The sequence below is a fragment of the Bacillus sp. lyk4-R2A-2 genome (assembly GCF_030209735.1).
GTDB classification, from domain to species: Bacteria; Bacillota; Bacilli; order Bacillales; family Bacillaceae; genus Bacillus; species Bacillus pumilus.
This window is the reverse complement of the sequence record NZ_JARVRK010000006.1, coordinates 402,027-459,697: the sequence shown is the minus strand read 5'-3', so window position 1 is coordinate 459,697 and position 57,671 is coordinate 402,027. Positions and strand designations below refer to the sequence as shown.

The window sequence follows — 57,671 nt, the reverse complement described above, 5'->3', positions numbered from 1 at the left end:
TTATTTGGTATCGGTTTCAAGGAAAATTTTAGAGGAAAAAGAGCATGCCGTCAACCGTTATTTTGAAATCGCTTTCTTTTTGTTTATTTAAATGTTTTTTTGCCATCTCCAAGCAAAAAAATCTTCTGGAATTCAAGAAATTATGATATGCTCTTTTTAAGTTATTTGAAATCGGTTTCGAAACAAATGAGAAGACATTAATTGTGGGAGTTTTTTGAATGAAAGAGAAAAAGCAAACGAAAGTGACCATCAACGAAGTGGCCGCTTATGCAGGTGTTTCAAAATCAACTGTATCCAGATATATCAATGGCAGAACAAATGAAATTTCTACTGAAAAGGTCAAAAAAATTAAAAAAGCCATTGAGGAACTGCATTATCGTCCGAGTCAGCTCGCACAAGGTTTGAAAGTAAGAAAAAGCAAGGTCATTGGGTTCATTGTAGCCGACATTACGAACCCATTCTCTGTAGCGACACTTCGCGGAGTCGAAGAAATTTGTGATGAATATGGATACAGCATCATGGTATGCAACACAGATAACCGACCAGAAAAAGAACGAGAAATGCTCCTCAAGCTGAATGCACATTATATTGAAGGGCTCATCATCAATACGACAGGTCAGAACAATGACATTCTGCAGGATTTGAAGGAAAACGGTGTGCCGATTGTCCTTGTTGACCGGAAATTACCTGAACTAAAAGTCGACACAGTGACAACGAATAACCGTGATATCACCATCCAGTTGCTTCAACAAATGTATGAGAAAGGCTATGAGCACATCGCCTTCTTTACTGAACCGGTCGATGGAATCAGTCCTCGTGAAGAACGAAAAGAAGCATATGAACAGACAGCCATGAGTGAATATAAGAAGCCGCTCATTGCAGAAATTGATTTGAAACAAAAGGAACAACTGCGAGAAGAGCTTGTCCATTTTGTCCAATCAAGCCAGCAAAAAAAAGCGATTTTAGCAGCCAATGGATTACTTATGCTGAAGCTGATCAGTGAGCTTGTAGAACTCGGGTTAAAGATTCCAGAAGATATAGGCATCGCAGGCTTTGATGATACAGAATGGTATAAGCTGATTGGGCCTGGAATCACAACGGTTGCCCAGCCATCTCATGAAATGGGGAAAGCCGCCATGCAAAAAATCAAGACTCGGCTTGAAGGGGATGAAAGTGCGCCCCAAACCATTCAGCTTGATGGAGAAATCATCGTAAGAAAATCCTTATAAACAGACAGAGAAGAGTATACATACGTGCATGCTCTCTCTTTTTCAACTGATTTGAAACCGGTACCAAGAAAGGGGAGAAATGAGTGAAAGCATTGGATGTGGTCACATTTGGGGAATCAATGGCGATGTTTTACGCAAAAGAAGCCGGAGAGCTTCATCAAGTGCATACATTTCAAAAGGCGCTTGCTGGTGCCGAAAGTAACGTGGCAGTCGGTTTGGCGAGGCTAGGTTTTGATGTGGGATGGATGAGCAAAGTCGGAGCAGATTCACTTGGCACATTTATTTTAGAAGAGCTTCAAAAAGAAGGAGTCGATACAAGTGCAGTGATCCGTTCAAATGATGGGTCTCAAACAGGGATTTTACTTAAATCCAAAGTGATGGATGGAGATCCTGACGTCACGTATTATCGCAAAGGCTCTGCTGCGAGCACAATGAGTCCTAGCGACTTTCCCGCGAATTATTTCAAACAGGCAGGACATCTCCATATGACAGGTATTCCACCTGCATTATCCAATGAAATGAGAGCGTTTTCTTTTCATGCTCTTCAAAAGATGAAAGAAGCAGGCAAAACCATTTCATTTGATCCAAACCTTCGGCTGCAGCTATGGGAAGAGGAGGAAGATATGATCCATACAGTGAATCAGATCGCTTTTCAAGTAGATTGGTTTTTTCCGGGGCTTGCAGAAGGGCAAAGGCTCACAGGCTATCACGAGCCGGAAGAGATTGCCGATGTTTATTTGCAAAAAGGCGTCAAGCTTGTGGTCATTAAGCTCGGTGCAGAAGGTGCCTTTTATAAAAGTGCAGCCAGTCAGGGGATTGTGAGCGGCTTTTATGTGCCAAATGTCGTGGATACAGTCGGTGCCGGTGATGGGTTTGCCGTGGGGGTTATCAGCGGTTTACTGGACGGTTTATCATATGAAAAATCTGTGATAAGAGCCAATGCTGTAGGGGCTCTTGCGGTGATGTCTCCAGGCGATAAGGACGGCCTGCCTACTCGGGAAGAGCTTCAGGCCTTTATGAAAGAAGCCAAACGATATCAGAGACGGGAATATATGAAGGGGGACGAAGGATATGGGAAAGTCAGCAAGTTTGAGCGTTAAAGAACGTCTCGCGGCTTGTAAGCTGATCGCAGTGGTGAGAGCGGGGAGCGAAGCAGAAGGCATTAAGATCATAGAGCGTTTAAAGAAAAAGGGCGTTCGTGCCATTGAAGTGACGTATACCACGCCCAATGCGGAACGCATCATCGCATCCTTTCAGCATGAGCAAGATCTGATTGTAGGAGCGGGCACAATCACCACCCTTCAGCAGGCGCAATCAGCCATTGACGCAGGCTCGCAATTTATTGTCAGTCCAGGATATCTTCCTGTCATTGGAGAGCATCTCTCATTTCACGACACACTCTATGTACCAGGTGTCCTCACCCCAAGTGAAATCATGCAGGCAAAAGCAGCTGGATACTGCTTGCTCAAACTTTTTCCAAGCGGCTCCTTCGGGTTATCCTATATGAAAAACTTACAAGGCCCATTTCCAGACATTGAATTTATTCCAACGGGGGGGATTCATCCAGCTGATGTGCCACAATGGCTGAAAGCAGGCGCAGTGGCTGTAGGGGTCGGAAGTCAGCTGGAGAGCAGTACAGCAGAAGAATTACAAGCGGTTCTTTCTTCATAAATAAGCGCTATCAAATGAACAACTGGCAGATGGATGCCGGTTGTTTGTTCGTTTATCTGACATAACAGCAGGTGAATGCTGACTCTTCACGTACAATGATCGTGAAGGAGTGATAGATGTGTACATTCAACAAGATACACTCACGGATGGACAAATAGAGCAGCTGATTACCGCTCATATAGAAGAAATGAAAGAGCATTCCCCGCCAGAAAGCATTCATGCCCTTCCGTTAGCTGATTTGAAAAAGCAAGATGTCACAGTGTGGAGTGTGCGGGATGGAGAAGAGCTTCTTGGCTGCGGAGCGTTAAAGGAGCTGTCAAGTGATCACGGCGAAATCAAATCCATGAGGACCGCAGCTCACCATATGCGAAAAGGTGTAGCAAGGTATATGCTGAACCATCTTCTCCAAGAGGCAAAAAGGCGCGGCTATTCACGTATCAGCTTAGAGACAGGTGCGATGTCTTTCTTCGAGCCAGCAAGAAAACTATATGAGAGTGTTGGGTTTTATATTTGTCCGCCTTTCGGTTCATATCACGAAGATCCAAACAGTTTATTTATGACAAAGGAATTATAGAGGTTGAGAGAGTATGCTTATAAGCAGCTCTTTTTTTATGCGCAATTTTTGAAAGGGGGAGGATGTGGTGAAAGGTTCAAAGTGGATCGTGGTGGGCGCCTTTCTCACTTTTTGTGTCGTATCTGTCATTTTTTTAACATCATTAGGTCAAGATTTATTTAAAATTGAAAACGCTTCCGAAAAAGCGTCAACAACCTATCAATATCACTTTGTCCTTGTACCGGAGGAGCTTGATAACGAATATTGGCAGCTAGTACAAAAGGGAGCTGCTGATGCGGCAGCCGCTCATCGCGTGTATTTAGAATATTTGGGTCCGAAGCAAGCCGATATAGACGACCATTTGAAAACCATTGATATGGCAATCGCAGGGCATGTCGATGGCATTATGACACAGGGACTTGATGCGAAAAAATACAAACCGCTTTTTCAGAAGGCGAGGGAAAAGGGCATTGATGTTGTCACCGTTGATACGGATGCAGAGGGGAGCAAGCGTCAAGTGTATGTAGGCACGGACAATTATTATTCTGGCTTTATCGCAGGACAGGCACTCATCGCAGATACAAAAGGCGAACAGTATGTAGGAATTGTCACAGGCAGGCTTGATGCCGTTCATCAAAAGCAGCGCGTCAAAGGGTTTCGAGATGCCGTCGCCGCTGAAAAACGCATTCATATTGCTGGAATAGAAGAATCAGCCATTACCAAATCAGGGGCCTCCGGTGCCGCGTATAAACTATTAAACGATCATGCGAAGCTTACCGCATTTTACGGCACGAGTGCATTAGATGGTGCAGGGATTATTCAAGCAACAGCGCAATATCAATCGTCCGCAGATATCTATGTACTCGCATTTGATACGTTGCCAGATACGATTCAGGCGCTCGATGATGGAGAGATTGATGCAGTCGTTGTTCAGCACCCTTATGAAATGGGCTATCAAGCAGTGGAATCGCTTGTGCGTTTGCAAAAAGGTGAAAAAGAAGAACCGCTTCAGTACACAGGAACGAGTGTGATTCGGCGCGAGGATCTGCCGCTGCAGCAAACAGACAGAAGGCAGGGGGTGCAGCCGTGAGAAGGATTCGAAGTAAATTGCTACTGGCATTTTTGACCCTTGTGTTCCTTGGCAATGTGGCCGCTTTTTTCGTCTATTGGAGCAGCTCGAATATCACATCAGAATATAGCAGAAGCTTTCGTTCTTTTCTCCTGCTTAATGATATATCGACAGAGGCAAAAACGATGTATGAAAAGGTCAATGCTTATGCGATTGAAAAGGATCAGCAGTTTGCCAAAGAATATCTAGCTTCAAAACAAAAAATGAAATCCTACGACCAGGCATTGCGAAAAGATGCCGGGCTTCATGCGGCCATTCCTTCTATCGAAAAATACCAATATATGATGCGGACGCTCATCAATGAAAGTGATGCGACCATGACACATGTAAAAGAAGGGAAAATCAAAGAATATGCAGCAAGTGTGAAGGAAGTAAGAACCGTCTCCTCCTACATACAAGAGCAAACGATGACCCTGCTTGATGATGAATTGTCTGAGTATCAAGTACTCTATCAATCTCTGCAAAAAAGACACCAAACCTATGCGCTCTTTACCTTATGTTTGTTTACGCTGTCCATTGGGGTCGCCTTATGGATGGCGTATATGATTGCTGGCGGGATATCAAGACCGATCGTCCATCTCTCTCGAAGCGTAAAGGAAGTATCAGAAGGAAACTTTGATGGAGCGAACTTGCATGTCACCTCAAAGGATGAAATTTCTGTATTAAATGAGGCTTTTCAGCGAATGCGACAAGAGATGAAAATGATGATTGAAGAGATGAAACAAAAGGCAGCCTTAGATCAAAAAATCAAAGACATGAAGCTGAAAACGCTGCAAAACCAAATGAACCCACATTTTTTATTTAATACCTTAAACATCGTCTCACGCATGGCTTACTTAGAATCAGCGGATGCCACATCGAGGTTGATCCAATCTGTTTCCACTCTCATGCGTTATTCGCTGTCAGCTCTCAGTGCATCCGTTACGCTCGAACAAGAAGTAAAAGTGGTCAAAGAATATTTTCATATACAAGAAACGAGATTTGCCGATCGTATCACATGCAAAACGATCATAGATGAATCGTGTTTATCTGTACATATCCCAAGTCTCACCTTACAGCCGCTTGTTGAAAATGCCTTTATTCATGGCGTCGAACCAAAGGAGGAAGACGGGCTTGTCGAACTCTCGATCTATCAAGAAGGCGGCTATGTGATGATTCGGATTCGGGACAATGGGATGGGAATCAACGAACAAGAGAAAAGGAGATTGCTATCAGAAAAAGAAGAGGAAGATCCAAACATCTTGAGTAAAGGGCACTCGACAGGGATCGGTCTTCGTAATGTGATGTCAAGGCTGCATTTGTTTTATGGGGTAAAAGATGCCCTGCAAATTGACTCAAAGCCAAACGAAGGCACCACCATTCAATTGGCTATTCCGATGAAGGAGGGACCATCATGCTGAACGTGCTGATTGTGGATGATGAAAAAATAGAACGGCTAGCGATGCGGAAGTTCATGACGGATTGGCTTCCAGAGTGTCATATCGCAGGAGAAGCTGAAAATGGAAAGAAAGCGGTTGAATTCGTGCGAACTGAGCCCGTTCATCTTGTGCTCATGGATATTCAGATGCCGGGAATGGATGGACTCACAGCGATCAAGCAAATCAAAGCGAGCAGCCCTCATACAAAATTTATTATGCTGACAGCCTACGATACGTTTGATTATGCCAAGCAAGCGATGCAGGAAGGGGTGAAGCAATACCTCGTCAAACCGGCTGACAAAGATGAAACCATCGCCGCCATTCGCACGGTTGCGGCAGAGATTCAGCAGGAGGCGTCTCAGCGGCAGGCGATGGCGGCCGGTCAGCAGTCAAATTGGCTTGAAGCTCATGTCATAAACGGTCAATCCTATACCTCAACGGAGTTTCAACAACTGTTTCATGAATTCGAAGCAGGTCTTGTCATCGCTGTACAGCGGACAATCGGGGATCAGCTGTTGATTGATTTACAGACATCTCCCCTTTTTCATACAGTGCCGATTCAGGTGAGTGGTGAGCTGTTTACATGTCTTATTTATCGTCACCAAGCGCCTGGTCAGTTAAAGGCAGATGTCCTGCAGGCGATTCGAACTGCCCCAACAAGCGATCAGCCTTCACCTATCGTTGGCATAGGACACCCGGTCTCAAATCCGCTTTATCTTCAGAAAAGTGCAGCAGAGGCGAAGCTTGCCTATTATCAGCGGAAAAAGAGCCCCGGCGTTGTTCGTTATGGTTTTTACCAAACAGAAGAACAGTCTCATCCATTGATCCATCTGCCTGAGCTTGCAGACGATATGATGCAGGCAATGGAAGAAGGGAGAAGAGAGGATGCGCTCGCTTTATTCGATGCCTTTGAGCTAGAGGGGGCGACCCTGTCACAACTAAAAGAGCTGCTGATTTTATTTAAATCACGGCTCCGAACAGACTGGCCAATATTAACGATCAGCACCGCAGCTGAATGCCGTCAGTGCTGTGAATATTTATTTGACGTGTACGAAGCAAGAAACCAGACTGTGAATGATATCGAGCGGGCAAAGCGCTACATCAAAACGCATTTTTGTGAACAGATCACGCTGGAGCAGACTGCCGCCTATGTTGATTTAAGTCCAACCTATTTCACAAAACGGTTTAAAGACGAGACAGGGCTGACATTTAAAGAGTATGTGACGACCTGCCGGCTGGATAAAATCAAAAAGCTTCTCAAAGACAGCTCGCTTAGTTTAAAAGAAATTACCTATCAGGCAGGATATACAGACCCCAATTACGTCAGCCGTGTGTTTAAGAAGATGGTGGGTTGTTCAACGAAGGAATATCGAAAACAGACCGTAAAAAAATGAAGAATTTCATAAAAAAGTGAAGAAGTTTGCCTAAAAAAAAGAAAGGATCTGCCATTATACTTATTATGATAACGCTTACAAAATGAGGATGGGGGATCAATCATGAAGGTTAAATTAGGCTTTACGCTGTTAGTACTCTGTATGCTTATCGTCACTGCCTGTAGTTCATCGACGAGCTCAGATGCGAAAAAAGAGGGCGGAGCAGAGAAGCTCGACATTTTCTCTTGGTGGACTGGAGCAGGTGAGGAGGACGGACTGAAAGCACTCATTCAATTGTTTGAAGAGAAAAATAAAGACATCCCAATTGAAAATGCAGCCGTCGCAGGTGGTGCTGGTACAAATGCAAAGGCTGTTCTGACTAGCCGGATGCAAGGAAATGACCCGCCAGCTACATTCCAAGTACATGGCGGAGCGGAGCTGAATGAGAGCTGGGTCACAGCAGGCAAAATGGAGCCTCTGGATGATCTATATGAAAAAGAAGGCTGGAAGGACAAATTTCCAGAATCACTCATCGACCTTGTCAGCAAAGATGGGAAAATCTATTCAGTACCAGTGAATATTCACAGGGGCAATGTGCTTTGGTATAACAAGAAGGTATTTGACGATGCAGGCTTAGAGCCACCAACGACCTTTGATGAATTTTTCAAAACAGCAGATGCATTAAAGAAAAAAGGCATTACACCGCTCGCACTTGGGGATAAAGAGCCTTGGGCAGCAACACATTTGTTTGAGAGTGTGCTGCTCGGCGTTTTAGGCGCTGACGGTTATCAAAAGCTTTGGGCTGGCGACATGAAAATGGATGACGCAAAAGTGAAGGAAGCGGCAGACATCTTTGGACGTATGCTTGAATACGTCAATGATGACCACAGCTCACGTAACTGGCAGGATGCCTCGCAGCTCGTAGCAAAAGGGGAAGCTGCAATGAATGTCATGGGCGACTGGGCGAAGGGGTACTTTGTGAATGATCTGGATCTGAAGGTGAATAAAGACTTTGGATACGTGGCGACTCCTGGCACAGAGGGAAGCTTTATGGTGATCACCGATACATTTGGACTGCCAAAGGGCGTGAAACAGCCAGAAAACGTGAAGAAATTCTTATCTGTCTTAGGATCTGTGGAAGGTCAGGATGCATTTAATCCGCTGAAGGGATCGATTCCGGCACGTGTGGATGCAGATGTTTCTAAATATGATGAATACGGAAAATCGGCGATGAAGGCATTTAAAGAATCAAAGCTGGCGCCGTCTCTCGCGCATGGTTCAGCTGCTGAAGAAGGGTTTGTGACAAAAGCGAATCAAGCCGTCAATATCTTCGTCACACAAAAAGACAGCAGTCAGTTTGTTTCATCTTTAAAAGATTCAATGAAATAAAGACGAGGAGGCGGCGACTAAGCACCGCCTCTTTTTTAAAAAGGAGTGTAGCTTCATGCGTATGGATACATCGCCGATCACAAAAGCAGCAACACCCAAAGTCAAACGTGTGCGGAAAAAATGGAGTGGGGATCAGCTGCTTGCGCTTCTATTTTTAGCCCCGTCGGCTATTTTATTATTCATCTTTGTTTACGGCTTTATTGGCTGGACTGGGTATGTGTCATTATCAAATTGGACCTCGCTTGTTCCTGATTTCTCTTTCGCAGGTCTTCAAAACTATATCATGCTGTTTCAAGATTTCCGCTTTCAGTCAGATCTTCGAAACACGGTCTTTTTCACTCTATTCTTTATTGGAGCCGTTATTGCCTCTGGGCTCGCACTTGCGATTTTACTAGATCAGAAGATCAAGGGTGAATCTCTATTTCGGAATTTATTTTTCTTTCCAATGGCCCTTTCCTTCGTTGTGACAGGGGTCGTCTGGCAATGGATTTTAAACCCGTCCACTGGCGTGAATCTATTTTTAAAGACGCTTGGTATCCAGCCTAAGTGGTACACGGATACGAACATTTTAGCTGGATTTGTCTGGGGGAAAATTGAGTTTGGTGTCCCTGCGGCAATGATTGCAGTCGTGATTGCAGCTGTTTGGCAGATGACTGGATTTTCTCTAGCAATGTATTTGGCGGGTTTGAGAGGCATTCCAGAGGAAGTAAGAGAGGCTGCTAGAATGGATGGCGCAACCGAATGGCAGATTTACCGGAAGATTATTTTTCCTTTATTAAAACCGATAACTGCAAGTGTCATTATCATCATGGCTCATATTTCATTAAAGATTTTCGATTTGATTTACTCAATGACAGGACCGGGTGCAAACTTTGTCACAGATGTTCCGGGCGTTTACATGTTTGAAATGACCTTTAGAGGAAACCATTATGCAGGCGGTGCCGCCATCGCGATTGTGATGCTGATCTCTGTTGCGGTCTTTATCGTGCCATATCTCCTGTCGAGCCGGAAGGGGGCGTCATCATGACAGCTAGATGGTTTGTCCGTCCAGTCCTTTATGCTTTATTGATTTTGTGCAGTCTGTTTTTTCTAATGCCAGTCTATGTCATGCTCGTCACAAGCTTGAAACCATTAGGTGAAGTGACTCTTGAGAAAATGTGGGCGCTGCCGTCAACACTCGATTTTTCAAGCTATCAAATCGCATTTGAAAAGCTAGCGCCCAATTTAATGAATTCTCTTTATCTAGTCATTCCGGCTACCTTATTGTCAGCTGTCTTAGGGGCGATGAATGGCTATGTCCTATCAAAATGGCGTTTCAAAGGATCAGAAGTGGTCTTTACGCTGATGCTGTTTGGAATGTTTATTCCATATCAAAGTATCCTCATTCCACTCATTCAATTTTTACGTGAAGTCGGATTGTATAATTCGATTCCAGGTTTGGTGCTTGTCCATGTCGTATATGGACTCCCAATCACAACGCTCATGTTTCGAAACTTCTATGTGAGCATTCCTGATGAAATGATTGAATCGGCAAAAATGGACGGTGCAGGGTTTATCGGGATTTTCAGACATATGATTCTTCCGCTTTCGATCACAGGATTTGTTGTAGTCGCCATTTGGCAGTTCACAAATGTGTGGAATGAGTTCTTATTTGCAGTCACGATGACCACTGCGGAGCATCAGCCAGTGATGGTTGCCTTGCAAAATCTATCAGGCAGTCAAATTGTGCAATGGAACGTCCAAATGGCAGGGGCGATATTGGCCGCATTGCCGACACTTTTAGTCTATATTCTGCTCGGAAAATACTTTGTCAAAGGGCTTCTCGCAGGCTCTGTCAAAGGATGAAACATTTTTGTGTTATCGTTTTCATTTGGTGTACTGAAAGGATTGACTTCTCTTTAGATAGCGTCATAATAAAAGTTGAGACTTGCTAGTTTTCATCAAGCCTTACAAGGATTATCAAAGGGTAGCAAAGGGAGGAGTCATCCTGAATGAAGCAGTCACCAATTTTTTTACTGCCTGAATTGAAGGAGAGAATATGGGGAGGTACAGCCTTAAGAGATCAATTTGGCTATGATATTCCTTCTGATCAAACGGGAGAATGCTGGGCAATTTCTGCTCATCCAAACGGACCAAGTGTCGTGCAAGACGGTCCATATAAAGGGAAAACGCTGATCGAACTATGGGACAATCACAGAGAATTGTTCGGGGGAATAGAAGGCGATCGATTCCCGCTGTTAACCAAAATTTTAGATGCAAACCAGGACTTATCCGTTCAAGTTCATCCAGATGATGATTATGCGGAAAGACATGAAAATGGCGAGCTTGGAAAAACAGAGTGCTGGTATATCATTGACTGCAAAGAAGGAGCAGAAATGATCTATGGGCACAATGCAAGAACAAGAACTGAGCTTGTGACCATGATGAACAGTGGAGATTGGGAAGGTCTTTTGCGTCGTGTGAAGATTAAGCCTGGTGATTTTTATTATGTGCCAAGCGGTACCATTCATGCGCTTTGCGAAGGAACGCTTGTCCTCGAAACGCAGCAAAGCTCAGATACCACCTATCGGGTATATGATTATGAACGAAAAGATCAGAATGGCAATGAACGTGAACTTCATTTTGCGCAAGCCATTGATGTCACAACGGTTCCCCATGTAGACGGGTATGCAGATGAATCAGTTGAAACACGCCGTGGGCTGACCATTCGAACGTTTGTTGAAGCAGAGTATTTCTCTGTGTATAAATGGGAAATTGATCAAGCAGTGGAGCTTTCGCAAGATTATTCATTTTTGCTGTGCAGTGTAATTAGCGGGGAAGGGGCTCTAACGCATGATGGACATACATATCCACTGCCTAAAGGAGCTCATTTTATCCTGCCAGCTGAAACAGGAAGCTTCTCAATTGAAGGAACTTGTGAGCTGATTGTATCGCATATATAAAGAAAAAGAGGACTTCGAAGGGGTCCTCTATTTTTCTATTGCATAAATAACTTGAAAGAGTACTTGTTTTTGTCGATAAAGAGATTAGTAGACTATTATGCAAAGTAAGAGAGGGACAGTGAACGTGAAAAAAACCATCAAGATTATGTTACTCGCAGCTGCCTTTGGTATGACAATACAGACGGGCAAAGAAGTGCAAGCAGCCTCCTATGTCGATCAATCCATTTATACGATGAACACCTCAAAGGTATTTACAACAGAATCAGAAGTAAAAAAAGCAGTGGAAACATTGAAGAAGGACAAAAAGTGGACAGCCACTTATCAAACCTCAGGAAGCACGTCGACTTATCAGCTCACTGCCTCAGGATATGAGTCGCAAACAGCAGCGAGTGCAAGTGCAGCTGCATTAAAAAAAGAGACGGGCATGAGCGGTACGGTGTCTCCAGTAGGTGACCGCCTTCCTTTACAAAAGGTTGTATCTGACCCCGTCAATGATGAAGCTCAGGCGAAAAAGCTCTCGCTCGAGCTAACGAAAACATCAGGGCTCAATAGCACCTATGAAGTCATCAATCAAAGCAGACCTTCTTATCAGGTCATATCAGGAACCATTGATTCTGAAACGAAAGTCAAAAATATTCAAACCGAATTAAAAAAGCAGGCCGGTGTCACTAGTACATACCAAACTGAAAACAAAGCAGGCACTGTGTATCAGCTGATTTCAGGCGGTATCGTTGGTCAAAGTAAGGCGAATACGATCTTGCAAGGCTTTCAAAAAGCGTCTGGTTTAAAAGCGGTGCTTCAAACGGTGACAGCAGGCAAGCCATATTACATCGTCACATCAGCTGCACAAGCGAACCAGTCAAAAGCACAGACGCTTCTTACCCAGCTTCAAAAAGAAGCAAAGATCAGCGGGAAGATTCAAAAGGCAGGCGCTTTAAAAAATGTGTATCGCTTGGAATCAGGCTATTTCAAAGACAACAAACAGGCATCCTCAGCTGCGGCCCAGATTAAGAAACAAACCGGCGCTACAGGGACTGTGCAGCGAGTGGGAAAAACAAAAAATTATATCGTGAAGCTCAATCAACTGAACGATACAGCATACGGAAAAACGGTGGCCTTTTTCAAGAAAAAGAAATGGCGCTACACATCGCAAAAGATCTCTTCTACACAGCCATATCAAGTAGTGACTGGAAACCTATTAGGAGATGATCAAGCGAAAAAAGCAGCAGCTTTCTTCCAAAAGAAAAAGGTATCAGCAACAACGAAAAAAACAGGTAAAGCATCTGACAGCACGTATCGACTTGTCGTCAATCAATCAGCGGAGCAAGCCAAAATAAATAAAGGTGCCGCATATTTAAAAACGCAGAAAGTGACAAGCAGCATTACAACTGGTAAGGGCCAAGCTGTCAGCAAAACGTATAGTCTCAAGACAACACCTGTATATGAGCAAAGTAAAGTCAAGCAGGCTCAAGAGATTATCAAGAAAAATGGCGTTGCCAGCAGTACAAAAACGTTGACAGAAGCGGTTAAACAATACCGGATCACGACAGAGCCGACGGTGAATCAGACTAAACTGAATCAAGCGCTAAGCTATTTAACGAAACAAAAAATGAAAGCAGCTGCTCAAAAAACAGGGACAACTGATTATGGTCAATATCAGATCAAAACAGGTGCCATCTCAACAGCTGCATTGCGCGATCAAGGCGTGGCATTTTTCAAAAAACGGAATGAACCAGCTGCCTATCAAACAACAACGAAACCAACCTACAAAATCAACATTACGCAGCAATTCACAGGATTACCAACTGTAAATGCAGCGATTGCTTTTGTGAAAAGTCAATATGGCTGGACAGCTACAGCCGTAAAAATCAAAAATGGCCCAATGGTCATGCAAACGAACTACAACCTCACTGTCAATGAGATGGTGAACAAGCAAATGAAGGTGTCACCACAGACAGATGGTGCAGCCTATGTCTATGCACCATATGTTGACACGGCGACGTCAACTGTGAATACGGACGGCTTAAATGTTCGTTCGACACCTGATTCGAGCTCTGCGAGCAACATCGTGGCGCAGCTGAATAAAGGAGCAAAAGTGAAACAGCTTGGGAAAGAAGGAAACTGGATCAAGATCAGCCTTGGCTGGAGAAATGCAAGCTCAGCAGAGGTGCAGAAATATGTAGACCCAGCCAATATTGCTGAGGGCACTCAATCTTATTTTCAATTTCTGAAACTCTCTGAAGCTGCGAATCTCAATCCGGCAGAAGTCAATTCAAAGATTCTAGCAGGCAAAGGGATTCTTGCAGGTAAAGGACAAGCCTTTATTACGGCAGCGAAAACGTATCATATCAACGAAATTTATCTCATTTCTCACGCGTTGCTTGAAACAGGTAACGGAGGTTCCATTTTAGCGAATGGTACGATGTTTAATGGAAAGAAAGTATATAATATGTATGGCATTGGCGCATACGACAGCAATCCGAATTACCTCGGTGCAAAATATGCGTATGAACAGCAATGGTTCACGCCAGAGGCAGCCATTATTGGCGGGGCAAAATTCATTGGCAACAGCTATATCAATCACGCCACATACAAACAAGATACGATTTATAAAATGCGCTGGTCTAGTTCAGCGACTCATCAATATGCAACAGATATTGGCTGGGCATATAAGCAAGTCACTCGTATGTATAGCTTGTATAACTTACTTGATAACTATACGCTCTATTACGATATCCCGGTTTATAACAAATAAAAAAACGTCCGTGCTTCCTAATGAGAAGCCGGACGTTTTTTGTGTAAGAGCTGCTGTTCAATAAAGAATAAGAGCTGCTCACTGGACCTTCCCTTTGAATATTGATTCCATTCCTCGGCGAAGGTTTTAATTCGTTTTAGTTGATCTGATTCATGAAGTAGCTCCTTCAAGAGCATGGTTTGAGTGATACAAGCCTTCCCAGGAATGATGTCCTCATACCGATCGACTAAGCCGCGTTTCTCTCGATAAGTGTCTAAGTCATAAGTGAAGAACAAAACAGGCTTTTCAAGCAGTGCATATTCAAACACAATCGATGAGTAATCTGTGATCAGGACATCGCATGCACAAAGCAATGGATAAAGCGGCTGATCGGACACATCAAATATCCATTCATCGTCTGTTTCCGCCTTCGCTAAATGTTTGACCGCAGGATGAAGCTTGACGAGCAGAATATAATCTCCGTTTAGCTCTGTTTGTAATTGCTCCTTTGAAAAAGGCAGGACAAGACTGTCCATTGCAAAGTCTCGATAGGTCGGTGCATAAAGCAGGATCTTTTTCCCTTTAGGAAAATCATTCGGCTTCAAGGAAGACGGGCGCTGGTCATAGTACACATCCGTCATCGGTACACCTGTTGGTAAAAAACGTTCATCATTCACCCCAAACGAAGACTTAAAAATCTCGCGCATATGATCTGAGCCTGTAACGATATAATCGAAAGACGCATAGACTCGTTTGAACCGTTTGATGTCACGAGGACTTCGTTCCGAATTTGAAGCATCTTCAAGACCGAATTTTTTCAACGCCCCATTGGCATGCCATACTTGAATACAGGTGGTAGAAGGACGTTTTTTGAGTACGCTTGTCATGAGAAAGTAATTATCTGTCACGACAACCTTGCTTTTAAACATCGTATAAATACATTGAATGAGATGGAGAGGATTTTTTTCATGAAAATAGCGAAATGACAGATGAGACTCGTCCTTTTCTATCGCAGAAGCATGCTTCGTATAGAGGACAGTAAGCTTCATCGTCATGTTCGCCTGTTGTTGATAAGTATCAATAAGAGCAGCTGCATTCTCTTGAAATGAAACAAGCAGCGTCACCTGGTTTTCACGCGGTTTCACGCCGCTCATCAGCCATCCAATAAAAGAAACGAAAGCTGCATAGCTTGAAATGATCATTGAGCGTATATTTATCATTGGTCAGTCTCTCACAGCTGCTTCGTCTGATCCTTTACTTGCTCAGGATAGTAACGTTTTTTTCCTTTGTTTTCTTTCAATACGGCAAAAGCGTATTTAGGAATATTCAACATTCGCTTCCATCTCCATGGATTCACAACAAGTCTGTACAGCCATTCTGTATTTGTTTTAATCATCCAGCGTGGTGCACGCTTCACCGTTCCGCTAAATACATCAAAGCTTCCGCCTAAACCGATGCAAACAGCCTGCGGGAATAAATGACGGTATTCATAAATAAAGTTCTCCTGATTTGGATAACCTAAAGCAACGAACACCATATCTGCTTTCGAGCGAGCGATTTGTTTTGCTACGAAACGTTTATCGGCTTGATAACCGTCACAGCTTCCTGCAATGACCACATTTGGATATTCCGTATCAATTCGCTGTTTAACAGCCTCAAGCACTTCTTTTTTCGCCCCATATAAAAAGATACTTTTAGACTGCTTGTTTGCTAGATCAAGCATAGACATGAAGACATCAAAGCCAGCAATTCTTGACTTCAGCGGACTTTGTGTCAAACGTGACATTAAGACGACGCCTACACCATCCGGCAGCACATAATCCGCAGAAGAGACAACTTGATGATACGTCTGATCCTTCATAACAGCATAGCCAATCTCTGGATTGACAGTCGCAATCATGGCGCCTCTTCTTTGAGAAATATGATGGTGATTCATATAGCTAATAAATTCATCTAGGTCGCCATTTACATAAGAAAGGTTAGAGACCACTTCTGTTTGCATTGTTTAGACCTCCTTTTTCATCTTGTTATCTATGAACGTTCATTGTAAATTCATTCTTCGTCTACTCATCATTTTATCACAGATGCTCCATGAAATATTAACAATAACTTTACAAACCTTTAAATTTCATGACATTTTCATCAATTCATAAGGAGGCTGCTGCGAGAAACATTGATTCTTCGGACTTTCGCTTCTGCGCCCAATAAATTGGAAATAGTTTGTCTTTACATCTGCTTAACGTTTGATGGGCGCTGTGATATAATGAGGTTCCGAAGAGCGAAAAAATACGAACGAAGATCATAGGATTACGGATAAACGTTACTGCATGAAAGCAGTTGAATAAGGAATGAAGAAAGGAGTTCATGTTTGCGATGAAGAAAGTTATTACTTACGGTACATTTGATTTATTACACTGGGGGCATATTAAGCTGCTCGAACGTGCAAAGCAGCTTGGAGATTACTTAGTGGTGGCCATTTCGACAGATGAGTTTAACTTACAAAAATCAAAAAAGGCTTATCATAGCTACGAGCATCGAAAGCTCATTCTTGAAACGATTCGTTATGTAGACGAAGTCATTCCAGAAAACAGCTGGGATCAAAAAGTCCGTGACGTGCAAGAGCACGATATTGATGTGTTTGTCATGGGAGATGACTGGGAAGGTAAATTCGATTTCTTAAAAGAGCATTGCGAAGTCGTGTACTTGAAAAGAACAGAAGGCATCTCGACAACACAAATTAAGGAAGAAATTGCTGGACTTTAATAGATCAAAAAAAGTACTTCTTATCTTTTGGTGAGAAGTGCTTTTTCATGTAAAATACAATGAGCAAGTTATCATTATTTTTAAGGAGAGCTTCCTTTGTTTCAAAATTGGATGAAGAAAAAAGTTGAACACACATTGGATCAACCTGAACAACATGAAACAATGACATCAGTTGACATGCCTGATATGGACTACTACTTTATCATGGGTGATGTACCAAAACAGGATGAGCACTTAACGAAGTCTTTAAAAGCAAGATTAAAGCCATTGGCTGACAAACATAAACGTAATGCCATTTTAACTTTGAATTATGATGCAAATGTGAAAGAACATATTCATAGCTTGGAGGAGACCCTTCTGCACCAAGTTGACATCTTGAATGTATTTGAGCACTATATTCTACCGGAAAGCGGAAGTAAAAGGCGTTACTCGGAATTTATCATCGGTACATCTTTTCAATCGATCAATGAAGCAGTGATGCCAGCAGAAGAATCAACAGTGCAGGTGACGAGATATGAACTGCCATCTTCCCCTATTTGTTATATTGATCAATATAATGAAGAGCAGGAATTAGTAAAGAGGGAAGAGTACAATTGGCAGGGCGTTTTGTGCAGAGTGCAAAGCTTTGTTCCTCATACAGGTGCCCTATACTTGGAAGAACTAATCAATGACGATGGCAATATCTATATGGAGATCATCTACCCTGGAGATACAAAAAAGAATCCAGTACGGCATATTAATTGGTATAAAAAAACAGGAATTCAAACTTTTACAAAGAAGACAGATATAAAGCAACGATGGTTATCTAGTATTCAAACACAAAATGACCGTTTGAAACTGATGATTACAGAAGACCGGGATCAAGACCGTCACCTGTTTAAAATCGATCAGCCCGAAACAACGTATTATGCTGCATTTGTACATGACGCACATTATGAAGAAGATCCGCATCAACTCAATTCTCAATATGAAGAATTATTTAAACAAATAAGAAAACAGCAAGTGGATGCCGTCTTCTTTGGAGATACTAAGCATAAGGTAGATGTTGAGAAGGTATTGGGAGAACAAGCCTATTTTTATCTTGTGCCTTCTGATGAAATGTCTCTTTGGAATACAAGGCTACATCATATGCTCGAAAATCGTGAGCGTAAAGATGAACTGAGAAGGATCGTGGACCGCATGAAATGGGTTTTGCGTGATCTAAGCGCTGAACATCATGTTCTTCATCTTCAGCTTGAGCTGAAGGACGAAATGAGTCATGCAGATCATGTGCAAATCGATTTCGCAGGATATGATCGAGTGAATGGAGCTGAAATCATATCTCAAACAATCGATGAAAACCATCAAGTCAGCTTCCCAATTGGGCATTTTCAAACAAAGAAAAACATTGAAACCAATCAAACAAAATACGTTGATTTTTACATTCGTTTTAAAACAGAAGAACTTCAGGAAGTTTTGCAGCGTCTAGAAGTAGAGGAAGAGCTGCTCACCAATAAACCATCGTTAATCGATGGGTGGTCGTATCAAACGAAACAAGGAAACTATTCTTGGAAAGTAAAATAATGTGACAACACAACGGTAAGATTTCTGAACAGAGGAGATTAACGATTAATGATTGAAGAGGGAATTCATAAGAAGAGTGTCGTTGAAGGGTTAAAAAATCATCATGAGAAACTAGAAATGCTTATTCGCATCGACGATGACATGCCATTAACAGATAGAGAATTTTATTTGTTTATGAGGGAAAGGGTATCAAAACAAGAGCTTTTCCTTCCGCTTGTTCATCAAGAAGACAATCTATTCAAATTGGTATTGAGTGAACCATCGCTTCCGCTTGCATTAGAGCAGGGTCAGACATACAACCTGTATGTGACAGACTATCTGAGTGCAAACAAAGAAGAGGATGAGGACGAGCTTGAGGACTCAGCCTATGATTCTGATTCAGAAGAAGAGGAAGAAGAACTAAAAGAAACGGATCATGCCGAAGTAGAAGAGAAGACGCCATACTATAAACGCCGTTTAAAAATGGAAATAGAGAAGCCAGAGCTGACTTATTTAGAAAATAAAGACGCGATGCTGTATGTCATCCCGTATCGTACGGATAAAGGAAATGCATCGTTTAAAATCAAGCGTGAGCTAAAGGTTGTGAAATTCAATCATATCGAGCTCAGCAAAGAATGTACGTTATCTTTATCTGGTTATGCAGGCGTTCTCAGTGCAGAGCATCCTTATGAAATCAAGGAAGTAAAGCTTCTAGTGAAGAGAAATGGCGAAGAGCCAATTGAGCATCGCTTTCCGGTAAATATGACCCCAATAAAAGATGAAGTGGTCAAATACCGTGATGATCAACAGGTACCTCAGCTTTATCAATTTCTAGCAGAAGTTCCTTTAGAGGAATTGACCTATTCGTTAAACAAACGTTTTGTATATCGTTTCTATTTTGAATTTATTTGCGATGTAGGTGGAGTAGAGGAGACTTTAACGACCACTTCTTTAGTCCTTGGAGATCGCTCAAACAAACTCAAAGGGCTTGTTCAAATTCATAAAAGAAATGATGTACCGATTCGATATGAGGTGTATCGAAAGAAAAAAAGACAAACGCTTGGCATTCGAATTAATGATTATACAATGAAAACACGTGCGAAGTACTATGTCAAAAGCAAGTGGAAGAAGTTCAAAAAGCAAATCGGTAAAATCAAAAAAGTCCGTAACCGTCTTGTAACAAGGACCTTTAAAACGACCTTTCAGCTGGCGAGCAAGCTGTCTGTGAAAAAGAAAACCGTTATGTTTGAAAGCTTTAATGGAAAACAATTTAGCTGTAACCCACGTGGGATCTATGAGTATATGAAAGAAAATCATCCTGAATATACGTTGATCTGGAGCGTGAAAAAAGGGCACGAAGCACCGTTTAAGGAAAAGGATATTTACTATATCAATCGTCTGTCATTAAAATGGATTTTTGCGATGGCAAGAGCTGAGTATTGGGTCGTCAACAGCCGTTTGCCGCTGTGGATTCCAAAACCAGAGCATACAACATACTTGCAGACATGGCACGGTACGCCGTTAAAACGACTGGCGATGGATATGGACGAGGTGCATATGCCAGGAACAAACACGAAGAAGTACAAAAAGAATTTCACGAAGGAAGCGTCGAATTGGGATTATCTCATTTCACCAAATGCTTACTCGACTGAAATCTTCACACGTGCCTTCCAATTTCAAAAGACCATGATTGAGTCAGGATATCCGAGAAATGACTTCCTTCACAATCAAAACAATGAAGAAACGATGAGAGCACTCAAACAAAAGATGAACCTGCCGCTTGATAAAAAATTGATCTTATACGCTCCGACATGGAGAGACGATCAATTTTATAAAAAAGGGCAGTACAAATTTGATTTAGACCTTGATTTGCATGAGCTGAGAGCCGCTATCGGAGATGAATATATTATCATTCTGCGTATGCACTATCTAGTCGCTGAAAACTTTGATTTAGGACCATATGAAGGCTTTGCCTATGACTTCTCTCATTACGAAGATATTAGGGATCTTTATATGATTTCTGATCTGCTCATCACTGACTACTCATCTGTATTCTTTGATTATGCAAACCTTAAACGTCCGATGCTATTCTATGTGCCAGACATCGAAACATATCGTGACAAGCTGAGAGGCTTCTACTTCGACTTTGAACAGGAAGCACCTGGACCTCTTGTGAAAGAAACAGCCAGCGTCATTGACTGGGTAAGAGAAACAGAACAGCCAACCTTTACTTTGCCAGCTTCATTCGCACCGTTTTATGAGAAATTCTGTTACTTAGAGAGTGGGGAGTCTTCGAAGCGTGTGGTGGAAGTGGTGTTTTCTGAAAAATAGTTTAAAAAGTACCGTTCTTCACCTTTGAACGGTACTTTTTTGTGTTTTTTATTCCAATGTACACATATTTAAAAGTTATGGTAAAAATAAAAAAACATAGAATTTTAACAGTAAACATGCTAAATTTAGATAAGATTATCCGGTAATGTAAATTTGCTGAAAATAATATAGAGGTGCTTCAATGTACAAACTTTATCATAATTTTTTAGAAATTCTTAATTTAGATGAACACAAGTTAGTTATATATATTGATAACATAGAGAAGTTGTGCACTTTTGAATTTAAAGAGCTAAATGTAAATGAGTCAAAGTGGATTTGTGAAATTGATGTAAAGGATCAGATGATTTTTGAATCCACAATAGACAATTCTAATGAAATGATCTATCTCTATGCAAAGGAGCATAACCTGTATATTGTCAAAGAATGCTCAGACATGATCCAGCCGGATCAAATACTTCCTATTGAAATTAACAATCAATTTGCTGATATTTATGTCAAGCAATTAGGGTTAGATCGCTACGGCTTATACAGCGGCGAAAAGGAATTGTTATTATTTTCAGGGCTGCTGAATGTAGATGAAATCAATTGCAATTATAAAATAGATTTGCCCATCGAAGAGGCAGATAGACGATTTGAGGATATCTCCTTTATTCAATACAGTGCTTTCCACTTTGTGATTACCTATGACTGTCAGAATAAAGAACTAAATGTAAGGAAAATTTTGTTTGATGTGATGCAGGAACATAAAGATATTGAAGTGATTGTGAATAATCGTAATCAAATCAAAATTTTAAATAAAGTGACGGATCAAAAGAAAATCGTCAACTTTAGACTCGTTCCTAGATATCAGCCGCTAAAAGTTTTTGGTAAAGATACCTTAGACCAGTTCAAAGATGACAATATTCTTAATATCTTGGTGATTAATAAGCAAAGATATTACATCTATGTCAGAACGAATGGCGTATACTTAGTGAGAGGAAACCCATATCTCGTTACTAAACATACATCGAGATTACGCATCTTTAGTTTGTTTAATAGTTTTTATGTTTTTGGAAGATTGACGCATTATGCGTATAATTCAGACCAAAAATATGAATATCTTTACATTAGAAACTCTGAACATCAGCTGGCAAAATTTATAAGACCATTTAGAAAAATTAAATTCTTGAAAAGATATGGTTTCTTTAAAATTTCGTTAAATGATCTTGATTTAGACAGCAGAATCCACAATAACTTGTTCGTAGGAAATGATCACCGAATTATCCATAGTTTAAGGTTGAAAAAGAGGGATAAGAAGGTCAAAACATATATCACGAAAAAGAATGGGGACAAGCTGCAAGTCCTAAGAACCAATCTATTTGGAAATGTGACATCAACCATTATTCCTTATTCACAGGAATATTCTTTATTTAGTAAAGTGAAAATAAAAATAGCGAGTATCCTATCATCATTCTATAAAGACAAAAAGTATCGTGTGAATTTGTTTTTTGAGAAAAAGAGTGATAAAGCAGATGAATCAGCTATTAGAGTGTATGACTATGTACAGGAAAATTGTCAAACAGACTCAAAAAATTACTTTATTCTTAATAAGAAATCAAACGCATATCCAGCATTGAAAGCGAAATATGGAAAGGGTATCATACCGAAATATAGTCTCAGACATTATTTAAGTATATTTAATGCCAGTTATTTTATATCAAGTGAATTATCTAACCATGTTCTGAATGATAGGTTGTATATTGACCATCTCAGAGAGAGAATCATGAGTGTCCCACTCGTCTTTTTACAGCATGGCATTATGTTTGCTAAACCGGTTGATAATCCAATGGCCTTTGGATTCCATAAAGACAAGAATCAATACAATATTTATAAATCAGTCATCAGCTCTGAATTAGAGGCCGGTGAATTTTATAAAATGAACTATGATCGTGAGGATTTGATTTTGACAGGTCTGGCAACCTTTGATCATGCCAAATTAGTAGAAGGTGCAGATAAGATCGCCTTTATGCCAACTTACCGATATTGGGAAGAGGGACTTATTTATACGAATAGAATTGAAGAAACATCTTACTATAGAGTTCTAATTAAAATCATCAAAAGCTTTGAAGAAGCAGGTCTTCTTGATCGTCTGTTAATTGTACCGCATAACAAATTTTCACAGTACGTTTATCAAAATCTGCCTCAGTATAAACATATTATTTCTGATAACCCATCGGAAGCGCTAAAAGTGTCAAAAGTGTTTATTACTGATTATTCATCTGCTATTTATGATGCACAATATAGAGGTGCCTACCCTATTTTTTATTGGGAAGAAAAAGATTACTTGATTAGACAGTATAAGGCGATTCCTCCTGTAAACGATGAAAATGCACCAGGACCGATAGCATATAATACACAAGAGCTGATTCGAATCGTGAAACATGCGATCGATTGTCAGTATGTTGTGGAAGATGAATATAAAGAAAAATACCTGAAAATCAACAGCTTTAACGATAATCAGAATACGAAAAGAATTACGGATTTCTTAAAAGAACACCAAATTATCTAATATGTGAGGACCCTCTGAATCAACGATTGAAAGGATTCAGGGGGTTTTTGTCTTCTAGTTTGACGTGCATGACTTTTGTTATAAGATGAAATGTGTATCGTTATCTGTTACAATTATGAGCGGTGCTTTTTAAAAAAGTAATCCCAAAAACTTATATCTAAGGAAGATTAGAATGAACGCAATGTTGACGATATTAAAGGAGCAAATCAGCTCATTTCCGCTGATTATGCGACTTGCTGTTTATGAAACAAAATCAAAATATCAGATGAATTATTTAGGTGTTTTATGGCAGTTTTTAAATCCATTGATTCAAATGCTGGCTTACTGGTTTGTTTTTGGTCTGGGAATTCGCGGAGGACAGCCAATTGTCATTGGAGGGATGGAAGTTCCGTTTATCATTTGGATGCTGGCTGGATTAATCCCTTGGTTCTTCATTAGTCCGACGATACTTGATGGATCAAACAGTGTGTTTAAACGTATTAATATGGTATCGAAAATGAATTTCCCGATTAGTGCGCTGCCGTCTGTAGTGATTATGTCCAACTTGTTCAGCTACTTTGTCATGATGGGTGTCTATCTGATTGTGCTGATTTCCTATGGCATATATCCTGATGCGCATTGGCTACAATATATATACTATCTTATTTGTATGATCGCGTTTATGTTTTCGTTTAGTTTGTTTAATTCCACGATTAGCGTACTCGTGAGAGACTATCAATTTCTTTTACAATCAGTGACACGTTTACTTTTCTTTTTGCTGCCGATTTTTTGGAATATCTCAGAGAAGCTCACTGGAGACAAAGCATGGATCGGGGATATACTAAAATTGAATCCTCTTTTCTACATTATTGATGGTTTTAGAAATAGCTTGTTAAAGGGAGAATGGTTCTTCCATGATGTGAAATATACGCTTTATTTTTGGCTGATCACGCTACTTCTTTTAACAGTCGGTTCATTGCTTCATATGAAATTTAGGGATAAATTTGTCGATTTTCTTTAAAAAGTAAGGAGATTATACGATGAAACTAAAGGTTTCGTTTCGAAACGTATCCAAGCAATACGTCCTATATAAAAAGCAGTCAGATAAGATTAAAGGGCTGTTTTTTCCTAATAAAAATGAAAAAGGTTTCTTTGCTGTTCGTGATGTGTCCTTTGATGTATATGAAGGCGAGACGATTGGTTTTGTAGGGATCAACGGATCTGGAAAATCAACGATGTCGAATCTTCTTGCGAAAATCATTCCACCGACAAGTGGTGAAGTTGATATGGACGGTCAGCCTTCGTTAATTGCCATTGCGGCAGGGCTAAACAACCAATTAAGCGGGAAAGACAACATTCGCCTCAAGTGCTTGATGATGGGGCTGACGAATAAAGAGATAGACGAACTATATGAAAAAATCGTAGAGTTTGCGGATATTGGTGACTTTATTGATCAGCCTGTGAAAAGCTATTCAAGCGGAATGAAGTCACGTCTTGGCTTCGCCATTTCAGCGCATATCGATCCAGATATCTTGATTATTGATGAAGCGTTGTCTGTTGGTGACCAAACCTTCTATCAAAAATGCGTGGATCGAATCACAGAATTTAAAGAACAAGGGAAGACGATCTTTTTTGTCAGCCATTCCATTAGCCAAATTCAAAAAATCTGTGACCGAGTGGCTTGGATGCATTATGGTGAGCTTCGTATGTTTGATGAGACGAAGAAGGTCGTGAAAGAGTATAAGGAGTTTGTTGAATGGTTTAACAAGCTTTCTAAAAAAGAAAAAAAAGAATATCAATTGAAACACAAAGAAGGTCGCAAAGGTGTACAAAAAAAGACAGAGAAGGTGTCTCGATATGATGAGAACGGAAAACGACGTTCCTTTTTTGGACCAGCCTTTCAAGTGACGATAATAGCTGTTTTAACGATTTTACTTGCCTTATCGATGTTTTCGGATCGTCCACTTCGTACACTGGCGACGTTTGGCGCCATCCCAGCAGATAAGACAGAATCGCCTCAGTCAAAGAACCAGCTAACAAAAGGGGCGCCGGATATGAAAAAGGTGGATCGACAGACGCTTGTCAAGGCAGATCCACTCACGGTGTACAAAGATCAAGCCATGAAAAAGAAGGCAGGTGTCACTTTGCCATTCGGGCAAGAGATACAAGCTGTCGCTGAAAATAAACAAACCGTTCAAATCAAAACAGCATCAGAGACGTATTTTGTCAAACCTGAAGGGCTTCAACCTGCAGAGGAATTAAAGTCTTTATCCATTGGACCTGGACAGTTCAACTCGTATGTATCGCCCGCATCTGCTGGCTCGTATGAGTATTTACTTTCTTTCCTTGGAAAAGAGGAATCTGTGCTTAAGCAAAAAATGCAAACGCTGAGCTCGATCAAAAGTGATCAAGGCGGTACGATTGAGCGATTGACCACAGAGAAAACTGACTATGTCATTCAAAATGGTCAAGCAAATGCTATTGTCTTTCATGAGGTGATGCCGATCTCTCCTTCGACACTTGGACTGCCAGAACAGAAGGTTTGGATGAATGAGAAACAAACGAAATTCGCAGTAAAGGGCGAAAGCAATCTGTTTGTCATTGATAATGAACAGCATACACTGACGATTTCAGTGATGAAATAAAAAGCTGCCGATTCCGACAGCTTCAGCGTGTAGACAAACCCTCGCATTCGTTGTCAGGTCTGCGCGCTGGTGCTCACGAATATTCAGCCAGTGCTCGCCCTTCCTAGACTTCAAAGGTTTTCTATCACGCTGAAAAGAAGACAAAGTGCTAAAATAAACATCATTTTAGCACTTTGTCAACAATCTAAAGCTGCCGATTCCGGCAGCTTTTTTTAATTCACTTCTTCTTTTTCGAGAAGCTGTTTCATAAATGGAATGAGTTTCTTTTTCAGATCCTCATCTTGAAGGGCAAACTCGAGAGTTGTCTCGATGAAGCCTTGCTTCTCACCGACATCGTATCGTTTTCCATCAAAATCATAGGCGAATACACGCTGGATATCATTCAGCTTTTGTATGGCATCTGTCAGTTGAATTTCCCCGCCTGCACCAATTTCTTGCTGATCAAGGTACATAAAGATCTCTGGCGTGAAAATGTATCGGCCTAAGATGGCTAGATTGGATGGTGCTGTACCTTGCGGCGGCTTTTCTACAAAGTTTTTCACTTGGTAGCGGCGTCCTTCTTGTGTAAGAGGGTCGATGATCCCGTAGCGATGCGTATCGCTGTCTGCTACCTGCTGAACACCAATCACAGATGAAAGGGTCTTTTCGTATTCATCCATCAGCTGGCGAAGCCCTGGTGTTTCCGCTTGAACAATATCATCACCTAATAAAACGGCGAATGGCTCATCACCGATAAAGTTGCGTGCGCACCAAACAGCGTGTCCAAGTCCTTTAGGCTCCTTTTGACGTATGTAATGAATGTCAGCAATGTTAGAGGATTTTCTCACCTTCTCTAGAAGCTCGCTCTTCCCTTTTTCCTCTAGGTTGCGCTCTAGCTCTGGTGCAAAATCAAAATGATCCTCAATGGCTCTTTTTCCTTTTCCAGTGACGATAATAATGTCTTCAATTCCTGATTCAACAGCTTCTTCAATAATATATTGAATGGTTGGTTTATCAACGATTGGCAGCATTTCTTTAGGCATAGCTTTTGTTGCAGGGAGGAAACGTGTCCCAAGACCTGCAGCTGGTATAATGGCTTTACGTACTTTTTTCAATGAACTTTGCACCTTCCTTACATAGATAACCGATTTAATCACTCAATGTTTGTTCGTGGTCGTCTGTTTAAAGTGTAACTTACAAATCATAGGAAAGACAAATGATTTCACTAAAATGAATTTTAGATAATTCATATTTTATATGTTAAATGTAAAGGAAAGAGAAATTTAACGTTAATTCAATGTAAATTTCTTTTTTTATACCATTAAATTTATCCTCCAAATTGTGTATAATTGAAAGTACTATACTAGGAAAGAGGATTAAACAAGTGAAAAAACTAAATGTAATGACTATTTTCGGTACTAGACCTGAAGCGATCAAAATGGCACCACTTGTCCTTGAATTAAATAAACATCCACTGATAAATTCGATTGTCACTGTGACAGCCCAGCACAGAGAAATGCTTGATCAAGTTCTTGAGGCTTTTTCAATTACGCCAGATCATGATTTAAACATCATGAAGCAGCGCCAGACATTATCTGAAATCACATCAAATGCACTGTTAAAGCTAGACCAATTATTCCAAGAAGAAAAACCTGATATTGTCCTTGTCCATGGGGATACTACAACAACCTTTGCAGGAAGCTTGGCAGCATTTTATCACCAAATTTCAGTTGGGCACGTCGAAGCAGGATTGAGAACACACAATAAGTATTCGCCGTTCCCAGAGGAATTGAATCGTCAAATGACAGGCACTATTGCCGATATTCATTTCTCTCCTACAGAGGAAGCGAAGCAGAATCTTTTAATTGAAAATAAAAAAGAAGAGACCATTTGTGTGACAGGGAATACAGCGATTGATGCCCTGCAAACAACAGTTACTGAGCATTATCAGCACCCTATTTTAGAGAAAATAGGCACGGATAAAATGATTTTGTTAACGGCCCACCGCAGAGAGAATCTCGGCCAGCCGATGAAAAATATGTTTAGAGCCATTAGACGTGTTGTAGAAGAGTTTGAAGATGTTCAGGTCGTTTATCCTGTTCATTTAAACCCTGCCGTACGTGATGCAGCTCAGACAGAATTTAGCGGTCTCGATCGTGTACACTTAATTGAACCGCTTGAAGTCGTTGATTTCCATAACTTTGCTGCCGCTTCGCACTTTATCTTAACGGATTCTGGCGGTGTACAAGAGGAGGCGCCTTCTCTAGGGAAGCCAGTTTTAGTGCTCCGTGATACAACAGAACGTCCAGAAGGCGTGAAAGCAGGCACACTTAAGCTTGCAGGTACGGATGAAGAGACCATTTACAAAATGGCTAAAGAGCTGCTAGTAGATCAGAAGGAGTATGACAGCATGTCGAAGGCGTCTAACCCTTATGGTGACGGACAAGCATCGAGACGAATTGTCGAGGAGCTCCTCCATCGATTTGGATTAAGTGAAGAAAAACCTGCCCCATTTAAATCATAAAAAAAGAAGACAAAGAGCTAAAATAAAAACCATTTTAGCCCTTTGTCAACAATCTGAGACTACATTCATGTAGTCTTCTTTTTTTACTGCTCCAAACTGTCCTTCAATTCCTTCTTCACTTTAGCCAAACTGCTATCATCAAGCTGATAATAATAGATATTATTGATGCGTGCTCCCGTTCCTTTCAGCTCGTGCTGCTTCACACGCTGTCTTGCGTCACGGTAGTCATTCATCATCGTCCACATATCATCAAATGACATATTAGTCTTCATATTGTTTTCCACGACTTTGAACATATCGCCGAACTTCGTAATAGATGAAATGTTTGCCCCTTTAGCAATGATGCCTTCAATGACTTGACGCTGCCTTTGCTGACGTCCGAAGTCACCCTTTGGATCTTGTTTTCTCATCCTTGTGTAGGCGAGGGCTTGATCGCCATTTAGATTAATTTCCCCTGTACCAAATGAATGACCATCATAGCTGAAAGCGAATGTGCTGTTCACTGTAATGCCGCCAAGTGTATCGACAATATCCTTAAAGCTTTCCATATTGACTTTCACGAAGTAATCAACAGGTACATCAAGCAATTCCTCTACAGTATCAGCTGCCATTTGTGTGCCGCCGAATGCATAGGAGTGGTTGATTTTATCCATTGTGCCTTTTCCGACAATTTTCGTATACGTATCACGCGGGATACTCACCATCTCAGTCGTTTTGGTTTTTGGGTTAACGGTCATGTATATTAATGTATCCGCACGGCCGCGGTCATTTTTTCTTTCATCAACACCCATGACTAAAATAGAAATCGGGTCTTTCTTATTTAAATCGACATCTTTGTCACGCTTATCTGACTTCTTTAAATTCTCCTGAATGCCTGCCACGGTTGATGCTGCTGTATTCCAAAGATGATATGCATATCCGCCAGTTGCTAATACGAATAAGCCAATAATCGATAAAACAATCCAAAGAACCTTTTTCTTCTTTCGTTTTCTTTCAGCTCTCATAATGTCCCTCACCTTTTCTATGATTCTTCCATGATTATAGGTTTACGAATCTTGATAAACAAGTTATTTTTTTACTCTGAACCTAGATATAGACGTTGTAACAAAAAAAAGGTTTCAAAAAACCTTAAATTTACCTTAAAATATTAAGTTATAAGACGATACAAAGACATGAGGTGAAAAAAATGAAGAAAATCGTCGTTTTACCGTTCTTAATACTACTACTTGGTATCGTGCTCACAGCATGTGGAACGGCTGAGCAGTCCTCGGGAGAAAACAACACAAGCAGTTCAACTCCTCAGGTGCTGGAAGAAAAAGCTGAATTTATTGGAATGGCTGATGCACATACAGTCGAAGTGAAAAAAGTGAATACGACCTTAAGCTATGAATTTACGGATAATTTTAAAGATGTGTTAAATGAATTCAAACCAGGAGACAAAGTAGCAATCTCTTACTTTATCAATGACAGTGGTCAAAAGGAAATTCAAAAGATTGAAAAACAGAAGTAAAAAAGATGGGCGGGATGAACAAAATTGAAGAAAACAGGCTTTACACTTATTGTTCTCATGACAATGACTCTACTAATCGCACCCTTTCAGTCTGCCCTGGCTAGCTCGACAATTTCAGTGAAATTGTCTAATTATATCGGAAATAAAAAAACGATGGATCTATCCACAGCTGGAGAATACAAGCTGTCAGGATCGAATGTGGCTGTCACGAAAAGATATGATGGCAAAAATCGATACGAAGTTGCCAATAGCATCGCATCTGCCGGCTGGAAGAATCCATCAACAGTTGTCATTGTGAGCCGTGATGCATTTGATCATGCCATTTCTGTATCACCGTTAGCTTACAAACTAGGCGCACCCATTTTGTATACAAACATTGAAAAACTAACAAAAACAACTGAAAACCAGCTGAAGAAAATGAAGCCGGATAACATCCTGATCGTTGGTAACACGAAAAGTATTTCAACAGCTGCTGAGAAATCTATTAAAAAGTATGGGAAGGTCAGACGCATTAGTGGAAAAGACAAGTTTGAAATCTCCCAAAAAATTGCTAAAGAAATGGGTAACTATAAGCAAGCTGTCGTTGTCGGTGGAAACTCATTTATGAATGGGATTGCGATTGCATCCTATGCATCGAGAAAGGGATACCCAATCCTTTTAACAAAAAAAGATTCCATTCCGTCTTACAAGCTGCCAAGCAAAGTCATCATCATCGGTAGTACGAAAAGTACGGGACAAAAAGTAGAGAATCAAATTAAAAAAACGTCACAGGTAACAAGAATCAGTGGTGCCAATCGCTATGAACTCTCTGTGAATATAATGAAGAAATTAAATATCAATGCAGATAAAGTTTATTTGGCAAAAGCCTCTAGCTATATTTATGCTATGCCGCTGTCTCAATTGGCTGCAAAGTCTAATAGTACTGTTGTGTATGTGAAACCGGATTCTGTCACAGCGTCACTAAAAAAACTGCTGAAAGAAAAGGGTACATATGCTTATCACCTTGCTGGTAGCACAAGTGCGATTAAAGATAGCTTGAAGAACTCATTAGCCAAACAAGTCTATCTGAAAAAAAATCAAAACTACCAATTGAATATTTCTAACGGAAAAATTTCATTAAAAGGCATAAAGACGTATAACAATGTAAGAGTTGTTCCTGAGAAATATTCAACGAAAAATATCCTTCAAATTGCAGGGAAGCCTTACCTAGGCAGCGTCAACTTTGCAATTGAATCAGGTTATATCAGGCCGACTCTCGAAAATATTCCATTTGAAGACTATCTAAAAGGCGTGGTACCAAATGAAATGCCTGCAAGCTGGCATGTTGAAGCGCTAAAAGCACAGGCAGTGGCCGCTAGAACGTATTCAGTGAAAAGTATTGGAAAAGTCGTACCTGATACAACTGCCTTCCAAGTATATGGAGGATATAACTGGTACACAAATTCGACAAAAGCTGTCGATGCCACAAAAGGGAAAGTACTGAAATACAACAATCAGCTCATTTCAGCCACCTATTATTCTAGTAATGGCGGATATACAGAGGCAAGTGAAGAAGTGTGGGCAAATGCACTGCCGTACTTAGTGGCCAAAAAGGATACAAAAGATCCGATCAATGCATGGACATTAAAACTCTCTAAAAAACAGCTAGGCACAACATTGACTGCTAGTACAGCAGCATCTCAGTGGTCTAAGGCAAAAGAGACAAATGCAACGGATCTTGCTGGTCTCAAATCATGGCTGCTCAAAAACAAAGAAACAGCTGCATCTGATATGAAGATTGCATCCATCTCAAGCCTGACGTTCTCAGGAAAAACAAAAGGACAACGTGCGAAGACGGTATCAATCAAGCTGACATATCATCTGAAAAATAAAACAGGCACATATGCAGTAAACAAAAGTACAACGGCAAGTATGAAGATGACCGAGTTTAGATCCATCATGGGCGCAACAAAGGTGAAGAGCACATTTGCGTCAGTCAAAAACAATACAAATGACTTTACGATTTCAGGAAAAGGATATGGTCACGGCATTGGCATGAGCCAATACGGTGCCAAAGCTAGAGCAGAATCTGGAAACTCATATTCTTCCATACTTTCGTTCTACTATCCAGGTACAAAACTAACAAACTATTAAAGGGTTAAAGGAGGACATAGATGATGCGCTCAATCATGAAAACAGCCATCCTCAGCCTCATCGCCATTTTCGTTATTGTTCCAACAGCTTCAGCAGATAATTCAGTCTCACGAATTGATGGCGGAAGCAGATATGCTGTAGCAGCAAACGTAGCGAAAAAGGGATGGGGAACTGCAAGTACAGTCGTAATAGTAGGGAAAACTGCGTATGCAGATGCAACAGCAGGGATTCCACTTGCACACCAAAAAAATGGACCAGTTCTTTATACAAACAGTAAGAGTCTTTCAGGTGATACGAAAAAAGCCCTAAAGGCTTTAAAAACAAAGACAGTGATCGTTTTAGGCAGTACATCAAGTGTGTCAAATAACGTAATCAATGAAGTGAAGAAGATGGGCATCTCTACACAACGTATTTCAGGAAAAAATCGATATGAGCTATCTGCAAATATCGCGAAGAAAATGAAAAAGCCAGCAGGCGTCGTTGTCGTTGAAGGTTCCTTCTATGCTCATGGGATTGCAATTGCACCGGTAGCAGCACAAAAAGGTTTCCCGATTCTCTACACAGATAAAAAGGGACTTCGTTCTGAAATCGCATCTGTTGCAAAAGCAAGCAATGTCAAACAAACCATTGTAGTCGGCGGAGAAAATTACGTCACAAAAGCAGCTTATAATCAATTGAAATCTCCAACACGAATTAAAGGCTCCACTCGTTATGACGTTGCCGCTAATATTGTGAAAAAGTATAATATGAGCACGAACAATACCTATGTAGGAAGAGGGTTTGGCTACGCCACTTCATCTTCTGCTGCAGGGATCGCAGCGAAGCAAAACAAAGCATTGCTTCTAACGAATGAAAAAACATTACCAAAAGTAACAAGAGCAACCATTAGCAGTAAAAAAATCACCAAATTTACTGTCGTAGGCAGTGCAAATACGGTGACACCAACTGTTGTGAATCAATTGAAAAACCCTGTTGTCGGGAAAAAAGTATTCATTGATCCAGGTCATGGCGCACATGATTCAGGAGCTGTAGGCTACGGGTTATATGAAAAGAACTTGAATTTAGATGTAGCTAAGCGTTTAAATACGAAATTAAACAACGCGGGTGCACTTGTTACGATGTCAAGAACATCAGACACATTTGACAGTCTTCAAACACGAGTGAGCAAAGGTGCGTCAGCAAATGCAGATATCTTCATCAGTGTCCATGCAAACTCAAATGATAACAGCAGTGCAAACGGAACAGAAACGTATTATGACAAAACATATGCGTCTGCAAACAGCTTGAAGCTTGCGCAAAACATTCAGCCGAAAATGGTCAGTGCACTTGGTACAAGAGACCGTGGTGTGAAAACAGCTGGATTCTACGTGATTAAATATTCTAAAATGCCGAGTGTTCTTTTAGAAACTGGTTTTGTGTCAAGTCCAGTTGATTCAAACATCTTGAAATCGGCTACGTATAAAGATCGTTTAGCGTCAGGCATTTCAAGCGGTGTGTCAGGTTACTTTAGATAAGAAAATACAAACATGAGGGGTGCCTCAGATACTCCTCTTAGGCTGCTCGAGAACGTCTCTCGGCAGCCTTTTTTCAAAAGTCTATGAAGTGATCGGGTCGTCAATAATGTGTCAAGTTAAAAATACATTTCATTTCTAGTTATCTTTGTTATAATTGAAACATAAAAGGTGAATGGTTTACGCATGAATCTAAGCGACAGCCAATCGACAAATCATGAAGAGGTGACAATTTTGAAAAAATTAATCACAATGCCGTTTCTAGTATTGCTTCTAGGTGTACTACTCACAGCATGCGGCACAACAAATCAATCAAGCGACAACAATAAGGATGATAGCAAAAAGGAAACAACCGAAGCAGCTGATCAAAAGAAAGAAAATGCTTCAGAGAAAAAGGAAAAAACAGAAGATCAGTCATCAAATGAAAAAGCAGATGATCAAAGCAAAGAAACAGTTGCTCCAAAAGAAGAGCAATCTGGTCAATCTGATGAAGACGCAAAAGACAGCTCAAGTAAAGAAATCACAAAAGAAGAACCTACTAAGGAACAATCAAAAACTGATTCTAAAACAAAGAAAGAATCAACAACAAATAAGAAAAATGAAGTCACCAAGGAAGGCACATATGTCGGCTTGGCTGATGGACATACCATTGCTGTGAACATTGATGGCAAAGAAGTTGCTATTCAATTCGGAAATACGTTTTCTAAACAAGTGAACAGCTTAAAAGAAGAATCAAAAGTGAAAGTCACTTATACAAAAGATGCAAACGGAACCCTTCGATTAAAAACGATCGAATCCGTTAAAGCAAAATAAAAAAAGACCCAGAGACCCGCAGAATTGCGGGTCTTTTTTACGTTGAAAAGGGCATAACTTGATATAAGTGCACATTCTTAACACAGTTTTACAAGACTTAACAGCGCATTTACATTTGCTTAATGTTGCTCTGCTAAACTGACCTTCATAGAACATCTCTTTACACAACAACTACTTTGAATGGTGAGGTGCAGGTCAGTGAGTGCAGAGAAAGCGATGAATCTTTATAGAGAATATGAAGTGAGACGAAACCACTCTTTTGCCTTAACAGAACATATGGTTCGTTATTTATTTGCAAAACGTTTCATAGATTTAATGTTCTCGTTCATCGGATTGATGTTGAGTACGCCAATCATTTTGCTGTTTGCTCTTTTGATTAAGCTGGAAACACCGGGACCAGCCTTTTATATGCAGGAGAGGGTCGGGAAAGACGGTGTTTACTTTAAATTATGGAAGCTCAGATCGATGAGAACCGATGCTGAAAGCGGAGGAGCGAAATGGGCACAAAAAAACGACCCACGTATCACCAAAGTGGGAGCCTTCATTCGTAAAACAAGAATCGATGAACTCCCTCAATTCATCAACGTGTTAAAAGGAGAAATGAGTATCGTAGGTCCGCGCCCGGAAAGACCGATGTTTACCGCAGAATTTAATCGGACGATTCCAGGTTTTACGAAAAGATTAACGGTCAAGCCGGGACTGACAGGTCTTGCTCAAGTAAATGGAGGATATGAAATGAGTCCAAGTGAAAAATTAACACATGACTTACAGTATATTCAAAACTTGACATTTTCTCTCGACACGAAGATTATGGTAAAAACGTTAAAAGTCATCATGACGGGTGACGGAGCCAGATAAGTAAAGTAGGGAAGAGAAATGGCAAGTATGAAAAAACACATGCTGGGCGGGGCAAAATGGACAAGCTTGTCCGCATTTATCATTACGATCATCCAAATTGCACAGTTCGCCTTTTTAGGGAACGTGATGTCACTGAAAGAGTTTGGACTCGTTGGCATGATCACAACTGTCACAATATTTACGCAGATTTTACTTGATCTAGGGATTGGGGCAGCGATCATCCAAAAGGAACAAACAACAGAACGTCAATTATCCACATTATATTGGATCAACTTACTCACTGGAGTTGTCTTATTCTGTTTACTCATTCTTGTAAGCCCAATGATTGCCGCCTTTTATAACCGGCCAGAGCTGGAGGGGTTGCTCAAACTATTATCGATCATGTTTCTGATTGCACCCATTGGCCAGCAATACCAATACATGATGCAAAAGGACTTAGCCTTTAAAACATTAAGTGCCATTGAAGCCATTGCAACTATGATATCGCTGTTTGTTTTACTTGCTTTGGCCTTCTTCATCAATCCGATTGTAGCCTATGTCATTTCTCAAGTGCTTCTGCAATCTGGAAAAGGGCTTATGTATGCCGCAGCTTATTGGAAGAAGTGGCGCCCAGCACCTGTTTTTGCATTAGGAGAAGTGAAAGAATTTTTCTCATTCGGTGCATTCCAGCTCGCATCCAGACTAGTCAATCGAGCAGGATCGAACATAGACATGATTTTAATCGGCCGGTTTCTAGGAGCAGAAGCGTTAGGTATTTATAGCTTGGCGTATCAAATCGTGACGATCCCCGTGCTGAAAATTAACCCAATCGTGACGAGAGTGGCTTTCCCGGTTTTCGCAAAAAGTCAGCGTGATCACTCCATGCTGCGAGAGGGCTTCCTCAGTATGACGAATATGCTCGCATTGATTAGCTTTCCGTTATTAATCGGTCTTGCTGCCGTATCAGATAGCTTTATAGAAGTAGTGTTTGGCGAGAAATGGCTCGTAGCTGTTCCGGTTCTTAATATATTATGCATTGTCGGACTTCTGCGTGTGCTGATGAATCCAAACGGGTCAATACTCCTTGCAAAGGGGAGAGCGGACTTAGCCTTTTATTGGGATACGGGGATGCTCATCGTGTATGGATGCACCTTATATGTAGGTGTCAGCACAGGCAGTCTGCTCACAGTAGCTTGGGTTTACTCAGGTGTCAGCCTGCTCAACTTCATTGTCGGCAGATGGCTCATGGCGTATGTCATTCAGCTAGATATGAAGGTTTATTTAAAATCACTTGGCAAGCCTGCTGCTATGACGCTATTGATGGCCGCCTGTGCGGTAGCCCTGCATCAAGGCATGAAGCTGACGTCAGCCGACATTTTACTTCAATTAGGATTGACGATTTGTGTCAGCACAGCATTGTATGGCTTGCTGCTCATCAAAATGTATCCGCAGGTTGCAGGCAAATTATTGAGAAGAGGTCGTTCGTCATGAAGGTGCTATGGCTGACAAGTGTATATCCTAGTGAAAAACATCCAAGTGAAGGTGTGTTCCATGAAACGCAAGTGCAGGAGCTGCTCAAACAAGGAATACAAGTGACCGTCATCTGTCCCAACCCGGTCAATCCACCGGTTTTGCGGATGCTGAAGGCGTCCTATCGGCAGAAAAAGGATCTGCCCGAACAGGAAGTGAGAAACGGAGTGACCGTATACAGGCCGCCCTATACAGCGCTTCCTGGACAGCTGAAATGGGCACAGCCGAGTAAACGAATAGCTTCTACTGTTCTCGGCGCCATGCAGCGTTACCAGCTGTCACCAGATTTTATCCATGCACACTTTGCGATGCCGTCTGGCGGAGCGGCGGCTGTGATTCAGAAAGAAACGCAAATTCCTTATCTTTTGACCTTACATGGCAGTGATGTGAACGTGTATCCGGGCTATAGCAAAGGGGCACATGCAGCCTTTGAAACGGCGGTGAAACAGGCATCTGCTGTTCTGACGGTGAGCGAGGAGCTTGCTAAAAAGACAAATGACATGACAAAGGTAGAAGCGAAATGCCTCCCGCTCGGTATTCCGCTCCAGTCATTTTCTAAAACGGAAGAAGATCAACAATTCATCAGGAAAAAGTTAGGCTTACCCCTTCACGACAAGCTCGTTGTCTTCGTCGGGCGGTTAGTCAAAGAGAAGGGCTTACTTGAATTAGCTGATGCTGTCAGCGGCTTGGATGGTGTGAAAGCAGTTTTTGTTGGAAAAGGCCCCCTTGCAAAGGAGCTCACAGAACGGGCTGGAGCATCTATTCTACTCCCAGGGCAGGTGCCGAATGAGCAGGTGAAAGACTACTTAATCGCAGCCGATTTGTTTGCACTTCCGTCCTATAGTGAAGGAATGCCAACCGTCGTTCTGGAGGCACTCGCTTTAAAAGTACCTGTCATTGCGACAAGAGTCGGTGGTCTCCCAACCTTATTTTCTAGCTATCAACATCTGCTCGTTGATCCGCATTCGACAAATCAGTTAAAAGAGGCCATTCACGCCTACCTTTATGAAAACAGATGGAATGAGCAAGTGAAAAGCGATCTTCATCAAATCGTTCATACAGAATATTCATCAGCAAATAATACGAAGCAGCTCATACAGCAATATGAAAAGGTGCTTCATCAATCAAGATCCATCGTTTAAACAAGATGAAATGTGCAAAGAATGATAGATAGATAAACAGCTTGGAACGGACAATATGCTTTTACTGAGAGGATGAAAAATGTTGAAGAAAATTGCTGTGATTGGAACAGGGTATGTCGGGTTAGTATCAGGTACTTGTTTTGCTGATATCGGAAATCGTGTCATCTGCTGTGACATCGATGAATCAAAAATCAACAGCTTAAAAAGTGGTGTCGTTCCCATTTATGAACCGGGTTTAAAGGAATTGATTGAAAAGAATACGGAAGAAGGAAGACTGTTTTTTACAACCAATATTCCTGCTGCTATCCGGGAATCAGAGATTATCTATATTGCTGTAGGGACACCGATGACAGCACAGGGGGAAGCAGATTTAACGTACGTGAAAGCTGTCGCTCAAACAATTGGTGAACATCTAAATGGCTATAAAATCATCGTCAATAAAAGCACAGTACCTGTTGGAACAGGCCGGCTCGTTCAAGCCATTGTCGAAAAAGCATCGCGCAGTAAATATCCTTTTGATGTCGTTTCCAATCCAGAGTTTCTCAGAGAAGGATCTGCCATCCAAGACACGATGAATATGGAGCGGGCAGTAATCGGCTCGACAAGCACCCATGCGTCGACCATCATCAAAAGATTGCATGATCCGTTTCAAACAGAGGTTGTGGAGACCAATTTAGAAAGTGCTGAAATGATTAAGTATGCTGCAAATGCCATGCTTGCCACAAAAATCTCATTCATCAATGACATTGCAAATATTTGCGAGCGGGTGGGCGCTGATGTTGAAAAAGTTAGCGAAGGCGTTGGATTAGACAGCCGTATCGGGCATAAATTTTTAAAAGCGGGCATTGGATTTGGTGGGTCTTGTTTCCCGAAAGACACGATGGCTCTTCTCAAAATTGCCGAAACAGCTGGCTACCGGTTCAAGCTGATCGAGTCCGTGATTGAAACGAACAATCACCAAAGAGCGCACCTTGTCAGCAAATTGATGAGTGTATTCGGTGATATTAGAGGAAAAACCATCTCTGTTTTAGGTCTCGCATTCAAACCGAATACGAATGATATGCGTTCTGCGCCTGCATTAGACATTATCCCAATGCTAAGAGAGCTGGGTGCCTTTGTGAAGGCCTATGATCCGGTTGCTTATGTAGAAGCAGAACGAGAGCTTGGCCCGCAAGCTGTCTTCAGTAATGACCTGTATGAAACAGTAAAAGATACGGATGCTTGCCTCATCCTAACAGAATGGGATGACGTACAGAAGATGGATAAAGATCAAATCAAGCAGCTGCTTCGTTCACCGATTGTAATTGATGGAAGGAATTTGTTTGATCCAGCAGAAATGAAAGATAGAGGATTTATTTACCAGTCTATCGGCCGCCCAGGCGTATGGGAAGCAGAATTGGTATCAAAGGCACAATAACAGGGGGAGCTTGGATGAAGAAAGTATTGGTTACTGGGGGAAGCGGATTTATTGGATCACACACGGTAGAGGCTTTACTAGAAAAAGGCTACGAGCCCATTGTTCTTGATAACTTTTCAACTGGATCTCGGGGAAATATTGCCCACCTTTCCGTTCAATGCATTGAGGCAGATGTCACAAAAACAGAAACGGTCGATTTGATCAAACAAATAAGACCGGATTATATCATTCACCTTGCAGCACAGGTGAGTGTCGCCGTTTCCGTTCAGAATTTCGTTTATGACGAAGAGGTCAATATCAAAGGGTCCCTGCACGTCATGAAAGCAGCTGCTGAAACGGGGGTGGAGAAGGTGGTATTTGCCTCATCGGCAGCTGTCTATGGAGATCCAGTGTATCTGCCAGTGGATACCGCTCACCGTCTAAAGCCTGGTTCGCCTTATGGTTTAGCGAAACTCACAGTAGAGCGATACTTAGAAATGGCAAAATCATTGTATGATGTGGACTATTGTATTCTTCGGTATAGCAATGTTTATGGTCCGCGACAAGATGCACTTGGCGAAGGCGGGGTTGTCTCTATTTTCTCTGATAAGTTTGCAAAGGATGAGGCTCCTTTCATTTTCGGAGACGGAGAACAAACAAGAGATTTCATCTATGTAGGTGATCTAGCAGCGGCTAATGTTGCGGCTTTAACAGCTCAATCAAACGTTTGTTTAAATATCTCGTGTGGTGATTCAATCACTGTGAATGAGCTGTTTCAAACGATGAAGCGAGTAACGAGGTCGCATCTTGAACCAATTTACAAGCCGCAGCGTGCAGGAGATATTGTGCATAGTACATTGGCAAATGAGGAAACGAAACAAGTCTTAGCATGGGAGCCTGTTGTGAGTTTACAGGAAGGTTTGGCTCGTACCATTTCCTACTATGAACAGGAAGTCAAGGCTTAATCCCTCAAATCGGATGGGTTGCTTAGGAGGAAAATGGGTATGAGTGTGAAGCATACAGCATGGCAAATCATGATTGGATGTATATTGTTTGCAGCAGGGATCGGTCTTGTACAAATGGCAGCCGCGCAGCCCGTCGGGTTAAAGAAGATGGTGGCTGTTCCGGTTATACTTCTGATCCTGTCGGCTGCTCTCGTGTTGATGAAGCTGTACATGAATGGTGAGCAAATCTTCATGTCAGTCATCTATCTTTTGATTACATTGACCTTTCTCAACAACGCTTTCTTTTCTATTAGTGCAGGATTCTTTAGTCTTTTTCTCTACCGTATCATGCTCATCGCCGCCTTTGCTTTATTTATATGGCGGATGAGAGATCAGGGGACGTACATATCGCAGTGGCAGCAGATTCGTGTCAAAGGAATTCTTGGTTTTTTCGCTGTATGGTTTCTTTACGGTCTCATCTCACTGCTTTGGGCTCATTCGGTCACAGACGGCCTGAAATATATGTCCCTTCTTGCAATGGGGATGGGATTTGTCTTTCTAGTCGTCATGTATATTCAGCGAATGGATCAAGTGGTGACCTTTTATAGCATTTGGCTGGTCATGACTGTGTTTGTGATGGGGATTGGGTTCTATAATCATTTTACATTGAACCATTTACCGAATACCTCATTGTATCTAGGGCCAGCGTATAAACAGCACTATCCTACATCTGTCTTTTTTAATCAGAATGACTTTGCAACGTTTTTATCGATTAGTTTCTTCTTATATCTAGCATGCATGCGTCAAATGAAGAACGGTTACATCAAATCGTTTGGATTATTAGGTGCAATCGCCGCGCTGTATCTCATTTTGTTAACCGAATCCCGCGCTAGTCTGCTTGGGATATTTGCAGGAGTGGCGATCTATGTGTGGCTGCTGCTGCCGCGTTTTCTCAAAAAGTGGTCAATCATTGCAGCAAGCGGACTTGTCGTCATCGGTATCGCTGTTTTTTCAGCTAAGATTTATTCGGTCTTTTATGACTTGTTTCTCGCTTCTCAGGTCGCGCATTCTTTTAGTGAACCACTCCCGTCTAACATCGCGAGAGCGAATTTAATCAAAAATGCTTGGCACTTCTTTACGAATTCATACGGATTCGGAGTTGGAGCGGGGAATGTGTCTTACTACTTAGCTCACTTTTCGATCTTTGACACAGACCAGGTCGTAGAAGTGCACAATTGGCTGCTGGAATTGATGACGAACTTCGGATTTGCAGTCATGCTGGGCTATATCTCTGTATACGCCTATCTCATGTTCACACTGTACAAACAATACCAATGGGCTGACACAAGAGCGGCAAAAATGATCATTGAGGGGTTGTTTGCAGCCATGCTGAGCTTTCTCGTTTCAAGTATCAGTCCTAGCTCCGTCTCGAATTTATATTTCCATTGGGTATTTTTAGGACTGGTGATCGCAGCGGTGAATATGTTGAAAAACAAACAACGACTCAAGCTATGGTAAACCGTGTGTGATGCTGCGTTTGTATGGCTACACTAGTGAAAGAGCAAATACGTCAATGTTGGGAGAATGAACATGTCTGGTTTCATATCTAGGATAGGGAAGCGAATCAAAAAGTACATCGTATGGCTCATACTGCTGCCTGTCGTATTAGGTGCCTTTGGTTTCTTTTTTGCTAAAGGAACTACGCAGCAATCTAGTTACACAGCTGCTGTTACCCTCACTCTCGGTAAATATGATGATGGGGTGTATAACAACATGGCAGAAGTGACATCTCTATTAAAAAGCGATGCATTTCTAAATGAAGCACTCAGTGATGTGAAAGAAGAAGAAAGACAGGATGTGAAAACTCGTCTCATCCTTACCAATCAATCAGATACACAATTACAGCTGTCTTTCACGGATGCCGATAAGGCTCATGCTTTGGCTGTCGTGAAGCAGGTGTCGGATACATTTCTCAAGCAAGATAAAGCATTATTTACAAAAAGGCAGCAGGTGATTGAAAGTAGATTAGCTGCTCTTGAAGACGAATCGGTCAGCAATGATTCCAAAGTCGATAAAGAACGATTCTTATATGAATTGGAGTCAACAAAGCTTGGAATGAAGCAGGCAAAAATTGTTGATCCTGCACAAGTACTTGATGAAGGCAATAAAGGCATGTCAGCTAAAAAACGGGCACTTCTTGGGCTTGTCATTGGCTTTAGCATCTCGCTTATGTTTGTGGTCTTACCCGAAGTGTTCAAAGAATCTTAATAATGAACTGGAGATGAGTCTTAGGTGAACAATCAACCGTTAGTATCCATCATTACACCTGCGTATAATGCGGAACGTTATTTAACGGATACAGTTCATTCCGTCCTTGCCCAAACCTATTCCAATTGGGAACTGATCATTGCAGATGATTGTTCTACAGATGGAACTAGAAAGCTATTAGGGGATTTAAGTCAAGCGGACGACAGAATCAACGTCATTTATTTAGAGGAAAATGGGGGAGCTGCCATTGCTAGAAACGCAGCCATCAAACAGGCAAAAGGACGCTTTATCGCTTTTTTAGACAGCGATGATATGTGGAAAGAGACGAAGCTTGAAAAACAGGTAGACTTCATGCTGACAAATGATTATGCCTTTACATTTACGGCATATGACATCATTGCAGAAAACGGAGAACCATTAGAAAAAACCGTCACTGCGCCAGCGAGATTAGACTATAATGAAGCCCTGAAAAATACCATTATCGGCTGTTTAACGGTCATGCTTGATCTTCAAAAGGTAGGACATGTGGAAATGCCGAACATTCGCACAAGGCAGGATTTAGCTACATGGCTGTCTATATTAAAAAGAGGATTTACAGCCTATGGTATGAGTGAACCGCTCAGTGAATATCGCATCGTTGGGAACTCCATCTCTAGTAACAAGTGGAAAGCAGCGAAAAAAACGTGGTTTGTCTACAGAGAAATTGAGCAGCTTCATTTTGTCAAAGCGTCTTGGTGTTTTATGCACTATGCGACAAATGCTGTGAAGAAGCGCTTATAAACAGAAGGGAAAAAAGGTGATAAAGGTGAAAGCAGACTCGATCATACATGTTGTCGTAGCGACGGGAGAATGGGGACAGGACGGACTGAGGTACAGACGGCATCGGCTGGCCGAATTTCTAGCATCTGATCCAGAAACAAAAGAGGTCATCTGGGTATGCCCGTCATCATCTCGTCATACAGCTCCCTTTCAGCCCATAACAGATCGAATGAAGCAATTGACCATTCCTGATGTGCTCAAGAGCAAATTATTTCGCTTTGGTCGATATCAAGACATGTTCTATATTCATAAATTATCCCCTCTCCTTGAACATTTGCGGCATGAGGAGAAGAAGGGGATCGCTGTTTGTTTATGGTATACGTTTCCGGGCTTTCCGCTCTTATCTTCTTTATTTGAATGGAAACATATTGTCTATGATTGCAGTGACCTGTGGGGAGAGCCGATAAGCGGCAACCATAACATCCTTTCTTATATGAGGCAGCGTGTCATTGTCAAAGCAGAAAATCGAATCATTAAATACGCACACAGCATTACATGCTCTTCTCAATATTTACACGATCAAATCAAAAAACGTCTTATGGGAGAACCGAAAGATGTGTTTACGGTGGAAAATGGCGTCGAATACGATGTGTTTGCGAAAAGCAATCTTCCGTGCAAAGAAGATGTGCTGGAAGGAAGAGAAGGGACTGTGCTTGGTTTTATCGGAGGAATCAAGCCAAAGCTCGATTTTGACATGATGGCTGAAGCTGCTCGTATGCGGCCTGATTGGACATTTTTATTTGTCGGTCCGGATGGAACGAATGGAGATCCATCTTTTCAGCATGCACTCAAACTGCCTAATGTGATTTGGACAGGTGCTGTTGCTCCAGAAGAAGTGCCTGCTTATATGAAGCTGATTGATGTAGGTATGATGCCATATAAACAATCCCCTTATAATCAAGCGGTGTTCCCTCTCAAGCTTTATGAATTTTTAGCCGCTGGAATACCGGTTGTCGGTTTAAATCTCCCATCAACGGAAAGGCTAAAAGAGAAGGATGTGTATGAATATTTAGAGGGCGACGATCCTGCGCTCTTCGTAGAAGCCTGCCTGAAAGTGATCAGTAAAAAAGACGACACGAGCTATAGACATCTAAGACAAAGCCGAGCGAAGAAAAAAGATTGGCACGCGCTGTTCACAAACATGGTGGAACTAACGAATATTAAAGAAAACGCATAATTCATTCGGGATTGTGCGTTTTTATTTGTTTCTTCCTCACAGGGGGAGCTTGTGATCATCCTCTATTCAATTGTATAATGGAAAGAGCGGCCAATATACAAAATACAGATTTCAATTTAGAAGGAGACTGACCTATGGATTACGAACGCGCCTTATTAGCGTTTTTTGTCTCTCTGGCTACAGTTTTAATTGTGACACCAATCGTCAAAAAGTTTGCAATTAAGATTGGTGCAGTGGACCAGCCGAATAAACGAAAAGTTCATGATAAAGTAATGCCTCGAATGGGTGGTTTGGCAATTTTTATTGGAGTAGCGGCTGGAGCATTAGCAGGCGGGCTGTTTCTACATAATAAAATTACAGCAATTTCAGTTGGTGCCGTACTCATCGTCATTTTAGGTATATTTGATGATAAATATAATTTAAGTGCAAGATTTAAATTTCTCGTACAAGTCCTAGTTGCTTGTTTGATTGTGAGCACGGGCTTAAAAATGGACTTCTTCTCTGTTCCTTTTTTAACAGATCGAATTGAGTTAGGCTGGATGGCATATCCCCTCACCGTGCTATGGATTGTGGGTATCACAAATGCCATTAATTTAATTGACGGCCTTGATGGACTAGCTGCCGGTATTTCTGTCATCGGTTTATCAACGATTGCAGTGATGGCATTTTCTGCTGATAAGATTCTGATTCTTTCTTTATCTCTTGTCGTCATTGGCAGTACGATCGGCTTTCTCTTTTACAACTTCCATCCAGCGAAGATTTTTATGGGAGATACCGGTTCGCTATTTTTAGGCTATATGATTTCGGTGCTGTCACTTTTAGGGTTATACAAAAGTGTCACTTTGTTTAGTGTTGTTGTTCCTGTGATCATTCTAGGTGTTCCTATATTTGATACGACCTTTGCAATCATTAGACGCATATTAAACAAACAGCCCATTTCATCACCGGACAAATCTCATATTCATCATAGACTAATGGCCTTTGGCTTGTCCCATCGCATGGCTGTCATCGTGATTTACATGATTGGCTTAGTCTTTAGCTTAAGTGCGATTTTGCTGACAAGCGCGACCATTTGGTTATCGCTGATCATTATCTTTTTACTGGTGATGTTTATGCAAGTGATTGCGGAAGTCACGGGTTTGGTCAACGAAGAGTTCAAACCATTTACGAAATTCTATAAACGAATGGTGAAAAGACAATAAAAAACAGCCCGTTCCTAGGAACTGGGCTGTTTTATTATTGTCCTGATGTGCTGGAAGGATTAGTTGTATCACTTGATCCTGTTTCACCAGAGGATGGATTGGTTTGTGAATCTGTTTCAGTCGAAGATTCAGTAGGAAGCTTTAAATGCGTCCGTAATGCATTTTGTACGTTAGCTAGATTGGTTTGATCTGGCTCAAAGTAATACGTTCGATTTGGTCCTAAATAAAGATCCGACCCTTTAATAGAAAGTGTTTCTGTGTCGTCTCCCTTAAACCCGCTGTAGATTTGCTGAAGCGCTAGACCTTCTGTGATACGGAAGTTGGTCGTAATATGATCACTGACTTCTTTAGCGATATTATCCACGTTCGCGATGTTATTTGCCTTCGACATTTGATCAATCATTGCACGTAAAATTTGTTTCTGACGATCATTACGTCCGAAATCACCGCGTGGATCTTGTTTTCTCATCCGCGCGTAAGCAAGTGCTTCTTCCCCGTTTAAATGCATATTGCCTTTTTTGAAATAAATCTTTTTCGATTTTTTCACATCACTTTTTTCATTGAAGTCAAATGGAACATCGATATCAATTCCACCGACTTCATCAATGACATCCTTGAATCCGTCAAAATCAACGGTCGCATATTTATCAATCGGAATATTCAAGAATTGTTCGACAGTTTCAATCGTTTCGTCTTTACCGCCTTTAGCATATGCTGCATTGATCTTTTCTTTACTTCCTGTGGTGTCACTTGCAAGCTGTACGCGTGTGTCACGGGGGATACTAACCATTTTCATCGTTTTGTCTTGAGGGTTAATTGTTGCGACAATAAGTGAATCTGAACGGCCATGATCACCATCTGTGGCATAATCCTCAATTCCGACAAAAAGTACAGAGAAGGGTTTCTTTTTAATATCAATGACCGCATCACGAAGCTTCGATTTCTCTCCGCGGTTTAGTTCGTCATATGTTTTGTCAGCGGCTTGAAGTGTATTGACTATTTTATAGACTGCAAATCCGCCCATGCAGATGATAAGAAGCAAAAATAAAACCAGGATACGTTTGAAAATTTTCTTCTTCTTACTCTTTTTCTTTCGTACACGCACTTTTACTCGTTGTGCCATTCATCTGTCTCCTTTATCGGACCAATGTCCTTTTCTAAATAAATCAGTTCGCCTTCTTTTGTAACACTCTTTCCATTTGTCAGCTCAGTCATCCATTCAATGAACTGCTCTGTTTGTGTTTCTTCTACATACGTCTCAAAAATAACATCTTCTGCATAATGAATTTCTTTTAGCTGAAAAGATGAGGCTCTAAGCTCATTCTCTACCTTTCCAAGCCATGTATAATCTATTGTTGTGTGCATCGTACGCATTAAACAGCGCTCTACCATCCCAACATGGTTGATGGCTTCTGATACAGATTTTCCGTAGGCACGAATCAATCCACCGGCGCCTAGCTTAATACCGCCGAAATAACGAGTGACTACTACGACTGTATCTTTCAGCTTCCGTTTTTTTAACACTTCAAGCATTGGCACACCTGCTGTACCACTTGGTTCACCATCATCATTCGCTTTTTGAATCAGGTCATGTTCTCCAATGAGATAGGCAGAACAATTATGTGTGGCATTCCAATGTTGTTTTTTAATGGATTGTATAAATGCTTGTGCTTCTTCTTCTGAGACAGCACGCTGTATATGACAAATAAAACGTGATTTTTCAATGACGATCTCATGCTCGCCACGACTTTTTACTGTAAGATAGCGATGCAGCAAAAGACATACCCTCCTGAAAAGCAAATTGTAAGACTAGAGAAAATTTGCATTGATTTTAGAATTTTACAGCGTATTTTGTTATGATGATAGGGGTAGAAAAAGGGTCGTCATAAAAACTTCATGATTTATACGCATTCTTTCATTATAATTCGACATAAAATGCAGATCAATGACATTTATAATAAAAAAAGATGACATCACTGTTACGGGAGGGAAAAGCCATGACAACACCTAAAATGGATCCGAAATTATTGGATTCAATCATCATGAAAATGCTAAGTACAGTTGATGGCAGCAAGGACGAAGTATTTAGGATAGGCGAACAGTCCCGTCAACAATATGAAAGCCTTGTAGAAGAGCTGAAGCAAATCAAGCAGCAAGTAAACGAAGTAATTGATTTTGGGGATAAACTAGAAGTCCATACGAGACATGCTAGAAATCGCTTATCTGAGGTCAGCAGAAACTTCAACAAATTTAGCGAAGAAGAAATACGGGAGGCCTACGAAAAAGCACATAATCTGCAAGTGGAACTCACTATGATCCAGCAGCGCGAAAAGCAGCTGAGAGAAAGAAGAGACGATCTGGAAAGACGATTGTTAAGCCTACAAGACGTCATTGAACGCTCTGAAACGCTTGTGAGTCAGATCACAGTTGTTCTCAACTATCTCAATCAGGACTTACGTCAAGTTGGCGTGTTACTTGAAGATGCTCAAGCAAAACAAGATTTTGGACTTAGAATTATTGAAGCCCAAGAAGAAGAACGCAAAAGGGTATCCCGTGAAATTCACGACGGTCCGGCCCAAATGCTGGCAAACGTAATGATGCGTTCCGAATTAATTGAACGTATTTTCAGAGACCGTGGGACAGAAGAAGGCTTTAAAGAAATTAGAAGTCTCAGACAGAATGTGCGAAATGCTCTGTACGAAGTGAGAAGAATCATTTATGATTTAAGACCAATGGCTTTAGATGATTTGGGTCTCATTCCGACGCTAAGAAAATATTTAAACACAATCGAAGAGTATGATGGAAAAACCAAGATCACGTTCCAATGCCTAGGGGATACAGAAAGCGAAAGAATTGCTTCTCAATTTGAAGTGGCACTGTTTAGACTAGCCCAAGAAGCTGTCACAAATTCACTAAAGCATTCCGAAGCTGAAGAAATCTCTGTAAAAGTAGAAGTGACGAAAGACTTTGTTACGTTAATTATCAAAGACGATGGAAAAGGCTTTGATATGAAAGATGTGAAAACAAACAAAAACAAATCCTTCGGTTTACTTGGCATGAAAGAACGCGTAGACTTACTTGAAGGTAAAATGACCATAGACTCAAAAATAGGTCTAGGGACATTCATCATGATTCGCGTGCCATTAACATTGCAAAATAAAATTGTAAAATAGAGACAAAAGACATATTGACCATAAAGTTCAGGTGTAGAACAATAAACATGGGGAGGCGTAGCTTGTGACTAAAGTAAATATTGTAATTATTGATGATCACCAATTATTCCGTGAAGGTGTCAAACGGATTTTAGATTTTGAACCTACTTTTGAAGTAGTTGCAGAAGGAGACGACGGAGACGAAGCTGCACGTATCGTAGAACACTATCATCCGGATGTTGTCATTATGGACATTAATATGCCGAATGTAAATGGTGTAGAGGCTACAAAGCAGCTAGTTGAGCTTTATCCCGAATCAAAAGTCATTATTCTATCTATTCATGATGATGAAAACTATGTGACACATGCATTGAAAACAGGAGCAAGAGGCTACCTGTTAAAAGAAATGGATGCAGACACGCTCATTGAAGCAGTGAAAGTCGTAGCTGACGGAGGATCTTATTTACATCCGAAAGTTACTCATAACTTAGTAAATGAATTCCGACGCCTAGCGACTAGTGGCGTTTCAGCACATCCACAGCATGAAGTATATCCTGAAATTCGCAGACCACTTCATATCTTAACAAGACGTGAGTGCGAAGTACTTCAAATGTTAGCTGACGGAAAGAGCAATAGAGGAATTGGTGAGTCGCTCTTTATTAGTGAGAAAACAGTCAAAAACCACGTGAGTAACATTTTACAAAAAATGAATGTAAACGACCGTACACAAGCTGTTGTTGTAGCAATTAAGAACGGCTGGGTAGAAATGAGATAATATTCCGGACAAGTACTCCTTTTTCGCCTGTTTTTGATTCTCTCACATGTTAATTTGAGAGAAATGATAGGTAGATAAGGAGTCTTTTTCGGATATAACGGGCTTGCCTATTGATTAGGCAGGCTTTTTTGATTACTATTATAAATCTAATGAATAACAATGATCATTCTTTGAAAATAAAAAAGAGCAACTTAACGGATAAGGAAGGTATTTAAGAATGAAAATAGCCGTTGTAACAGACAGTACTGCTTATATACCACAAGAGCTGCGTGATAAACATCATATTCATATGATCCCTCTTAATGTCATCTTTGGCAATGAATCATACCGTGAAGAAATAGAAATGGATTGGAAGACATATTATGAAGAAGTCAAAAAGCATAAAGACCTTCCAACCACCTCTCAGCCTGCTTTCGGTGAACTAATAGAATTATATGAAAAACTAAGTGAAACATATGATGCCGTGATTAGTATTCACCTTTCTAGCGGAATTAGTGGAACATATAATAGTGCAGCCTCAGCAAATGACCTAGTTGACGGAATTGACATTTACCCGTTTGATACAGAAACTAGCTGTATGGCACAAGGTTTTTATGTGATAGAAGCTGCTGAGAAAATCCAAGCTGGTGCTTCTCCAGAAGAAGTGTTAGCCCATCTCAATTACCTGAAAGAGAATCAGAGAGCTTATTTTATGGTAGACGATTTAACTCATTTACAAAGAGGCGGCAGATTAAATGGTGCTCAGGCTTTTATTGGGAGCCTCTTAAAGGTAAAGCCTATACTGCATTTTGACAACAAGCTAATTGTCCCTTTTGAGAAGATTCGTACACGGAAAAAAGCCATTTCACGTATGTTTGAACTATTTGATGAAGATGCATCGCGTGGTGTCCCGATGAGAGCAACAGTGATACATGGTAATAGAGAAGAAGAAGTAGACGATTTGATTGCGCACTTATCAGAAAAATATCCTCATGTTGAATTTTATAAAAGCTATTTTGGTGCTGTAATCGGCACTCATCTAGGCGAAGGCTCTTTAGCTCTTGGCTGGCTGATTAGATAAATCCTAAAAACCTCTTTTCTCTTAGAAAAGGGGTTTTGTTTTTCTTTTTTAGCTGTTGGACGAAAGGTCATGTCTTTGCGCATAATAGGCAAACATCAGTTGAAAGGTGTTTGTTGAAATTGAACATGGACAAAGCAATGGAACTAAGGAAGCACCTGCAGTCACGCCACCTGCTTACTGCTGAAACAAGATGCTCACAGTCTGATTTGGATTGGCTGGAGGAGAAGGGGTTAGTTATCCGAACACCTGCTATTGAGAGGAAAGCAAATGGTCTTATTTGCTGCAGATGTGGTGTATCAAAAAATCGGTACTTTGCCCACTCTTCGTGTGACAAGTGTCAAAAAGATTGTGTGTATTGTAGATCATGCATCATGATGGGGAAAACAACGGAATGTGGCTTTCTTTATGAATGGACGGGTCCACAAATGGAAGAAGCATGTCACTCGGAATTAACATGGCAGGGAAACCTGTCTAAAGGACAAAAAAGAGCGTCAGAGAAATTGATCGAAGCGATAAAAAACAAATCTGATCTACTCATCTGGGCAGTTTGCGGGGCAGGGAAAACAGAGGTGCTTTTTCACGGAATAGAATATGCCTTACATCAAGGAATGAGTGTCTGCATTGCGACACCTAGAACTGATGTTGTCCTTGAACTAGAGCCGCGGCTTAAAAAAGCTTTTCAAGGAATGAAAATAGCTGTTCTTTATGGAGGAAGTCCTCAAAGGTTCCAAATAGCACCGTTAGTAATCGCTACAACTCACCAGTTGATGAGATATAAACATGCATTTGATGTGCTCATTATAGATGAAGTCGACGCCTTCCCTTATTCAATCGATGAACGTCTCCAATTTGCTGTTTTAAAGGCAATGAGAAAGAAAGGGGTTAGGGTTTATTTAAGTGCGACGCCGTCTAAGAAAATGATAAGAGATGTATCTCGTGGACAACTAGAAGCCATAAAAATTCCTCTGCGCTTTCACCAACAACCTTTACCGGTCCCATCCTTTCAATGGATTGGACATTGGAAGAAGAAATTTAAAAAGAATCAGCTCCCACCTAAAGTAATGAATTGGATGCAGAAACATATTACAAAAAAGAGAAGGGTTTTACTTTTTGTTCCTTCTATTTCTACTATGAAGAAGGTAACGAAGGTTCTTAGAAAGCACCACTTAAATGTAGAAGGGGTGTCTGCTGATGATCCAGATAGGAAACAAAAGGTCCAGCAATTCAGAGATGACAAATACGATGTACTAGTTACAACCACAATTCTAGAAAGAGGTGTAACCATTTCAAATGTGCAAGTGGGGGTACTAGGTGCAGAATCTACTATCTTTACAGAAAGTGCACTTGTTCAGATTTCTGGTAGAGCAGGTAGACATCCCGATTTTTTTAAAGGAGATGTTTTCTTTTTTCATTTTGGTTTAACGAGAAGTATGAAACAAGCAAAGAAGCATATTGTAAAAATGAATGATACAGCTGAAAAAGAGTTCTCCGAAAAATAATGTAGGTTCAACTAAATTTCATGGTACATTTATATTCACAATACACAAATGGCAGGAGAGACAAATATGCTACTCAATGCAAAAGAAACACTACTCAAGGAAATCCTCTATCAATATCTCAACCAATTAAACATGATTTGTCACTGTGAAAAGTGTATAGAAGATGTATTAGCGATTTCACTAAATCAAGTGAAGCCTCAGTATATAACAGATATCGATAAAATATCTTACAGTAAATCTGAGATGGTGGACAAACAGAAGAATACGGCCATGCTGGTCATTCTGACAGAAGCCGCTTCAAAGGTCTCCACATTTCCAAGATGCGAAAATCGTCTGCCGATAAATAAGGATAACAATTGATCTGCCTCATTTGTGAGGGACATTTTGTCGCTTCTTTTACATGGAAATCATTACTTCTATTAAATGATGATCGTCTATGTATAGCATGTAAGCATCACCTAGAAAAAATTCAACGCCCGATTTGTCCAGCCTGCGGGAGAGCACAGTCGAACGATCAATTATGTCAAGACTGTTCCATGTGGAAAGAACGCCCTGATTCTACTACAGTACTTGTGAAAAATAGGTCTGTCTATGCTTACAACGATTTGATGAAAGATGTCCTTTCCCGCTTTAAATTTCGAGGTGATACAGCTTTAGCTGAGCTTTTTAAACAAGATGTCCGAGCAGTATTTAAGCGCTCTTTTTCAATGAAAGAACCTGTGCTGATCCCGATTCCTTTAAGTAAAGAAAGACTAAAGGAAAGAGGGTTTAATCAGTCCGTCATACTTGCTTCCTTGATTGGTGAGCCGATCCTTCAGCCACTTGTAAAAATACATCAAAGCAAACAGTCCAAGAAAAAGAAAAATGAACGTTTAGATCAAAAAGGAATGTTTCAAATCACGCAGACAGATGCGATCGTTCAAAGGGAAGTTATCTTAATTGACGACATTTATACAACAGGGGCCACCATTTATGATGCGGCGAGAATTTTAAAAGAAGCAGGTGCCAAAAGTGTTTCCTCTTTTACGTTGATCCGTAGTTAAAATTCAGGATAATTAACCGATAATAAGAAGAGAAAATAACGTAAGGGGTTTTGGTTATGAATCAATTGGCAAACTGCCCGCAATGTAATCAGCTGTTTTTAAAAACGACCATCCAAACGGTTTGTAACAAATGCTTTGAAGAAGAAGAACGTTCTTTTGATATCGTTTATAAATTCTTGCGAAAGCAAAGTAATAGACAATCAACCATTGCTGAAATAGTAGATGCAACAGAAGTTGATGAAGAATTAATCTTGAAATTTATCCGTTTGAAAAGACTTCAAATTAGCCAATTTCCGAATATCAACTATCCTTGTGAAAGATGTGGCCAACCGATCAGAAAAAACAAGCTGTGCAGTCAATGTGAACAGGACATTCAGTCGCAAATGAGTCAAATGAACCAAGAAGAAGAGCGTAAAAGGGAGATTGAATCTAGGAAAAAAGACACCTATTATGCCATTAATCCTAAAAACGATTGATTCCCTAAACTAAGTTGCAGTTTGGTCGATAAAATGGATAGAATCAAGACAGACTGTAACGGAAAGCGAGAGGAATCCCGTGAAAATTAATCGATATGGAACACAACCAGTAAATCCTTACAAGAAAACATATGAGAAACAAACGTTGCAATCAAATCAAGCAAAATCAACTGATAAAGTCGAAATTTCTAAAAAGGCAATCGAAATGCAAAAGGTGCCGAATATCATGAAAGAACGCCAAGATAAAATAGACCAAATTAAAAAAAGCATTGAAGCCGGAACATATCAAGTAGATACAAAGGGCATTGCTGATAAAATGCTGAATTTTTATAAACAACAATAACAAAAGGGAGTAGCGTGAATGTCAGTTAAAATAATCATTGAAGAGCTGCATCGTCTCTATGGATTGCATGAACAGCTTTTGAAGCTGTCGAAAGATAAAACAGAAATGCTGAAAAGTAATGAGATTGATGCTCTTTCAGAGGTTCTGAATTTAGAGCAAAAATATATTCAGGCCATTTCTCAATTAGAAGAAAAAAGAATTGAAGCGACAGTTCAATTTTTACAAAATGATGAACCGCCAACCATCACCGCGTGTATCGAAAAGGCTGAAGGTTCGGATCAAGAAGAGCTCATTTCGTTATATGACATATTAAAAGACATCATGGTGGAACTGAAAGATGTAAATGAACTGAACAAACAGCTCATTCAGCAGTCGCTTCAATTTATTTCACTGACATTCGATCTCGTTAACCCTAATAAAGAAAATATGAATTACGGACAAAATGGTCTTGAGAGTTCAAAGCCTAAACAGCAGAGGGCTTTGTTTGATTCAAAGGCGTAAACAAGGAGGATACCAATGGGTTCTACATTCATGGGACTAGAAACGGCAAAAAGAGGAATCACAGCCCAGCGTGCAGGGCTTTATGTCACATCAAACAACGTCTCCAATGCAAATACAGATGGCTACTCAAGACAAAGAGTTACCTTTAAAGCAGATAATCCTTATCCAGTCATTTCAGTTTATGACGGCAAGACGTATGGCCAAATGGGGACAGGAGTTCAAGTTGGAACCGTTGAAAGAATTCGAGACAGCTTTTTAGATCTGCAATTCAGAGATCATAACAATAACTTGTCCTACTACTCAACAAAATCTGATGCCCTTTCGCAAATGGAGGGAGTCATGAATGATTTGACGGATGAAGGCTTAAACAGAGCTTTTGATAACCTTTGGAAATCATTGCAGGTCCTATCCGAAACCAAAAATGCTGATACAGCGTCTGCGCGTACAGTTGTTAAAACAAGTGCACAGGCTTTAGTAGATCAATTCCGTCTACTTAATTCTTCTTTAACAACGATACAAAAGAATTTAAAAACAGAACTCGATTCAACAGCCAAAAATGTGAACACGATTTTATCTCAAATAGATGAAGTGAACAAACAGATTGCAGCAGTTGAGCCAAACGGATATCTTCCAAATGATCTATATGATACGCGTGATGCGTTGGTAGATCAATTATCTTCACTTGTTGACATTAAAGTGAGCTACAATCCATCTGGCGGGAATGCACTCAAAATTGCAGAAGGAACTGTCAACATCGACATTATCGGTGCAAATGGACAATCTGCTGGAACGATTTTGAATGGCATTACGAACGAAAAATCTGAACTGCAAATCTCGTATGATAATACAACGGGACTTGTTAACTCACTTCAATTCGGAACAACAACCATTGCAGCAGATCAGCTTCAAGTGAATGGTAAAGTAAAAGCACTTGTTGAGGCTTATGGCTACATGTCAAATGGTGCTGAAAAAGGCATGTATCCAGACATGCTTGCAGAGCTTGATGAAGTAGCACAAGTCTTCATGGATACATTTAATGATGTGCATAAGCAGGGTTACACATTAAATGGCACAAGTGGACAAGACTTTTTTGATATCGAGAATAATAATGATCTGAATAAAGGTTTAGCTGCTCGTATCAAAGTGAGTGATGTTATTTTAGCATCAACAGATAATATTGCAGCATCTCTCAATCAAACAAAAGGTGACGGTTCGAATGCTACGAAATTAGCTGGTATTCAAGACTTAAAGGTACCAATCGGCGGCAATACAACGACGATCCAGGATTACTACCAAAATGTCATTGCTGAGATGGGGATTCAAGGGAAAAAGAACATAACGCTAGAAAGCAGTTCAGCCGCTCTTGTCAATTCAGCCAATGAGCGTAGAATGTCAACGAGTGCTGTTTCCATTGATGAAGAAATGACGAATATGATCCAATTTCAGCATGCATATAATGCAGCTGCGAGAGTTGTGACATTACAAGATGAAATATTGGATAAAGTAATAAACGGCATGGGTGTCGTAGGAAGGTAGGTATAACTGATGCGAGTCACACAAGGTATGATTTCTCAAAACTCACTTCGTAATATTAGTAAAAGTTATGAAAAACTTTCTAAAATAAATGAGCAAGCACAAACAGGGAGACGTTTCACAAAAACGTCTGATGATCCCGTTGCAGCAGTAAAAAGCCTTCAATATAGCACAGCAATGTTTCGAAATGATCAATATCAAAAAAACTTAAATGAAGCACAGAACTGGATTGATACATCTGAAACAAGTGTCACTGAAATCATTGATATTATGTCAAATGTACGAGATAAAGTGCTTGATGCGGCTAATGGAACAAAGCAGCCAGAAGATTTAGCAGCAGTCGGCGTGGAAATTGGTCAGATGAAGAAACAAATCATTGACGCGATGAACACTCAGATGTTAGGTAAGTTCGTATTTAATGGAACAAATACAAATGTCAAACCAGTTGTTGAGAACGCAGATGGTACGTTTACGTTTAACTTTGAAAACTATACAGATGCAAATTCTGTTAAGTCGAACATTTCTGATGGTATCACTTTAAATGTGAACTCAAATCCAATTTCAGCGTTTGGTGGACAGACTGCCAGCGGTCAAAATGTCATTGAAATGCTGACGGATTTAGAAAACTCATTGAAAAATGGAACGTTCGCAAATTCTGATGATGCGTTAGGAAGTATCGATCAGTTTAAAGAAGTGATGAGTGCTGAGCGCTCGGACTTAGGAGCCCGTTCAAATCGTGTTGACTTAGTAGGCAGTCGCTTGACTTCACAATTCGAAGTACTGAAAAATGCCAAATCAGATAATGAAGATGTAGAAAGTGAAAAAGCAATTATTGATCTTCTTCAACAAGAGGTTGTGAATAGAGCTGCTTTAGCAACGACGGCTAAAGTTATTCAGCCATCCCTTGTCGATTTCTTAAGATAATAAAAAGCATCCGTTGGGTGCTTTTTTGCATCATGGAGGTGTACCTATATGCAAATCCCTAGATTGTTAATGCAACAAACCTATGCAAAGCTGCAAATGTCGACAACTCCTTCTCGGCAAGAAGTAGAGCAGCCAAGAGCAGACCTTGAGATTCAGCAGCCCAGAGCCGTCATGAATATGACAAGGACACCGTCAAAATTAACAATAGATCAAACCGAAGCATTTGCCGATATGGATATCAAGTCAATTTTTAGGCGTTCTGAAGAATGGGCAGCTGAGGGGAAACGTGCTGTTGGAGAGGGAATGGGCCGAAGAGCGGAAGAGGGCAGTGAAC

51 protein-coding genes (1 of these 51 only partly in view) are annotated in these 57,671 nt (G+C 40.8%); 45 read left to right on the top strand and 6 right to left on the bottom strand.

Features of this window, described 5'->3' with window-relative positions:
• Nucleotides 1-218 precede the first annotated feature (218 nt).
• The 12 genes from QRN39_RS13220 to QRN39_RS13165 all read left to right on the top strand — a co-directional run bounded on the left by QRN39_RS13220 (nt 219) and on the right by QRN39_RS13165 (nt 14,459).
• Complete coding sequence (locus QRN39_RS13220; RefSeq protein WP_284907396.1) at nt 219-1,229, top strand: LacI family DNA-binding transcriptional regulator; 1,011 nt, start codon at nt 219-221, stop codon at nt 1,227-1,229.
• A gap of 83 nt (nt 1,230-1,312) precedes the next feature.
• The gene (locus QRN39_RS13215) at nt 1,313-2,329 is read left to right on the top strand and encodes a sugar kinase (protein WP_284907395.1); all 1,017 of its coding nucleotides are present in this window, start codon (nt 1,313-1,315) and stop codon (nt 2,327-2,329) included.
• Nucleotides 2,301-2,900, top strand: coding sequence for a bifunctional 4-hydroxy-2-oxoglutarate aldolase/2-dehydro-3-deoxy-phosphogluconate aldolase (locus QRN39_RS13210; protein WP_212045606.1), 600 nt, complete (start codon nt 2,301-2,303; stop codon nt 2,898-2,900). The genes QRN39_RS13215 and QRN39_RS13210 overlap by 29 nt, the downstream gene beginning before the upstream one ends.
• Before the next feature lie 118 nt (nt 2,901-3,018).
• On the top strand, nt 3,019-3,474 hold the full coding sequence (locus QRN39_RS13205) for a GNAT family N-acetyltransferase (RefSeq protein ID WP_050944379.1): 456 nt from the start codon (nt 3,019-3,021) through the stop codon (nt 3,472-3,474).
• Between the two features lie 67 nt (nt 3,475-3,541).
• Nucleotides 3,542-4,543 carry a sugar-binding protein gene (locus tag QRN39_RS13200; protein WP_284907394.1) on the top strand — a complete coding sequence of 334 codons (1,002 nt, stop codon included), beginning with the start codon at nt 3,542-3,544 and terminating at the stop codon, nt 4,541-4,543.
• The gene (locus QRN39_RS13195) at nt 4,540-5,982 is read left to right on the top strand and encodes a sensor histidine kinase (RefSeq protein ID WP_050944377.1); all 1,443 of its coding nucleotides are present in this window, start codon (nt 4,540-4,542) and stop codon (nt 5,980-5,982) included. Before QRN39_RS13200 ends, QRN39_RS13195 begins: the two co-directional genes overlap by 4 nt.
• Nucleotides 5,976-7,394, top strand: a complete 1,419-nt coding sequence (locus QRN39_RS13190) for a response regulator (protein ID WP_284907393.1) — start codon at nt 5,976-5,978, stop codon at nt 7,392-7,394. The genes QRN39_RS13195 and QRN39_RS13190 overlap by 7 nt, the downstream gene beginning before the upstream one ends.
• A gap of 102 nt (nt 7,395-7,496) precedes the next feature.
• A complete protein-coding gene (locus QRN39_RS13185; protein ID WP_253622104.1) occupies nt 7,497-8,762 on the top strand; it encodes an ABC transporter substrate-binding protein in 1,266 nt (421 codons plus the stop codon).
• A gap of 61 nt (nt 8,763-8,823) precedes the next feature.
• Nucleotides 8,824-9,789 (top strand): carbohydrate ABC transporter permease, encoded by a 966-nt coding sequence (locus QRN39_RS13180; RefSeq protein ID WP_417894893.1) that lies wholly within the window; start codon nt 8,824-8,826, stop codon nt 9,787-9,789.
• Complete coding sequence (locus QRN39_RS13175) at nt 9,786-10,607, top strand: carbohydrate ABC transporter permease (protein WP_050944374.1); 822 nt, start codon at nt 9,786-9,788, stop codon at nt 10,605-10,607. The genes QRN39_RS13180 and QRN39_RS13175 overlap by 4 nt, the downstream gene beginning before the upstream one ends.
• 146 nt (nt 10,608-10,753) lie before the next feature.
• Nucleotides 10,754-11,704: a mannose-6-phosphate isomerase, class I gene (gene manA / locus QRN39_RS13170; RefSeq protein WP_003212875.1), complete on the top strand. Its 951-nt coding sequence runs from the start codon at nt 10,754-10,756 to the stop codon at nt 11,702-11,704.
• Between the two features lie 124 nt (nt 11,705-11,828).
• Nucleotides 11,829-14,459: a glucosaminidase domain-containing protein gene (locus tag QRN39_RS13165; RefSeq protein WP_284907391.1), complete on the top strand. Its 2,631-nt coding sequence runs from the start codon at nt 11,829-11,831 to the stop codon at nt 14,457-14,459.
• 17 nt (nt 14,460-14,476) lie between these two features.
• Here QRN39_RS13165 and QRN39_RS13160 read toward each other — a convergent pair whose 3' ends face one another.
• Both QRN39_RS13160 and QRN39_RS13155 read right to left on the bottom strand, forming a co-directional pair.
• Complete coding sequence (locus tag QRN39_RS13160) at nt 14,477-15,658, bottom strand: CDP-glycerol glycerophosphotransferase family protein (RefSeq protein ID WP_284907390.1); 1,182 nt, start codon at nt 15,656-15,658, stop codon at nt 14,477-14,479.
• A gap of 11 nt (nt 15,659-15,669) precedes the next feature.
• Nucleotides 15,670-16,440: a WecB/TagA/CpsF family glycosyltransferase gene (locus QRN39_RS13155; protein ID WP_003213336.1), complete on the bottom strand. Its 771-nt coding sequence runs from the start codon at nt 16,438-16,440 to the stop codon at nt 15,670-15,672.
• Between the two features lie 371 nt (nt 16,441-16,811).
• On the opposite strand from QRN39_RS13155, the gene tagD reads away from it, so the two are divergent.
• The 6 genes from tagD (at nt 16,812) to tagH (ending at nt 26,246) form a co-directional block, all read left to right on the top strand.
• A complete protein-coding gene (gene tagD, locus QRN39_RS13150) occupies nt 16,812-17,201 on the top strand; it encodes a glycerol-3-phosphate cytidylyltransferase (protein ID WP_008343212.1) in 390 nt (129 codons plus the stop codon).
• Nucleotides 17,202-17,297: 96 nt separating this feature from the next.
• Nucleotides 17,298-18,764: an alpha-glucosyltransferase N-terminal domain-containing protein gene (locus tag QRN39_RS13145; protein WP_284907389.1), complete on the top strand. Its 1,467-nt coding sequence runs from the start codon at nt 17,298-17,300 to the stop codon at nt 18,762-18,764.
• A gap of 48 nt (nt 18,765-18,812) precedes the next feature.
• Nucleotides 18,813-21,074 (top strand): CDP-glycerol glycerophosphotransferase family protein, encoded by a 2,262-nt coding sequence (locus QRN39_RS13140; RefSeq protein WP_212045596.1) that lies wholly within the window; start codon nt 18,813-18,815, stop codon nt 21,072-21,074.
• 181 nt (nt 21,075-21,255) lie between these two features.
• Nucleotides 21,256-23,622, top strand: coding sequence for a CDP-glycerol glycerophosphotransferase family protein (locus QRN39_RS13135; protein ID WP_212045595.1), 2,367 nt, complete (start codon nt 21,256-21,258; stop codon nt 23,620-23,622).
• A 172-nt stretch (nt 23,623-23,794) separates the two neighbouring features.
• Nucleotides 23,795-24,622: an ABC transporter permease gene (locus QRN39_RS13130; protein ID WP_003213689.1), complete on the top strand. Its 828-nt coding sequence runs from the start codon at nt 23,795-23,797 to the stop codon at nt 24,620-24,622.
• Between the two features lie 19 nt (nt 24,623-24,641).
• On the top strand, nt 24,642-26,246 hold the full coding sequence (gene tagH, locus QRN39_RS13125) for a teichoic acids export ABC transporter ATP-binding subunit TagH (protein WP_284907388.1): 1,605 nt from the start codon (nt 24,642-24,644) through the stop codon (nt 26,244-26,246).
• 212 nt (nt 26,247-26,458) lie between these two features.
• On the opposite strand, the gene galU is transcribed toward tagH, so the two are convergent.
• A complete protein-coding gene (gene galU, locus QRN39_RS13120; RefSeq protein WP_284907387.1) occupies nt 26,459-27,340 on the bottom strand; it encodes a UTP--glucose-1-phosphate uridylyltransferase GalU in 882 nt (293 codons plus the stop codon).
• Nucleotides 27,341-27,609: 269 nt separating this feature from the next.
• Between galU and wecB the strand changes: the two genes are divergently transcribed.
• Nucleotides 27,610-28,749, top strand: coding sequence for a non-hydrolyzing UDP-N-acetylglucosamine 2-epimerase (wecB, locus tag QRN39_RS13115; protein WP_050944364.1), 1,140 nt, complete (start codon nt 27,610-27,612; stop codon nt 28,747-28,749).
• Nucleotides 28,750-28,832: 83 nt separating this feature from the next.
• Here the strand turns inward: wecB and tagU are convergent, their stop codons facing one another.
• A complete protein-coding gene (gene tagU, locus QRN39_RS13110) occupies nt 28,833-29,753 on the bottom strand; it encodes a polyisoprenyl-teichoic acid--peptidoglycan teichoic acid transferase TagU (RefSeq protein ID WP_050944362.1) in 921 nt (306 codons plus the stop codon).
• Nucleotides 29,754-29,935: 182 nt separating this feature from the next.
• On the opposite strand from tagU, the gene QRN39_RS13105 reads away from it, so the two are divergent.
• The 14 genes from QRN39_RS13105 (at nt 29,936) to QRN39_RS13040 (ending at nt 46,031) form a co-directional block, all read left to right on the top strand.
• Nucleotides 29,936-30,259: a LytA gene (locus QRN39_RS13105; protein WP_284907386.1), complete on the top strand. Its 324-nt coding sequence runs from the start codon at nt 29,936-29,938 to the stop codon at nt 30,257-30,259.
• 24 nt (nt 30,260-30,283) lie between these two features.
• Nucleotides 30,284-32,392, top strand: coding sequence for a SpoIID/LytB domain-containing protein (locus QRN39_RS13100; RefSeq protein ID WP_284907385.1), 2,109 nt, complete (start codon nt 30,284-30,286; stop codon nt 32,390-32,392).
• A gap of 23 nt (nt 32,393-32,415) precedes the next feature.
• Entirely contained in the window at nt 32,416-33,906 is a 1,491-nt protein-coding gene (locus tag QRN39_RS13095; protein ID WP_044140362.1) for an N-acetylmuramoyl-L-alanine amidase, read from the top strand.
• 222 nt (nt 33,907-34,128) lie between these two features.
• Complete coding sequence (locus tag QRN39_RS13090; RefSeq protein ID WP_223251195.1) at nt 34,129-34,716, top strand: prolipoprotein diacylglyceryl transferase; 588 nt, start codon at nt 34,129-34,131, stop codon at nt 34,714-34,716.
• A gap of 198 nt (nt 34,717-34,914) precedes the next feature.
• Nucleotides 34,915-35,574: a sugar transferase gene (locus QRN39_RS13085; protein WP_044140051.1), complete on the top strand. Its 660-nt coding sequence runs from the start codon at nt 34,915-34,917 to the stop codon at nt 35,572-35,574.
• A gap of 18 nt (nt 35,575-35,592) precedes the next feature.
• Nucleotides 35,593-37,044 carry a teichuronic acid biosynthesis protein TuaB gene (gene tuaB, locus QRN39_RS13080; RefSeq protein ID WP_284907384.1) on the top strand — a complete coding sequence of 484 codons (1,452 nt, stop codon included), beginning with the start codon at nt 35,593-35,595 and terminating at the stop codon, nt 37,042-37,044.
• Entirely contained in the window at nt 37,041-38,225 is a 1,185-nt protein-coding gene (tuaC, locus tag QRN39_RS13075) for a teichuronic acid biosynthesis protein TuaC (protein WP_253622112.1), read from the top strand. The genes tuaB and tuaC overlap by 4 nt, the downstream gene beginning before the upstream one ends.
• 79 nt (nt 38,226-38,304) lie before the next feature.
• Nucleotides 38,305-39,642, top strand: coding sequence for a UDP-glucose 6-dehydrogenase TuaD (gene tuaD, locus QRN39_RS13070; RefSeq protein WP_284907383.1), 1,338 nt, complete (start codon nt 38,305-38,307; stop codon nt 39,640-39,642).
• Between the two features lie 14 nt (nt 39,643-39,656).
• Nucleotides 39,657-40,586 carry an NAD-dependent epimerase/dehydratase family protein gene (locus QRN39_RS13065; RefSeq protein WP_050944352.1) on the top strand — a complete coding sequence of 310 codons (930 nt, stop codon included), beginning with the start codon at nt 39,657-39,659 and terminating at the stop codon, nt 40,584-40,586.
• 39 nt (nt 40,587-40,625) lie between these two features.
• Nucleotides 40,626-42,083 carry a teichuronic acid biosynthesis protein TuaE gene (gene tuaE / locus QRN39_RS13060; RefSeq protein WP_284907382.1) on the top strand — a complete coding sequence of 486 codons (1,458 nt, stop codon included), beginning with the start codon at nt 40,626-40,628 and terminating at the stop codon, nt 42,081-42,083.
• Between the two features lie 72 nt (nt 42,084-42,155).
• Entirely contained in the window at nt 42,156-42,833 is a 678-nt protein-coding gene (gene tuaF, locus QRN39_RS13055) for a teichuronic acid biosynthesis protein TuaF (RefSeq protein WP_284907381.1), read from the top strand.
• 24 nt (nt 42,834-42,857) lie between these two features.
• The gene (gene tuaG / locus QRN39_RS13050) at nt 42,858-43,613 is read left to right on the top strand and encodes a teichuronic acid biosynthesis protein TuaG (RefSeq protein ID WP_050944347.1); all 756 of its coding nucleotides are present in this window, start codon (nt 42,858-42,860) and stop codon (nt 43,611-43,613) included.
• Between the two features lie 25 nt (nt 43,614-43,638).
• On the top strand, nt 43,639-44,829 hold the full coding sequence (gene tuaH, locus QRN39_RS13045; RefSeq protein WP_226805380.1) for a teichuronic acid biosynthesis protein TuaH: 1,191 nt from the start codon (nt 43,639-43,641) through the stop codon (nt 44,827-44,829).
• A 134-nt stretch (nt 44,830-44,963) separates the two neighbouring features.
• The gene (locus QRN39_RS13040; RefSeq protein ID WP_003212692.1) at nt 44,964-46,031 is read left to right on the top strand and encodes a glycosyltransferase family 4 protein; all 1,068 of its coding nucleotides are present in this window, start codon (nt 44,964-44,966) and stop codon (nt 46,029-46,031) included.
• A 34-nt stretch (nt 46,032-46,065) separates the two neighbouring features.
• On the opposite strand, the gene QRN39_RS13035 is transcribed toward QRN39_RS13040, so the two are convergent.
• Together QRN39_RS13035 and QRN39_RS13030 are read right to left on the bottom strand one after the other, a co-directional pair.
• Nucleotides 46,066-47,154, bottom strand: coding sequence for an LCP family protein (locus tag QRN39_RS13035; RefSeq protein WP_212045589.1), 1,089 nt, complete (start codon nt 47,152-47,154; stop codon nt 46,066-46,068).
• Nucleotides 47,139-47,807, bottom strand: coding sequence for a YigZ family protein (locus QRN39_RS13030; protein ID WP_003212936.1), 669 nt, complete (start codon nt 47,805-47,807; stop codon nt 47,139-47,141). The genes QRN39_RS13035 and QRN39_RS13030 overlap by 16 nt, the downstream gene beginning before the upstream one ends.
• A 221-nt stretch (nt 47,808-48,028) precedes the next feature.
• Here QRN39_RS13030 and degS point away from each other — a divergent pair, with 221 nt between their 5' ends.
• The 12 genes from degS to QRN39_RS12965 form a co-directional block, all read left to right on the top strand.
• A complete protein-coding gene (gene degS, locus QRN39_RS13025) occupies nt 48,029-49,204 on the top strand; it encodes a two-component sensor histidine kinase DegS (protein ID WP_003213166.1) in 1,176 nt (391 codons plus the stop codon).
• A gap of 64 nt (nt 49,205-49,268) precedes the next feature.
• The gene (degU, locus tag QRN39_RS13020) at nt 49,269-49,958 is read left to right on the top strand and encodes a two-component system response regulator DegU (protein ID WP_008348273.1); all 690 of its coding nucleotides are present in this window, start codon (nt 49,269-49,271) and stop codon (nt 49,956-49,958) included.
• Nucleotides 49,959-50,175: 217 nt separating this feature from the next.
• Nucleotides 50,176-51,018, top strand: a complete 843-nt coding sequence (locus QRN39_RS13015; RefSeq protein ID WP_003213402.1) for a DegV family protein — start codon at nt 50,176-50,178, stop codon at nt 51,016-51,018.
• A 119-nt stretch (nt 51,019-51,137) separates the two neighbouring features.
• Entirely contained in the window at nt 51,138-52,517 is a 1,380-nt protein-coding gene (locus tag QRN39_RS13010) for an ATP-dependent helicase ComFA (protein WP_284907380.1), read from the top strand.
• A gap of 66 nt (nt 52,518-52,583) precedes the next feature.
• Nucleotides 52,584-52,877: a late competence protein ComFB gene (comFB, locus tag QRN39_RS13005; protein ID WP_106066158.1), complete on the top strand. Its 294-nt coding sequence runs from the start codon at nt 52,584-52,586 to the stop codon at nt 52,875-52,877.
• A gap of 176 nt (nt 52,878-53,053) precedes the next feature.
• On the top strand, nt 53,054-53,560 hold the full coding sequence (locus QRN39_RS12995) for a ComF family protein (RefSeq protein WP_050782676.1): 507 nt from the start codon (nt 53,054-53,056) through the stop codon (nt 53,558-53,560).
• Nucleotides 53,561-53,616: 56 nt separating this feature from the next.
• The gene (locus QRN39_RS12990) at nt 53,617-54,036 is read left to right on the top strand and encodes a TIGR03826 family flagellar region protein (protein WP_003212865.1); all 420 of its coding nucleotides are present in this window, start codon (nt 53,617-53,619) and stop codon (nt 54,034-54,036) included.
• A 79-nt stretch (nt 54,037-54,115) separates the two neighbouring features.
• Nucleotides 54,116-54,379 (top strand): flagellar biosynthesis anti-sigma factor FlgM, encoded by a 264-nt coding sequence (flgM, locus tag QRN39_RS12985; RefSeq protein ID WP_003213252.1) that lies wholly within the window; start codon nt 54,116-54,118, stop codon nt 54,377-54,379.
• A gap of 18 nt (nt 54,380-54,397) precedes the next feature.
• Nucleotides 54,398-54,880 carry a flagellar protein FlgN gene (locus QRN39_RS12980; RefSeq protein WP_284907379.1) on the top strand — a complete coding sequence of 161 codons (483 nt, stop codon included), beginning with the start codon at nt 54,398-54,400 and terminating at the stop codon, nt 54,878-54,880.
• Between the two features lie 15 nt (nt 54,881-54,895).
• Nucleotides 54,896-56,416, top strand: a complete 1,521-nt coding sequence (gene flgK / locus QRN39_RS12975) for a flagellar hook-associated protein FlgK (protein WP_003213544.1) — start codon at nt 54,896-54,898, stop codon at nt 56,414-56,416.
• Between the two features lie 9 nt (nt 56,417-56,425).
• Nucleotides 56,426-57,337 carry a flagellar hook-associated protein FlgL gene (gene flgL / locus QRN39_RS12970; protein WP_106030071.1) on the top strand — a complete coding sequence of 304 codons (912 nt, stop codon included), beginning with the start codon at nt 56,426-56,428 and terminating at the stop codon, nt 57,335-57,337.
• A 48-nt stretch (nt 57,338-57,385) separates the two neighbouring features.
• Nucleotides 57,386-57,671 carry the start of a DUF6470 family protein gene (locus tag QRN39_RS12965; protein ID WP_003213106.1) on the top strand. Its footprint extends 293 nt past the window's final position, so only the first 286 of its 579 coding nucleotides appear in the window; the start codon lies at nt 57,386-57,388; its stop codon lies beyond the right edge, outside the window.

Bases quoted from the DNA above. Each gene is read 5' to 3' on its own strand.
- QRN39_RS12990 (WP_003212865.1), top strand. From the start codon at position 53,617: ATGAATCAATTGGCAAACTGCCCGCAATGTAATCAGCTGTTTTTAAAA.
- QRN39_RS13155 (WP_003213336.1), bottom strand. From the start codon at position 16,440: ATGCAAACAGAAGTGGTCTCTAACCTTTCTTATGTAAATGGCGACCTA.
- tagD (WP_008343212.1), top strand. From the start codon at position 16,812: ATGAAGAAAGTTATTACTTACGGTACATTTGATTTATTACACTGGGGG.
- QRN39_RS13160 (WP_284907390.1), bottom strand. From the start codon at position 15,658: ATGATAAATATACGCTCAATGATCATTTCAAGCTATGCAGCTTTCGTT.
- QRN39_RS13035 (WP_212045589.1), bottom strand. From the start codon at position 47,154: ATGGCACAACGAGTAAAAGTGCGTGTACGAAAGAAAAAGAGTAAGAAG.
- flgL (WP_106030071.1), top strand. From the start codon at position 56,426: ATGCGAGTCACACAAGGTATGATTTCTCAAAACTCACTTCGTAATATT.
- tuaB (WP_284907384.1), top strand. From the start codon at position 35,593: ATGGCAAGTATGAAAAAACACATGCTGGGCGGGGCAAAATGGACAAGC.
- QRN39_RS13095 (WP_044140362.1), top strand. From the start codon at position 32,416: ATGCGCTCAATCATGAAAACAGCCATCCTCAGCCTCATCGCCATTTTC.
- QRN39_RS13105 (WP_284907386.1), top strand. From the start codon at position 29,936: ATGAAGAAAATCGTCGTTTTACCGTTCTTAATACTACTACTTGGTATC.
- QRN39_RS13180 (WP_417894893.1), top strand. From the start codon at position 8,824: ATGGATACATCGCCGATCACAAAAGCAGCAACACCCAAAGTCAAACGT.
- manA (WP_003212875.1), top strand. From the start codon at position 10,754: ATGAAGCAGTCACCAATTTTTTTACTGCCTGAATTGAAGGAGAGAATA.
- QRN39_RS12995 (WP_050782676.1), top strand. From the start codon at position 53,054: ATGTGGAAAGAACGCCCTGATTCTACTACAGTACTTGTGAAAAATAGG.
- QRN39_RS12980 (WP_284907379.1), top strand. From the start codon at position 54,398: ATGTCAGTTAAAATAATCATTGAAGAGCTGCATCGTCTCTATGGATTG.
- QRN39_RS13210 (WP_212045606.1), top strand. From the start codon at position 2,301: ATGGGAAAGTCAGCAAGTTTGAGCGTTAAAGAACGTCTCGCGGCTTGT.
- QRN39_RS13175 (WP_050944374.1), top strand. From the start codon at position 9,786: ATGACAGCTAGATGGTTTGTCCGTCCAGTCCTTTATGCTTTATTGATT.
- QRN39_RS13040 (WP_003212692.1), top strand. From the start codon at position 44,964: ATGGATTACGAACGCGCCTTATTAGCGTTTTTTGTCTCTCTGGCTACA.
- degS (WP_003213166.1), top strand. From the start codon at position 48,029: ATGACAACACCTAAAATGGATCCGAAATTATTGGATTCAATCATCATG.
- tuaD (WP_284907383.1), top strand. From the start codon at position 38,305: ATGTTGAAGAAAATTGCTGTGATTGGAACAGGGTATGTCGGGTTAGTA.
- tuaC (WP_253622112.1), top strand. From the start codon at position 37,041: ATGAAGGTGCTATGGCTGACAAGTGTATATCCTAGTGAAAAACATCCA.
- tuaF (WP_284907381.1), top strand. From the start codon at position 42,156: ATGTCTGGTTTCATATCTAGGATAGGGAAGCGAATCAAAAAGTACATC.
- QRN39_RS13185 (WP_253622104.1), top strand. From the start codon at position 7,497: ATGAAGGTTAAATTAGGCTTTACGCTGTTAGTACTCTGTATGCTTATC.
- comFB (WP_106066158.1), top strand. From the start codon at position 52,584: ATGCTACTCAATGCAAAAGAAACACTACTCAAGGAAATCCTCTATCAA.
- QRN39_RS13220 (WP_284907396.1), top strand. From the start codon at position 219: ATGAAAGAGAAAAAGCAAACGAAAGTGACCATCAACGAAGTGGCCGCT.
- QRN39_RS13135 (WP_212045595.1), top strand. From the start codon at position 21,256: ATGTACAAACTTTATCATAATTTTTTAGAAATTCTTAATTTAGATGAA.
- tuaE (WP_284907382.1), top strand. From the start codon at position 40,626: ATGAGTGTGAAGCATACAGCATGGCAAATCATGATTGGATGTATATTG.
- tagH (WP_284907388.1), top strand. From the start codon at position 24,642: ATGAAACTAAAGGTTTCGTTTCGAAACGTATCCAAGCAATACGTCCTA.
- QRN39_RS13140 (WP_212045596.1), top strand. From the start codon at position 18,813: ATGATTGAAGAGGGAATTCATAAGAAGAGTGTCGTTGAAGGGTTAAAA.
- QRN39_RS13065 (WP_050944352.1), top strand. From the start codon at position 39,657: ATGAAGAAAGTATTGGTTACTGGGGGAAGCGGATTTATTGGATCACAC.
- tagU (WP_050944362.1), bottom strand. From the start codon at position 29,753: ATGAGAGCTGAAAGAAAACGAAAGAAGAAAAAGGTTCTTTGGATTGTT.
- flgK (WP_003213544.1), top strand. From the start codon at position 54,896: ATGGGTTCTACATTCATGGGACTAGAAACGGCAAAAAGAGGAATCACA.
- QRN39_RS13190 (WP_284907393.1), top strand. From the start codon at position 5,976: ATGCTGAACGTGCTGATTGTGGATGATGAAAAAATAGAACGGCTAGCG.
- QRN39_RS13130 (WP_003213689.1), top strand. From the start codon at position 23,795: ATGAACGCAATGTTGACGATATTAAAGGAGCAAATCAGCTCATTTCCG.
- QRN39_RS13015 (WP_003213402.1), top strand. From the start codon at position 50,176: ATGAAAATAGCCGTTGTAACAGACAGTACTGCTTATATACCACAAGAG.